Origin of the sequence: Streptomyces sp. NPDC002564, from assembly GCF_042889645.1 — a bacterium.
In the GTDB taxonomy this organism is placed as follows: Bacteria; Actinomycetota; Actinomycetes; order Streptomycetales; family Streptomycetaceae; genus Streptomyces.
In genome coordinates this window covers 706,331-764,001 of the sequence record NZ_JBIARE010000002.1, presented here as the reverse complement: position 1 = coordinate 764,001, position 57,671 = coordinate 706,331, and the positions used below count along the sequence as shown (strand labels likewise).

Annotated in this window: 45 protein-coding genes (1 of these 45 cut by a window edge); 6 read left to right on the top strand and 39 right to left on the bottom strand. The window is 72.5% G+C overall.

Annotation, left to right across the window (positions count from 1 at the left end):
- Positions 1-239: 239 nt before the first annotated feature.
- The gene (locus ACFYXE_RS09675; protein ID WP_389310712.1) at positions 240-566 is read left to right on the top strand and encodes a hypothetical protein; all 327 of its coding nucleotides are present in this window, start codon (positions 240-242) and stop codon (positions 564-566) included.
- A 54-nt stretch (positions 567-620) separates the two neighbouring features.
- On the top strand, positions 621-2,039 hold the full coding sequence (locus ACFYXE_RS09670; protein WP_389310710.1) for a helix-turn-helix domain-containing protein: 1,419 nt from the start codon (positions 621-623) through the stop codon (positions 2,037-2,039).
- A gap of 79 nt (positions 2,040-2,118) precedes the next feature.
- On the opposite strand, the gene ACFYXE_RS09665 is transcribed toward ACFYXE_RS09670, so the two are convergent.
- The 7 genes from ACFYXE_RS09665 to ACFYXE_RS09635 form a co-directional block, all read right to left on the bottom strand.
- Positions 2,119-3,351: a methylaspartate mutase gene (locus ACFYXE_RS09665; RefSeq protein WP_389310708.1), complete on the bottom strand. Its 1,233-nt coding sequence runs from the start codon at positions 3,349-3,351 to the stop codon at positions 2,119-2,121.
- A 15-nt stretch (positions 3,352-3,366) separates the two neighbouring features.
- Positions 3,367-3,804 (bottom strand): cobalamin B12-binding domain-containing protein, encoded by a 438-nt coding sequence (locus ACFYXE_RS09660; protein WP_389310706.1) that lies wholly within the window; start codon positions 3,802-3,804, stop codon positions 3,367-3,369.
- A complete protein-coding gene (locus tag ACFYXE_RS09655) occupies positions 3,801-5,012 on the bottom strand; it encodes an MFS transporter (RefSeq protein ID WP_361164719.1) in 1,212 nt (403 codons plus the stop codon). Before ACFYXE_RS09655 ends, ACFYXE_RS09660 begins: the two co-directional genes overlap by 4 nt.
- Before the next feature lie 11 nt (positions 5,013-5,023).
- Entirely contained in the window at positions 5,024-6,304 is a 1,281-nt protein-coding gene (locus ACFYXE_RS09650; protein WP_389310703.1) for an ATP-grasp domain-containing protein, read from the bottom strand.
- Complete coding sequence (locus ACFYXE_RS09645) at positions 6,297-7,544, bottom strand: acetyl-CoA carboxylase biotin carboxylase subunit family protein (RefSeq protein WP_389310701.1); 1,248 nt, start codon at positions 7,542-7,544, stop codon at positions 6,297-6,299. Before ACFYXE_RS09645 ends, ACFYXE_RS09650 begins: the two co-directional genes overlap by 8 nt.
- A 6-nt stretch (positions 7,545-7,550) precedes the next feature.
- On the bottom strand, positions 7,551-9,482 hold the full coding sequence (locus tag ACFYXE_RS09640) for an FAD/NAD(P)-binding protein (protein ID WP_389310699.1): 1,932 nt from the start codon (positions 9,480-9,482) through the stop codon (positions 7,551-7,553).
- Between the two features lie 631 nt (positions 9,483-10,113).
- On the bottom strand, positions 10,114-10,503 hold the full coding sequence (locus tag ACFYXE_RS09635; protein WP_389310697.1) for a VOC family protein: 390 nt from the start codon (positions 10,501-10,503) through the stop codon (positions 10,114-10,116).
- A gap of 307 nt (positions 10,504-10,810) precedes the next feature.
- Here ACFYXE_RS09635 and ACFYXE_RS09630 point away from each other — a divergent pair, with 307 nt between their 5' ends.
- On the top strand, positions 10,811-11,158 hold the full coding sequence (locus tag ACFYXE_RS09630) for a VOC family protein (RefSeq protein ID WP_361164735.1): 348 nt from the start codon (positions 10,811-10,813) through the stop codon (positions 11,156-11,158).
- Between the two features lie 158 nt (positions 11,159-11,316).
- Here the strand turns inward: ACFYXE_RS09630 and ACFYXE_RS09625 are convergent, their stop codons facing one another.
- Positions 11,317-12,645: a serine hydrolase domain-containing protein gene (locus tag ACFYXE_RS09625; RefSeq protein ID WP_389310695.1), complete on the bottom strand. Its 1,329-nt coding sequence runs from the start codon at positions 12,643-12,645 to the stop codon at positions 11,317-11,319.
- Between the two features lie 32 nt (positions 12,646-12,677).
- Positions 12,678-13,328, bottom strand: a complete 651-nt coding sequence (locus ACFYXE_RS09620) for an NADPH-dependent FMN reductase (protein WP_389310693.1) — start codon at positions 13,326-13,328, stop codon at positions 12,678-12,680.
- 158 nt (positions 13,329-13,486) lie between these two features.
- Between ACFYXE_RS09620 and ACFYXE_RS09615 the strand changes: the two genes are divergently transcribed.
- Positions 13,487-14,143, top strand: coding sequence for a TetR/AcrR family transcriptional regulator (locus ACFYXE_RS09615; RefSeq protein ID WP_389310691.1), 657 nt, complete (start codon positions 13,487-13,489; stop codon positions 14,141-14,143).
- Positions 14,144-14,226: 83 nt separating this feature from the next.
- On the opposite strand, the gene ACFYXE_RS09610 is transcribed toward ACFYXE_RS09615, so the two are convergent.
- Complete coding sequence (locus ACFYXE_RS09610; RefSeq protein WP_389310689.1) at positions 14,227-14,625, bottom strand: hypothetical protein; 399 nt, start codon at positions 14,623-14,625, stop codon at positions 14,227-14,229.
- 251 nt (positions 14,626-14,876) lie between these two features.
- Here ACFYXE_RS09610 and ACFYXE_RS09605 point away from each other — a divergent pair, with 251 nt between their 5' ends.
- Complete coding sequence (locus ACFYXE_RS09605; protein ID WP_389310687.1) at positions 14,877-15,794, top strand: aminoglycoside phosphotransferase family protein; 918 nt, start codon at positions 14,877-14,879, stop codon at positions 15,792-15,794.
- A gap of 183 nt (positions 15,795-15,977) precedes the next feature.
- Here ACFYXE_RS09605 and ACFYXE_RS09600 read toward each other — a convergent pair whose 3' ends face one another.
- From ACFYXE_RS09600 to ACFYXE_RS09580, 5 genes are all read right to left on the bottom strand, one after another.
- A complete protein-coding gene (locus ACFYXE_RS09600; RefSeq protein ID WP_389310685.1) occupies positions 15,978-16,697 on the bottom strand; it encodes a hypothetical protein in 720 nt (239 codons plus the stop codon).
- 276 nt (positions 16,698-16,973) lie between these two features.
- Positions 16,974-18,449, bottom strand: coding sequence for an FG-GAP-like repeat-containing protein (locus ACFYXE_RS09595; protein WP_389310683.1), 1,476 nt, complete (start codon positions 18,447-18,449; stop codon positions 16,974-16,976).
- 227 nt (positions 18,450-18,676) lie between these two features.
- On the bottom strand, positions 18,677-19,600 hold the full coding sequence (locus ACFYXE_RS09590; RefSeq protein ID WP_389310681.1) for an endo-beta-N-acetylglucosaminidase H: 924 nt from the start codon (positions 19,598-19,600) through the stop codon (positions 18,677-18,679).
- Between the two features lie 245 nt (positions 19,601-19,845).
- Positions 19,846-21,696, bottom strand: coding sequence for a protein kinase (locus tag ACFYXE_RS09585; RefSeq protein ID WP_389310679.1), 1,851 nt, complete (start codon positions 21,694-21,696; stop codon positions 19,846-19,848).
- A gap of 69 nt (positions 21,697-21,765) precedes the next feature.
- Complete coding sequence (locus ACFYXE_RS09580) at positions 21,766-22,566, bottom strand: SAM-dependent methyltransferase (RefSeq protein WP_389310677.1); 801 nt, start codon at positions 22,564-22,566, stop codon at positions 21,766-21,768.
- Between the two features lie 719 nt (positions 22,567-23,285).
- Between ACFYXE_RS09580 and ACFYXE_RS09575 the strand changes: the two genes are divergently transcribed.
- Positions 23,286-24,008, top strand: a complete 723-nt coding sequence (locus ACFYXE_RS09575; protein ID WP_389311405.1) for a phosphatase PAP2 family protein — start codon at positions 23,286-23,288, stop codon at positions 24,006-24,008.
- 75 nt (positions 24,009-24,083) lie between these two features.
- Here the strand turns inward: ACFYXE_RS09575 and ACFYXE_RS09570 are convergent, their stop codons facing one another.
- The 24 genes from ACFYXE_RS09570 to ACFYXE_RS09455 all read right to left on the bottom strand — a co-directional run.
- The gene (locus ACFYXE_RS09570) at positions 24,084-25,409 is read right to left on the bottom strand and encodes a glutamate-1-semialdehyde 2,1-aminomutase (protein WP_361164759.1); all 1,326 of its coding nucleotides are present in this window, start codon (positions 25,407-25,409) and stop codon (positions 24,084-24,086) included.
- A gap of 7 nt (positions 25,410-25,416) precedes the next feature.
- Positions 25,417-25,989, bottom strand: a complete 573-nt coding sequence (locus ACFYXE_RS09565; protein WP_389310675.1) for a dTDP-4-dehydrorhamnose 3,5-epimerase family protein — start codon at positions 25,987-25,989, stop codon at positions 25,417-25,419.
- Positions 25,986-27,245 carry a polysaccharide pyruvyl transferase family protein gene (locus tag ACFYXE_RS09560; protein WP_389310673.1) on the bottom strand — a complete coding sequence of 420 codons (1,260 nt, stop codon included), beginning with the start codon at positions 27,243-27,245 and terminating at the stop codon, positions 25,986-25,988. Before ACFYXE_RS09560 ends, ACFYXE_RS09565 begins: the two co-directional genes overlap by 4 nt.
- Entirely contained in the window at positions 27,242-28,189 is a 948-nt protein-coding gene (locus ACFYXE_RS09555; RefSeq protein ID WP_389310671.1) for a glycosyltransferase family 2 protein, read from the bottom strand. Before ACFYXE_RS09555 ends, ACFYXE_RS09560 begins: the two co-directional genes overlap by 4 nt.
- Complete coding sequence (locus ACFYXE_RS09550) at positions 28,186-29,469, bottom strand: hypothetical protein (RefSeq protein WP_389310669.1); 1,284 nt, start codon at positions 29,467-29,469, stop codon at positions 28,186-28,188. The genes ACFYXE_RS09555 and ACFYXE_RS09550 overlap by 4 nt, the downstream gene beginning before the upstream one ends.
- On the bottom strand, positions 29,466-30,740 hold the full coding sequence (locus tag ACFYXE_RS09545) for a DUF4910 domain-containing protein (RefSeq protein WP_389310667.1): 1,275 nt from the start codon (positions 30,738-30,740) through the stop codon (positions 29,466-29,468). The genes ACFYXE_RS09550 and ACFYXE_RS09545 overlap by 4 nt, the downstream gene beginning before the upstream one ends.
- The gene (locus ACFYXE_RS09540; RefSeq protein ID WP_361164776.1) at positions 30,737-31,762 is read right to left on the bottom strand and encodes an SDR family oxidoreductase; all 1,026 of its coding nucleotides are present in this window, start codon (positions 31,760-31,762) and stop codon (positions 30,737-30,739) included. Before ACFYXE_RS09540 ends, ACFYXE_RS09545 begins: the two co-directional genes overlap by 4 nt.
- A gap of 3 nt (positions 31,763-31,765) precedes the next feature.
- Positions 31,766-32,413, bottom strand: a complete 648-nt coding sequence (locus tag ACFYXE_RS09535; protein WP_389310664.1) for a PIG-L deacetylase family protein — start codon at positions 32,411-32,413, stop codon at positions 31,766-31,768.
- Complete coding sequence (locus tag ACFYXE_RS09530; RefSeq protein WP_361164780.1) at positions 32,410-33,204, bottom strand: glucose-1-phosphate cytidylyltransferase; 795 nt, start codon at positions 33,202-33,204, stop codon at positions 32,410-32,412. Before ACFYXE_RS09530 ends, ACFYXE_RS09535 begins: the two co-directional genes overlap by 4 nt.
- Positions 33,201-34,436 carry a class I SAM-dependent methyltransferase gene (locus ACFYXE_RS09525; RefSeq protein ID WP_361164782.1) on the bottom strand — a complete coding sequence of 412 codons (1,236 nt, stop codon included), beginning with the start codon at positions 34,434-34,436 and terminating at the stop codon, positions 33,201-33,203. Before ACFYXE_RS09525 ends, ACFYXE_RS09530 begins: the two co-directional genes overlap by 4 nt.
- A complete protein-coding gene (locus ACFYXE_RS09520; RefSeq protein WP_389310661.1) occupies positions 34,433-35,713 on the bottom strand; it encodes a glycosyltransferase in 1,281 nt (426 codons plus the stop codon). Before ACFYXE_RS09520 ends, ACFYXE_RS09525 begins: the two co-directional genes overlap by 4 nt.
- 2 nt (positions 35,714-35,715) lie before the next feature.
- Positions 35,716-36,948, bottom strand: a complete 1,233-nt coding sequence (locus ACFYXE_RS09515) for an O-antigen ligase domain-containing protein (protein WP_361164788.1) — start codon at positions 36,946-36,948, stop codon at positions 35,716-35,718.
- 1 nt (position 36,949) lies between these two features.
- A complete protein-coding gene (locus ACFYXE_RS09510) occupies positions 36,950-38,470 on the bottom strand; it encodes a right-handed parallel beta-helix repeat-containing protein (RefSeq protein WP_361164791.1) in 1,521 nt (506 codons plus the stop codon).
- Positions 38,471-38,478: 8 nt separating this feature from the next.
- Positions 38,479-40,455: an alginate lyase family protein gene (locus ACFYXE_RS09505; protein WP_389310658.1), complete on the bottom strand. Its 1,977-nt coding sequence runs from the start codon at positions 40,453-40,455 to the stop codon at positions 38,479-38,481.
- Entirely contained in the window at positions 40,452-42,638 is a 2,187-nt protein-coding gene (locus tag ACFYXE_RS09500; RefSeq protein WP_389310656.1) for a bi-domain-containing oxidoreductase, read from the bottom strand. Before ACFYXE_RS09500 ends, ACFYXE_RS09505 begins: the two co-directional genes overlap by 4 nt.
- A gap of 18 nt (positions 42,639-42,656) precedes the next feature.
- Complete coding sequence (gene asnB, locus ACFYXE_RS09495; RefSeq protein ID WP_389310654.1) at positions 42,657-44,591, bottom strand: asparagine synthase (glutamine-hydrolyzing); 1,935 nt, start codon at positions 44,589-44,591, stop codon at positions 42,657-42,659.
- A gap of 2 nt (positions 44,592-44,593) precedes the next feature.
- Positions 44,594-46,120, bottom strand: coding sequence for a Wzz/FepE/Etk N-terminal domain-containing protein (locus ACFYXE_RS09490; RefSeq protein ID WP_389310652.1), 1,527 nt, complete (start codon positions 46,118-46,120; stop codon positions 44,594-44,596).
- Positions 46,117-47,493, bottom strand: a complete 1,377-nt coding sequence (locus tag ACFYXE_RS09485; protein ID WP_389310650.1) for a polysaccharide biosynthesis protein — start codon at positions 47,491-47,493, stop codon at positions 46,117-46,119. The genes ACFYXE_RS09490 and ACFYXE_RS09485 overlap by 4 nt, the downstream gene beginning before the upstream one ends.
- On the bottom strand, positions 47,490-48,764 hold the full coding sequence (locus ACFYXE_RS09480) for a glycosyltransferase family 4 protein (protein ID WP_389310648.1): 1,275 nt from the start codon (positions 48,762-48,764) through the stop codon (positions 47,490-47,492). Before ACFYXE_RS09480 ends, ACFYXE_RS09485 begins: the two co-directional genes overlap by 4 nt.
- Positions 48,754-50,070 (bottom strand): nucleotide sugar dehydrogenase, encoded by a 1,317-nt coding sequence (locus ACFYXE_RS09475; RefSeq protein WP_361164812.1) that lies wholly within the window; start codon positions 50,068-50,070, stop codon positions 48,754-48,756. Before ACFYXE_RS09475 ends, ACFYXE_RS09480 begins: the two co-directional genes overlap by 11 nt.
- 73 nt (positions 50,071-50,143) lie before the next feature.
- On the bottom strand, positions 50,144-51,622 hold the full coding sequence (locus tag ACFYXE_RS09470) for a sugar transferase (protein WP_361164815.1): 1,479 nt from the start codon (positions 51,620-51,622) through the stop codon (positions 50,144-50,146).
- A 644-nt stretch (positions 51,623-52,266) separates the two neighbouring features.
- On the bottom strand, positions 52,267-53,940 hold the full coding sequence (locus ACFYXE_RS09465; protein ID WP_389310644.1) for a thiamine pyrophosphate-binding protein: 1,674 nt from the start codon (positions 53,938-53,940) through the stop codon (positions 52,267-52,269).
- Between the two features lie 349 nt (positions 53,941-54,289).
- Positions 54,290-55,537, bottom strand: a complete 1,248-nt coding sequence (locus ACFYXE_RS09460) for a chorismate mutase (RefSeq protein WP_389311403.1) — start codon at positions 55,535-55,537, stop codon at positions 54,290-54,292.
- Positions 55,538-55,809: 272 nt separating this feature from the next.
- Positions 55,810-57,671 carry the 3' portion of a heavy metal translocating P-type ATPase gene (locus tag ACFYXE_RS09455; protein WP_389311401.1) on the bottom strand. 124 nt of this gene lie beyond the right edge of the window, so the window shows 1,862 of its 1,986 coding nt (coding positions 125-1,986); its start codon lies beyond the right edge, outside the window — the gene reads right to left on this strand; the stop codon is at positions 55,810-55,812.

Sequence of the window (57,671 nt, the reverse complement as noted above, 5' to 3'; positions counted from 1 at the left end):
CGCGGCGGTCCCAGCCGCCGCGGCCGGTCTCGCGCCGCCACCGGACGCGAGCCTTCCGCGGCCCGGTGGCGCCCCCTCCCCTTGTTACCAAGTGTTGTTACCAAGTGCGGACAGAAGTCGGTGAACGGGTCCGGTGCGGGCCTCATCTGACGGGGTGCAGCGAACAGAAGGCCCGGCCGGGCGCCCTGCGGGTGCGGGCCGGAAGCCGCATCTCGACATCCCTTGGGGGGACTTCAGCCGTGACCACTCCGTCTACCCGCCGTGCCCGCGGTACCGTCCGTGCCGCCGGTCTGCTGGCCGTCGCCGCCGCCGCGACCCTGTCGCTGGCCGCCTTCCACGGCGCGGGCGACGCCCCAGCCGGTCCGGGGACGAAGGACGCGGCGAGCGTCTCGTACTCCATCAGCAGCGACGACGCGGGCGACACCTCCCGCACCGATCCCGGCACCGGCACCGGCACCGGCACCGGCACCGAACGGACCGTCGCGCTGTCCGACTCGGCCGTTTCGGTGTCCGCGGTCCACACGCTCGTGCTCCGCGCCGATGGTGCCACCGGCTCCCCGCAGTAGGAAACCGTCAGGACACGCGGCGAAGGACACCTACCGGGAGGGTGGAGGGCCGAGATGACGACGTCTCTCGCGGAGCTGCTGCGGGAGCTCAAGGAGCGGTCGGGGCTCAGTTACGGACTGCTGGCCAAGCGGCTTCATACGAGTACGTCCACCGTGCACCGGTACTGCCACGACGAGGCGGTGCCCCAGGAGTTCGTGACGGTGGAGCGGTTCGCCCGGCTGTGCGGGGCGAACCGGCGGGAGCTGGTGGAGATCCACCGGCAGTGGGTGCTCGCGGACGCGGACCGGGGACGGCCGGCCGAACCCTCCGGCACGTCCGCCGAACCCGCGGGCACGTCCGCCGAGCCCGACCGCCGGTCACCGACCGCCGCGACCGGCCCGGGGCGCGACAAGAGCCCACGTCCCGCCCGCCCCCGCCCGGCACGGCCGGAGCCGGAGTACGAGCAGCGGTCGGGACCCGGGACCGCGACCGCCAAGTCACCCCTCTCCCCCGCGCGCAGACGCCGGACCGCGCTCCTCACCGCTGCCGCCTCGGTCGTCGCGATCGGCTCCGTCGCCCTCACCCTGGCAGCCACCGGGGACGCCGACCGGCATCCGCGGGCCGTCGGCCCCACGGCTCCGCCGGACCTGAGCGCCCTGCCCACCCAGAGCGCCGCCCCGGGTACGGGGAGCGGCAGGGCAGGCGGCGAGCAGCAGTTCGGCGCCAAGGGCCGGCCCGGCGCGACGACCGGCCCCGGCGACACCGGCGAGAGCGCCTCCTCGGACCCGGCGTCCAGGAGCGGGCCGGGTGCCCCCGCGCCCGGCGCCACCCGGGGGGCGAGCGGTGCCCGGGACGACGGCAGGGGGCCCGCGTCCGCGGGCGGACACGGCAAGGACCCCGTCGTGCCGGTGGCGGCGCGCGTCCGGCCGTACCTCTTCGAGGACGACTGTCAGCACAGCTTCCTGGTGAACCGGAAGCCGAACGCCGTGCCGCAGCCGCCCGCCGAGCAGGACGCCCCCGCCTGGGTGGGGGAGCTCGGTGCCGTGTCGGCAAGGCGCCAGTACATCGAGGTCACGCTGCAGGGCCTGGGCGCGGGCCCGGTCGTCCTGCGCGACATGAAGGTCCGCGTGCGGAGCGTCGGCGCGCCACCGGACTGGAACAACTTCCAGGTGGGCAGGCGCTGTGGCAACACGGTGCACAGCAACGCCTTCGACGTGCACCTCGACGACGCGACTCCGCGCGCGACGCCCAGGGAGGGCGGGCCCGGCTTCCCGTACACGGTGAGCGAGGCCGACCCGCTGGTCCTGTCCGTCACGGCGGACACCAAGCTGCACGACGTGCGGTGGGATCTGGAGCTGGCGTGGTCGATCGGGGCACGGCACGGAGTGCTGCGCCTGGACGACCAGGGCAAGCCGTTCCGCACCAGCGGGCGGGAGGGGCGCCCCACGTACGAGTGGCGGAGTTCCGGTCGGTGGGCGAGCCGGGGTCGGTGACCGCCTGTCGGGCGGTCGGCCGTGACGGGTCCGGCCGGCGGTGTGGCCGACGGGCGGCGAAGGGGGTGCAGGCCGGTGGCTAGCGGGCGTCGAAACAGCGTTGGTTGTAGGAGAGCATCTGCAGGAGGCGGTCGGCGGCCCCTCCTGGTTCGTTCGCCGGTGCCTGTGCGGTGAGGGGCATGGCGCCCCGGGACGCCCAGCGCAGGGAGCCGGTGCTGTCGATCGCGGTGCGGGTCCGGTTCGCGTTGTCCTGGTGGAGGCAGTAGGGGACGTCGAGGAGGCCGAGCCGGAAGGCCTCGTGCAGGCAGTCGCCCACCGTGCTCTTGAGGGACAGCGTGGTGTTGACGAGGGCCGATGCCTCGTCCAGGATCTCGCTCCCCGGCGGGTCGGTGGAGCGGGTCGCTCCGTGGGCGGCTTCCGCGGCGATGCGGAGGGCGGTGACGTTCTCGGCGACGGTGGGGATGCGCTGGGACTCGACCGTCGTCTTGACGATGAGGCGTTCGGAGCCGGAGGCCGCGGCGAGTTCGGCGCTCTCCCGCAGCAGCGCGGTGGCGCCCGGGGTGGTCCTCGGGTAGACGCCCATGAAGGTGTAGAGGACCACGTGCCAGTCGATGCCGGGGAGGTGTTTCTCGGCGAGGGTGCGCAGGGCGTGGAGCGCCTCCAGGTCCTGGCGCGGGTTGGTCTGCTGGGCGTAGCTGAGGGAGACGCTGCGGATGCCGTGCTCGACGAAGAAGAGGCATTCCAGGACGCTGAGGGCGACCAGCAGACCGGGCGGGCACAGCTGTCCCAGCATGCAGCCGCCGAAGGTCTCCAGGTGTGCGGATTCCTGGCCGCCGTCGGCGAGGATCCGGCACCCTTCGGACCAGGCGTCGATGGACCGGCGCAGCGGCACCCTGCTGTAGGGCAGGCAGTAGGAGACCGGGCCGCCCTCCGAGACGGTGAGGCCGAGCCTGAGCATGGTGCGGAAGATCTCCTGCGGCTCGGGCGAGCCGTGCCGGACCTGGACGGGGAACGCGTCCAGGTCCAGGCCGCGCAGCAGCCGCGCGTTGCTCGCGTCGCTGTGCGAGACGAGCGGGTAGCCGTTGAGCGATTCGCCGGAGGAGATGGCGCGGCCTGCGCGCAGGAACTGCCCGGTGCGGGTGAAGCTGTCCAGGGTGATCGTCCCGGCCGTGCGGGGGCCGGCGTCCCGTACGGCTTCGAGGCCGGCCCGCATGAGGGCGGGGTCGGCGAAGCCCATGCGGGACTGGACGACCAGGTGGTTCCGGTTCCTCGCCCCGGCGACGTACGCGCCGAGGCCGGATGTCTGCGCCATGCCGGTTGTCCGTCCCTAAGCCGCGGTCGCCGTGAGGGGCGCCGCGAAGCCGGACAGGTACGAGGAGAACGCGTCGACGGCCCGCTCGCCGACGAACACGTCGTCCACGCCCAGGTCGCGGAGCCGTCGGACCTCGTCGCCGGTGATCTCTCCCCGGGTGTTGAGCTTGCCGCCGAGGACGACGGGCGGGCGGGCCCGTACCGGCACCCGGGAGACGGCGTCGAGCAGGGAGGGGACCTCCAGGAGGCCGTGGCCGTTGACCGTGCTGACCACGAGGAGGTCGACGTCCGCCGCGGTGAGGGTGTCGGCGACGAGCGCGACCGGTGTGCAGGAGCCGAGGTTGATCACCTGCCAGCCGCGCTCCTCCAGGACGAGTTGCAGATAGACCAGGTTCCAGGTGTGGGCGTCGGAGCTGATGGTGGTGATCACCGCGACGGGGGGCCGAGGATTCACGAGCGGGTTGTCTCCTTGTCGCGAAGGGGGGCCGGCGCTGCTCCGTCGGCCATGCGCAGCACCGGGGTCATCGCGAGCCCGGCGAGCGCGAAGGCCGCGCCGAGGCAGATCCAGCCGACCGTGCCGTGCTCGATGACCAGGGTGGAGATGACGAAGGGGGCGACCATCTGGGAGAACGCGAACCCCGTGTTGAAGAGCCCCTGGTACTGGCCGTTGCGGCCGGACGGGGCGAGGTCGAAGCTGATCACCCAGCCGGCGGCCGACTGGATGATCTCTCCGTAGAGGTGGAGTCCGGCCGCGACGAGCAGCAGCAGGCTGGCGCCGAGCGCGGAGGTGCCGTCCGTCAGGCCGGTCAGTACGCAGGTGCCGAGGAACAGGAATCCGGCCAGCCGCCACGACCGCCGCGCCGATTCGAGCGTGCCGATGCGGCGGGAGGCGGACACCTGGAACAGGACGCAGCCCACGGTGTTGAAGAGGATCAGTACGGCCGTCATCCAGTGCGGGGCGTCGGTGTGCTGGGCGATCCACAGCGGGAAGCCGATGTCGAGCATGGCGAAGTGGATCACCATGATCATGTTCACCATGGTGGCGGCGGTGTATCTGCGGTCCCGCAGGACGGGCAGCTTGGACGCGCCGGGTTCCACGGGGACGACCGGGATGCGGGGCAGTGCGAAGAGGATGAGGCCGCAGATGAGGTACGACGCGGCGTTGAAGCCGATGACACCCATGTAGGCACCCTGGGTGTCGGCCCAGATCGCGAGGCCGGCGATGCCGCTGCCGAGCGCGACGCCGAGGTTGCCGATGGTCCGGATCTGGGCCCTGGCCAGGGTCGAGTCGTCACCGGCGGTCAGCGTCGAGAGGACCGCTTGCCGTGCCGCGTAGGCGCCCCGCTCGATGAACGCGAACACCACCGCGACGGCGGTCACTTGGAGGAATCCGTCGACGACCAGGAAGAACATGGCGGCGAGGCCGCTGAGGAGCAGGAGTACGGCGGCGACGTCGCGCTGTCCCCGCCGGTCGGCGAGGTGCCCGAAGGGAACACCGGACAGGAGGCCGGCGGCGCCGGCGATCGCGAGCCCGATCCCGAGCTCACCGGCCGTCACTCCCGCGAACCGGATGAAGTAGAGCGCCGACGAGGCCATGAAGGCGCCCCGGCCCAGCAGGTTGAAGAAGACGGCGATGCCGAGGAGGCGGACGTCGGGGGACATGGAGCGCAGCATCACGGGCGGTGTCCCGGTTCGTCGTCGAGGTCGAAGGTGAGCGAGTCCGCGGCCGCCCGGGCGCGTTGCGTGGCTTCCTCCGGGGTCGCGCCGAGGGCCCAGGCGTACGCGAGACGGGCGAGCGAGCCGGTGAGGTCGCCGATGCGCCCTCCGACTCCGGTGACGGTGGCGACTTCCTGGACGCCCGGCATCCGCTGCGCGGCCTCGATGCCGTGGACGGCGGTGAGCACGCCACGGCGGTCGGCCAGCCGGTACTGGATCGCCGCGAAGTCCGCGCGTTCGCCGCTGTGGTGGCGCTTGACGGCCGCCTCGATCTCGGCGGCGACCGAGTGGCCCACGGCCTGGCGGGCCCAGGCCTGTTGGAGGTCGATGCCCGTCGCGGCCGCGAGCATGTCGGGGATCCGGTCGCCGCCGTAGCGCAGGTGGGTCTCGATGATCCGGACGGCGTCGTCGGTGAGGATGACCTCGGTGTGGGTGACGCCGTCCCTGATGTCGAGCGCGTCGAGCATCCGCCGCACGGTGTCGGAGAGGGCCGCTGTCCGCGCTTCGGGCAGCGGGGCGGGCAGCAGGTGCCCGACCTCGACGAAGGTGTCCTCGTCGATGGACTTCTGGGTGATGCCCGCGACGAAGTGCTGCCCGTCCTCGCTGATGCACTCGACGCTGAACTCCCTTCCCTGGTGGAAGGGTTCGGCGATGAGCTCCTCGACGTCCAGGCCCGCGGTTCCTTCGGAGCTCCATGCGAAAGCCCGGGGGACGTCCGCGGGCGACGCCAGTCTGCTGATGCCCCGGCTGCCGATGCCGCCCGCGGGTTTGCAGATGACGGGGTAGCCGAGCGCGTCGGCGGCGGCGGCGAGCGCGTCGGGGCCGACGACCTTCCGTGCGGGGGTGTCGTCGACGCCCGTCTCGTTCAGGCGGGCGCGCATGAGGTACTTGTCGGTGACCCACTGAGCGGTCCGCCCGGAGTAGCACCGCAGCCCCAACTGCTCGGCGATGTAGGCGGTCTTGTCCGCGTCCGACTCGGTGAAGTCGACGATCGCGTCGACAGGGTCGTGCGCGTGGACGGCCCGGACGAGGGCCAGCCATTCCTCCCGGCCGACTCCCCGGTCGAGGATCAGCAGCCGGTGCAGGTCCGCCCGGTCCCAGACCTTGCCCTCGGCCTCCCGACGGCAGATCACGCTGATGCGGAGTCCGGGGGCGGCCCGGAAGCACTCCCGCGGGACGTGGCGTGCTCCGCCGACCATCAGCAGGTGTCCGGCGAGCGCGGGGGTCTCCTCACGCATCGGACCACTCCGTGTTCGCGTAGAACCAGTCGACGCAGGTGCGCAGGCGCTCTTCGACCTGGTCGCTCGTGTCGCCGGAGACGATGAAGGTCGCGATCTCGCCGTTGGTGTGCCGCATGGCCTGGTAGCGGCGTCCGGCGGGGGCGCAGGTGTAGTCGAGGACCCAGTCGAACGGGGCCGTCTCGGGGACCTGCGTCAGGACCCCGACGCGGGGCGAGATCGTGGTCTGCCCCGATATCCGCTGCTGGAGGGCTTCCGTCGGCGGCCAGTCGTACGCGTCGAACCCGCAGAACGCGTGGACGGCGGCCATCTTGAAGTCGACGCCGAATCCGGCGCGGTTCTCCTCGAATATCGAGCCGCCGCCGAGCCGCTGCGCGGCCTCGCCGAGGACGAGTTCGCCGTCCGGGCGCTCCCAGAGCTCCACATGGAACAGCCCGTCCGGCCCGAACGGCAGCACGTTCTCCAGGAGGTTCCTGGTGAAGGCGACGGCCCTGCGGGAGAGGTCCCCTCGGGCGTCGAGCATCGCGCTGCCCATGAATCCGCCGTGCAGGAAGTCGATGTGGCTGCCCACGTACCGGGCCGCGCTCATGTAGCGGCAGACGCCCTGGGAGTAGTAGCCGTCGACGCGCAGTTGCGTCCCCTCGACGAAGGCTTCGGCGAGCATGTCCGGCTCACGCTCGATGCCCGCGAAGATTCCCTCGCTCAGCAGCGCGTCGAGTTCGGCTTCCGAGTCGAGGATGTACGTGTCGGCCGAGCCCTTGCCCGCGATCGGCTTGAGCACGACCGGGTAGCCCACCGTGTCGGCGAAGTCGAGCAGTTCGAAGGCGTTGCGCACCTTCCTGAACTCGGCGACCGGTACGCCCCCCGCGGAGGCACGCTGCTTCATGAGGAACTTGTCGCGCATGTGGACGGCGTCCTCGGGGCGGATGCCGGTCAGCCCGTGCCGTTCGCGCAGCCATGCCGCCCGCAGGACGTCCGCCTCCGCCAGGGGGATGATCCGCTTGAAGCCGCCGTCGGCGAGCAGCAGGTCGGCGCGCTTGGCGACGAGGTCGTTCAGTGCGTAGTTCTCGAAGCACTCGATCTCGGGGAACGCCTCACCGTAGTGCGCCTTGATCCATTCCGGCGGGTGATCGCGGTCCGTGCCCGTCAGCAGATGGGCGGTGTTCCGGGTGGCGTCGGCCCATTCCTGCGGCGTGTTCCGCAGCAGCAATTTGAGCGGCGACATGATGACGTTTTCCACTGTGCCTCATCCTGCTCGGCTGAGTATGTGCCTGGCTATTTCGTCCGCGTCGTCGAAGAACTCGCTCCAGGGACCGGGTCTGCCGCTTCCGACGAAGGTGAACCAGCGCGTGTTCTCGGTCGGAATGCCGATCACGTGCAGGCCTTCGTGCACGGATCCGTCCCGCCCCACGGGATGGAAGGGGGCACCTGTCGTCGCGACGCCGCCGGTGCGGAAGGTGCCCTCTCCGCTGCGGTTGACGTATTCCGACAGCGTCCCGCGGTCACGGAGGTTGGCGAGGAGCCCGGCGGTCTCCCGGTGGATGTCCGTGCCGGGAATCCTGGCGTCGACGAGGACGTCGAGTTCCGTCTCGGAGCCGGCGACCGCGGGCGATCCGAGGGTGAACCGGCCGGTGGACCCGCGCATCCCGAACCGGCTGTCCGGGCCCGCGATGCGCACGATCCCGGCATCGAGCAGCGCGAGCAGCTGATACACCCGCTTCCTCGGCGGCCCCGAGGACAGCAGCGAGCTCCGCGGGCTGAACCATCCGAGGAAGTCGCGCGCGTGCGACGAGGCGTCGAGCCCCGCGAAGTCCACGAGCCTGCGCAGCTCGCTGCGCGTGTCCCTGAGGACGTCCAGCGCGGCCTTGACGGGGTCGAGCCGGTTCCCGGCCTCGGCGTGCCGGAGATCCTCGCGGACACAGGCGGTCACCTGTCGCGTGAACTCCTCCGGCGACCCGTAGGAGAGCCCGTCGAACGGGCGCGCGAGGGCGAAGAAGTCGACGGGGGCCGCATCGACCCCGAAGTCCTCGGCGACGGCCCTGATCGCCAGGGGATCGCAGGATCCGCGCTCCTCGGCCCGCTCGACGAACGCGGATGCGGCGGACGCTCCGGCCAGACCGCGGACCAGCGTCGCGTAGTACACCAGATGCATCTCGGCGAATATCCACGGGGCGACGGCCGCCCGGAAGTCCAGCGGCCGGCCGCCGGCCCCGGCGAGAATGCCGTCCGCCTTGAAGAGCTTCGGACGGTAGGAATAGTCGGGCGCCTTCTGATTGCGCCCCCGTGCGGGCAACGGAAGTCCGCTGCGGGACCCCGCGACGATCAGGGGCTCGTCTCCGCTGGGCTGATAGCTGTACTCGTTCTCCGCGACCTCGAGGAACTTTCCGTGTCGGCCTTCGGTCAGGGAGAAGATGACGTCATAGGCCGACAGGCCGAGCCCGATGATCCCGGTGGGTGTACCGGCGGGAATCCCGTCGAGGTCCATCTCGGCGGGAGAGTCGCTCCGAATGTACGCGGTGCCGGGATTCCGGTCGGCGAATTCGGCGAAAGCGAGCTCGGTTCCCCGGAGTCGGGGCAGTCCGTGCCCGGTGGCCAGGACGACGCTGTCGGCAAGGAGCGTGCGCCCGCTGTCGAGACGTACGCGAAAGGTCTCCGCATCCCGCTCGCCACCCGTCCCGCCACCGCTGTCGCCAGCGATGTCGATGTCGCCGTCGATGTCGATGTCGACGACGCGGGCGTGTATCCCTTCGAACGAGACGCCCGACGGCAGGCTCTTCTCGGTGGCGTCCAGGACGAACCGCATGTACCGGCCGTAGAGCTTTCTGGGGGCGTACTCGTTCCGCCCCACCTCCGGGTCGTGGGACCGCCACCAGTCGGCGAGCGAGGGGCCCGCGCCCGGGCGGGCAGGACCGCCGTCCGCCGGTCCGGAGAACATGGTCACCTCGTCGGCGACGGTGTTCATCCGGTACAGCTCGTCCTGGTCGGTGCGCCAGATGCGACCGCAGCCGACCTCGGTCGAGTCGATCAGGAAGATCTCGAACCGGGAACCAGGGGGGACGTCGTTGAGTCGCGCCCCGATGCGTTCGAGGACCGCGAGACCCCTGGGCCCCGACCCGACGATGGCGATACGTCCTGCGCGGCCCGGGCGGTCGCCGTCATGGGCGGAGGCGGCGACCACGGAATTCCCCTGGGGAGAGCTCCCGGGGTCGGGGCATGAGTGAAACTCCACTGCATCTCCTTCATGAGCTGACGCGATCCGCGAACCACGAACGGCATGGAGCGCACAGCAGCGCATAAGTCCGCTGCGGGGCGCCGCGGTTGATACTGGCTCAATGACCCCCGAGGGAGGGGTACGACCGGATCCCTGGATACGGGGCGTACGAACCCTTGCGGGAAGTCGCCCCAGCGGGTTGTCCCTGTCAGGAAATTCCGGCGAAGGATTCACATCCGGCCCGACGAATGCAGGCCCTGACGTGTTCAGTGGATACGGCCCTCATGCGCGTTCCATCTCCCCGTTCTGATGCCCAACTGCCCCGTGTCGGCCCAGCCGCAGCAATGGGCGCACTCGGAGAGTTCCATGTGCGGTCAGGGGGTGTCAACGCCCATCCCACCGGGAAGAGAGCGTTAACCCGGTGGCGTGTGAATTTTCTTTCCGGAGTCGATCTCCACTAAAGGGGAACTCTAGATTCCCCTTTCCTGAAGGGGAAGTCGGCGCAGTTGTCGGAGTTGTCGGACACCGGAAAGGAAATCCGCGGAGTCGGGGAATCGGGCCGGATGGGGCGGGCACTCGGATGCGCGTCAAGCGCGTCCTACGGAGCCAGCGTGCGCAGTACGCAGAACTCGTTGCCCTCGGGGTCCGTCATGACCACCCAGCTCCGGTCCGCACCCTGGCCCACGTCCGCCCTGCTCGCGCCGAGGCCGAGCAGCCTGTTCACCTCGTCCTCGGTACCGGCGTCGATCGGGCTGACGTCGAGGTGCAGCCGGTTCTTGGCCGACCTGCCCTCGGGCACCTGGATGAACTGCAGGGTGGGCGGCATCTGACGGGCCCGCACATCCTCGACGGTCGGCTCCCACGAGCCGATCTCGACCTTGCCCTCGCTCCGGTCGATCACCTTGAAGTCGAGGACCGCGCACCAGAAGGCCGCGAGTCGCTCCGGGTCGTGGCAGTCGACGGTCAGCTCGGTGAACCTGCTTGTCATGCTCTCTCCCGAATCACGAATCCCGAGGAACGACGAAAGGGCTCAGGGTATGCCGCGCGGGCGACGGATCGGCGATCTTTGCCGTTTCGAGAACCCCCTCCCGACAGCTCTCTCCCGCACCCCTCCTCTCGCAGGTCCCTCTCTCGCAGGTCCCTCTCTCTCAACTCCCTCTCGCCAGACCTCTTTCGACGGACCTCGCCCCGCCCGCCCGAATCGCCTCGCGCACCGCCCCGCCGAGCGCGGACAATCGGAGGGCAGTCAGACTCATGCAGTGTGCGTCCCACGCACCTGACCCTTGGAGCAGTCGATGGCCATTCGCCGTGTCGTGCCCAACGTCCAGTCGGACGCCGTGCCGGAGAGCCGGGAGTTCTACGGCCTGCTCGGGTTCGAGGAGGTCATGAACCACGGCTGGATCATGACACTCGCCTCCCCGAGCAGTCCCGCGGCACAGGTCAGCTTCATGAGCAGCGACAAGACCGCGCCGGTCACGCCCGACATGAGCGTGGAGGTGGACGACGTGGACGCGGCCTACGCGGTCATGCGGGAGAGCGGTGCGGAGATCGTCCACCCGCTGCAGGACGAGGAGTGGGGCGTACGGCGGTTCTTCGTGCGCGACCCCAACGGGCGGGTCGTGAACGTGCTCGGGCACCGCTGACGTCCATCCTGCCTCCGCCCTCCGCGGCGCCCGCACAGACACGGCGTCCCCTGGCCACGGCAGGCGCCCGGTGGAGTGCGCGCGTCATGGGTGCGGTCGCCCGGCCCGGCTGTTGAGGGCCGGGATCACGCGTGGCTCACGCCTGGGTCACGTGAGGCTCACGCGTGGCCGTCGGCGGCCGAGGCGGCCGTCGCGGCGCGCACGACCGCGGCGATCAGGGTGTGGTTCTCGGCCGCCGGGACGTGCCCGCGAGGGGCGAACCGGCGGCGCGTGTAGCTGTACGCGATACCGCTGTCCGGGTCGGCGAACGCGTCGGCGCCCACCGCGCCACTGTGCCCGAACGCCCGTGCGCCCAGCACCGGATAGCGCACACCCTGCGCCTCGAAGCCCAACAAGAAGTGGTCCCTCTCCCCCGTGACGAGGTCGGTCCCGGGGGTGTGCGGCGTGGTGAACTCCGCGAGGACGTGCGGGGCCAGGAGTGCGGGGTCGCCATCGACCGCAGAGATCGCTCTGGCGTAGAGCGCCGACAGGCCGCGTGCACTGCCGACGCTGCCGCTGGAGGCGGGCCCCTGGGCGCGCACCGCACGGGTGTTGGCGAAGTCGACCAGGTCCGTCGGCGGCTCGGCGTGCAGGTTGAAGGCGAGGTACGTGAGGCTGCCTGGAGCCGGCGGGGTGCGGGGAGCCGCGTCCTGCCGCGGTTGCACGGGCAGGTAGCGGGGCTCCTCCCGCTCGGGCAGGCCGAGATGGAAGTCGAGCCCGTACGGGCGGCGCAACCGCTCCTCGTAGTGCTGCTGGAGGGTGCGTCCCGTGGCGCGGTACACCACCTCGCCGGTCAGCGCGGTGACGGTGAAGGCGTGGTAGCCGTAGTGCCCGCTGCCGAGCGGCCAGGCTGGTGGGAGCCCGGCCAGCAGCGCGGCCAAGCGGCGGTCGTCGGCGAGGTCGGCGGTCGTCGGTCCCGTCGGGGCGCCGACGAGTCCGGCCCGGTGGGCGAGCAGGTCGCGCAGGGTCAGCCGGTCCTTGCCGGCGGCGGCGAACTCGGGCCAGTCCGCGGCAGCGGGACGGTCGAGGTCGAGGACGCCGTCCTGCGCCAGCAGCGCCACCACCAGGTGCGCGGCTCCCTTGCCCGAGGAGTAGAGCGCGAACAGGGAATCCCCGGTGACGCCGGGCCCGGTCCACAGGTCGACGACCCGGCGCCCGTGCAGGTGCACGGCGAGCTGCGCGCTCAGCCCGGGCTCGGCGGCGGCCACGGCGGTGAACTCCCGCCGGACCGAGGCGAACCGATCGTCGGTGGCGCCGTGGACGGGTGGCGGGGCACCCGTGCCGGTGTCCGTCGCGGCCTCAGTGGCCGTGGCGGTCGATCTTTCGCTCGTGGTGGCGGTCGCCCTCTCGGTCGTAGTGGTGGTCGTTCTCCCGGGCGTGGTGGCGGTCGCCCTTTCAGTCGTGGTGGCGGTCACCGTTCCGGTCGTGGTGGCGGTTTTCGCTGTCATGACGGTGCTCCCTTCAAGCCGCTTCGGCTGTTTCACGCCGCCGTGGCGACGGGGGCCCCACCCGTGCCGGAGGCGTAGTCGGTACCGGTACCGGTACCGATGACGGGGCGTGAGCTGCGGCGCGCTTCGGCTCTGACGATCAGGGCGTCCAGGAGGTCGCCCAGCAGGGTGCGCGTCACCGGATCGGTGAGGGCGCCCGCCTCGTCGAACCGTTCGTGCGAGCGGAAGACGATGACCTCCGGCTTGGCGATGACATCGGCGTCGGTCCAGAGGAACACCTGCCGCAGCGCCAACTGCGCGCGGACGGAGCCGAAGTTGGTGGGCGCGGCGCCCATGAGGGCGATCGGCTTGCGATGCAGGGGAAGACCCTCGGTGCCGCTCCAGTCGGTGCTGGCCCAGTCGATGGCGTTCTTCAGCACACCGGGCACGGAGTAGTTGAACTCGGGCGTCGCGATCAGCAGGGCGTCGGCGGCGGCGATGCGCCCGCGCAGGTCACGGACGGCAGCCGGGCGGAGTTCGGCGTTGTCGAGGTCCATGTCGTAGGGCGGGATGTCGCGCAGTCCGTCGTAGAGGTCCACGAGGACATGCTCGGGAGCGAGGTCGCGGGCGGCGCGCAGCAGCGCCGTGTTGTGGGAGTCGGCGCGCAGGCTGCCGGAGATGGCGAGGACGTTCAGCGGGGTCACGGTGGGATCAGCTCCGATGCGTCGTGTCGTGGAAGGTCGGCGCCCAGGCCGTCGATGTCGACGACGGTGGGCGTCGACGACGGCAAGCGCTCTGAACTGTACGGTCCAGTTCAGATGAACTCAACTGTTCAGTTCAGAAGCTTGGTACGCTGCTTCCGATGAACGACTCCACGACCACCCCGACCACACCGTTCGCCGCCAAGCGGACCCCGCCGGGCGGCGAACGCGCCGCGCGCAAGCGTGCGGCGATCATCGGCGCCGCCAAAGAGCAGTTCCTCCGGCACGGCTTCGGCATCGGCGTGGACCAGATCGCCGCCGAGGCGGGTGTGTCGAAGGTGACGATCTACAACCACTTCGGCAGCAAGGAAGACCTGTTCACCGAGGTGGTCGGTGACGCCCTGGAGCAGGCTCTGGGCGACTCGGCGGCGGCGATGAGCCGGCCGGGCACGGCGGACGCCGACCTCCGCGAGGTCCTGACCGCTCTCGCCAGGGGCTGGGTGAAGGGCATCGCCCAGGACGAGGTGCTGGCGCTGCGCGCCCTGATCGCCGCGGAGTCCCGCCGCTTTCCCCAACTCGGCCGCGCCTGGCGTGCGCAGGGCCCCGACCGTTTCGCCGAACCCCTGTCACAGGCACTCCGCTCCTGCGCGGAGCTGCACGTCCCCGACATGGAGGTGGCGATCCTCCAGTTCTACGCGCTGGTGCTCTACCCCCACATCGTCCACAGCGCGTACGGCGAGCGCCTCTCCCCCGACCTCGCGGAGCGCTTGGTGGAGCGCGGCGTGGACATGTTCCTGGGGTACTACCGCAATGGGTGACCGTACGGAGTGGCCGTGAGGCGTGCCCGTAAGGAATGACCGCTAGGGGCGGCTGCTTCGGGCGACGTCCCCACGGGGCCGCCTCACGCCGGCTGGTCGGGGTCGCAGCTCGCGCGGCGCAGGCCGATGGCGCGCAGAGCGGCGTTCATCGCGACCTGGTCGCCGTGCCGGACCGCGTGCACGGCGCCTTCGGTCTCGTCGAGCAGGCGCGCCGGGACGGCGGGCTCCCCCGACACGTGCCAGATGACACCGCTGGGCGGGTCCAGGTCACGCAGCTCCTGGAACAGCGCGGCCAGCTCGGCCGGGGTCCCGGGGACGGCGGTGTCGATGATGACGATGTCCGGGAGGAGCACCCTGGCCTGGGCCAGCGCGACGGGCGGGCTGCCGGCGTGCGAGATGACGCGGTAGTGCGGGCCGTCGTGGATCAGCGGGCGCAGGGCCCCGATCAGGTCGTCGTCAGCTACCAGCAGCACGGTCATCATGCAGCCAGCATGCGCGCAGGGGGTCGGTGCCGCTCCGGGAGAGCGACCGTCGAGCTCCGGCCACGCGGGCTCGTTCGCCGGGGGGCAACCGCTCGTGGCGCGTGGTCACCGGGCATGCCCGGGGAGGACCGTCGGCGCCACCGCTCGGGTCCGACTGCCGCCGAGCGCCCGTGCCGGAAAGCCCCGCACCCGGCCGCACCGGGGGCCTCCGCCCGTCCCGTCGCCCCGCACGCCCACTACGGTGAGGCCGCATGACCCGTACGGAGACCGAGATCACCGCGGAGCTGGTCAGGGAACTGCTGCGCGACCAGCACCCCGACCTCGCCGACCTCCCTCTGAGGCTCGGCGCGCTGGGCTGGGACAACCAGCTGTGGAGGCTCGGCGACGACCTCGCCGTGCGGCTGCCCTGGGCGACCCGGTCGGCCGACGCGTTACTGCACAAGGAGTACGACCGGCTGCCCGGCCTGGCGCCGCTTCTGCCGCTGCCGGTGCCCGTCCCGCAACGGCTCGGCAGGGCCTCCGAGCGGTTCCCGCGCCCCTGGCTCGTCACCACCTGGGTGCCGGGCGAGCCCGCCGACCGCGCCCCCGCCACCCGCGGCGACGAGGCAGCCGACGCCCTGGCCGCCTTCCTGACGGCCCTGCACCGCCCGGCACCCGCCGGGGCACCCGCGGGCCGTGACCGCGGACGCCCGCTCGGCGAGCTCGGCGACCACTTCACCGAGCAACTCGCGTCGGCCGTCGCCCTGGGGCCGATCGCCGACCCGGACGGGCTCCGCGAGGTCTGGGAGGACGCCCGCGCCGCACCCGCGTGGGAGGGGCCTCCCGTATGGCTGCACGGCGATCTGCACCCCGCCAACGTGCTGACCGCCGACGGCACCTTCTGCGGCGTGATCGACTTCGGCGACCTGTTCGCGGGCGACCCGGCCTTCGACCTCGCCGCCGCCTGGATCCTGCTGCCGGACGGTGCCATCGACCGGTTCCACCGGGCCTACCGACCGTCCCCGGACACCGCCACCTTGCGGCGGGCCCGGGGCTGGGCGGTGCTGCGCGCCTTCTCCTGCGTCTTCATCGGGGACGCGGGCGACCACGGCCGCCCCGGTGGCAAGCCCACCTGGGGGCCGCCCGGCCACGCGGCCCTGCGGCGCCTGGCGGCCGCCGTCGGCCGCTGAGGAGGTACCGGCGCCTCTCAGGACCTGCGGCCGGGCCCGTCGACGATCCTCTTGGGGTCCGCCGTGTTGCTCAGCGCGTCGCCCTCCTTCACGGCCGTACCACCACGGCCTGGCGTGGTCGCGCGTCAGGGCGGGTGCGTTCTGTTCTGCACACCCGCCGTTGCCCGCAGGGCGGCGAACGGTTCACGGCGTCCCGGGGCTCCGATGCGCCGGGCGGTGGTGTTCGCGGAGGTACGGGCTGTCGAGGCGGGTGTCGTCGACACGGTCGCGCACCTCGGTCAGCAGCCAGTCCAGCAGCTCCGGTGCGGCGTGGTACTCGTCGTAGAAGCCCATGTGCAGGTCCGTGATCTCGCACTCGAACAGCACGTCGTCGACGAAGTCGGCCAAGTGCGCGTCGGCGGAAGGGCGTCGGGTGGCCGTCCAGGTGTCCAGCCAGGGGCGCACACCGCCGGTGGCGACGGTGATGAGGCTCAGGGTGCTTCTGACGGGGACGGGGCTGGGGTACGCGCTGGGGTGCGTGTGCAGGGTGGCCTGCCACCAAGCAATCCAGACGTCGTTCAACGCGCGGACCAAAGGGGCGTCCCACGTGGTCCAACTCGCCTGCAGCAGGCGGGAGGCGATGAGTTCCTCGTCGACGTACGACTGACCGGTGACGACGGACCGGACGATGCGCGGCACGAGTCGGCGGTAGAGACGCGCGAAGTCGTCCCAGTGGTCCGGCACCTCGCCCGCGACGGCGGACACCATGTCGTCGGGAATCAGGTGCAGCGGCCCGGAGAGGTCGGCGAAATTCTCCTCCCCGTAGCAGTACGTGCATCCCCTGACCGGGAACGGTTCCTCGACGGCGAACGCACGGTCCAAGTCGTCCAGGGCGAGCGTCAGTTGGTGTCGGGCATCAGACATGGGGGCCTGCCGGGGGACTCCGCCGGGGCGGCCGGCGAAGATCGCAGGCTATCAGGAGCGCCGTACGCCGGACCGCTGCCCGGCGCCGTACGCGGGCGCGATCGGGCGGGCAGGCCGTCGCCGCCTGCCCGCCCGGTGCCCCATCCCCAATCCTCGATGCCCGAGGCCCAATCCCCGACGCCCGATGCCCGATGCCCGATCATCGTCCACGGGGCCGTCCGCCCGCCGTCGGCATCCTGCCCGGCCTCGAACGGATTGCGGACCCGTGACAGGGGATCAGGGAATCACCACTCCGGCGCCGTTGTCGTCGCTCAGGTTCTCGCCGAACAGCGCCTTCGTCGCCGGTGCGCCGATGTCCTGCGGGTTCTCCGCGACCGAGTTCTTGGCCGTCAGACCGGCGGTGGCGCCGCGCAGCATCCAGACCGCGCCGCCGTTCACGATGCTGCCCAGGTTCTCGCCCGGCGCGCCCGCGGTCAGGTCGGCCCTGCCGTCACCCGTCACGTCGAGGAGGCGCAGCGAAGCGCCGAACACGTCGCCGGACTCGGCGACCCCCGGCACCCCCTCCGTGTCCTGGTGGAACGCCTGCGCGCCTGTCCCGCCGAGGCCGTTCTTGCCGCCCTTGAGCAGGACCACCGCGCCGGCCTTCTTCTTCGACCCGATCGCCTCTCCCGGGACACCGACGGCCAGGTCGGGATACCCGTCCTTGTTCGCGTCGCCCGCGCTCAGCCGCCCGCCGAACTGGTCGCCCTTCTCGCTGGCACCCGGCACGCCCGCCGTGTTCTGCGTGATCGTCTGCGTACGCGTCTGGCTGGGGCCGGACGCCGAGCCGTAGTAGATCTTGACGGTGCCGGAGTCCTCCTCGGTGCCCTCCGTGTCCCCGTTCACGAAGATCCGGGTGGCGAGGTCCGCGTAGCCGTCCTGGTCGAAGTCGGCGACGGCGGCGCCCGCCGCGGAGTTCAACGCCTTCGGGGTGGTGGACAGGCCCGTCTTCGTGCCGAGCCACAGCTTGCCGCCCTCGGCGTGGTTCTCGTAGACGTAGAACGTCGCGAGGTCCTCGATGCCGTCGCCGTTGAAGTCGCCCGTGGCCGTGGTGTTGATGAAGTTGTCCGTGCTGTACACCTTCACCACCTGCTCCCGGGCGGGCGCGCCGGCGCGGCTGAAGGGGCCGTAGAGCACGTTGTGGTCGTCGTACTCGTCGCCGTTGCGCATGAACAGGTCCACATGGCCGTCGCCGTCGTAGTCGCCCGCGGTGAGGTCGTCGCCGACCTGGGCGTTCACGGGTGCGGGGATGCGGACGGCGCCCTGCCCCGTGATGCCGGTCGTGCGGCCCCACAGGACGATCACCGACCCGTTGGCGTTGTTCTCCTCGCGGTGGTCGCGGGCGACGAGCGCCAGGTCGGTCAGGCCGTCGCCGTCCAGGTCTCGGGAGACCATCGCGTAGCCGAAGACCTGGTTGTCGCCGGAGGCGCCGGGCACACCGGCCGTGTCCTGCGTGATGACGGTCGTACGGGCCGGGTCGAGGCCGTGCGCCGAGCCGTAGCTGATCGTGACGTAGCCGGCCCACTCGTGGCCGCCGACCTTCGCACGGGGCGCGGACACGGCGACGTCCTGGTAGCCGTCGCCGTCGAAGTCCTCGCGCACGGTGGCGGCGCCGTCCTTCGCTGATGCGGTGCCCGCGACGAGCGGGACGCCGAGCGAGCCGATCAGGGCGGCGGCCACGGCGGTCGACAGGGCGGGTCGGCGGATGCCCACGGTTCCTCCTTAGGGCGCGTACGTGTCGTGACACGGACGCGCGGATGTGATTCATCTGCGAGACACGCGACAACGGCCGATGGTTGTGCGCTGAACGAAAGGTGTCGCCGGGATGGCGCAGGCCGCGCCTCCGACATCGTTGTCGGAGGCGCGGCCTGCACGGTTCGCAGCCCTACGGAGTGCGGCTCGCCCCGAGGGAGTGTCGAGCGCGGTGACCCACGGGGGCCCTACGGCTTGTAGACCGCGGCACTGCCGTACAGCTCCTTCGTGAACGCGGAGACGTCCGCGCTGCGGTCGTTGCCGTCGAGGTTGTACGTCAGGTACACGCCGTATCCCCCGCTGACGGTGCGGCGGGCGAGGTCGGTCACCGTGCTCTGCGGGGTCCGACCGATCTCGACGGCGGCCGGGGACAGCTTCGACTTGGGCAGAGCGATGCCGGGAACCTGCCAGGTGCCGTAGTACGGGTTCCAGGCGTAGTCGAACTTGGACGAGACGTCGACGCCGCCGTACGAGAGGCGCGACGCGGCCGGGCCGATGTTGTAGAGGCTGATGATCTTGTTGGGCATGTTGGCGCGCAGCGCCGTCACCAGGTGCACGAACGAGCTGGCGTTGGGCTGGCCGGTGCCGTTGTTGCCGTACTCGGCGTACTCGTCGTCGAAGTCGATGCCGTCGAGGCCGTACTTGGTGACGGTGTCCGACATCTGCTTCGCGAACGTCGAAGCGGCCTGCTGCGAGGGGAAGTTGGCGAAGCCCGCGCCCTGATGGTTGCCGAGCACCGAGAGGACGACCTTGATGCCCTTCTGCTGCAGCGGGCGTATCTGGGTGGCGGCGTTGTCGAGGACGCGCTGCACGTTCTCGTTGAAGTGCAGGTACGCCGCCTTCTTGGTCGTGTCGTAGTTGATGTTCGCCGCGAAGATGACGGCGACGTCGAAGGCGTTGCCGCCGCCGTTGGCGAGGGTGTATTTGCCGACGTTCAGCATGCTGTTGTTGTTCACCTCGACATACGCCACCGAGGTCGGCCCCTGCTTCTTGGGGGCGGGGGCGGCGGCCGCTGCCGCGCCGCCCGTGGCGGTCGTGCCGAAGGTGAGGGCCGCGACGGCCGAGAGCGCGAGCGCGGCCGCCCGTGCTCTGCTCCGTACCAGAGTGAACATCGTTGATCGGTCTCCCATCGCATGGGTCGGCGCCCGACCTGTTCGAAAGCGCCGAGTGAGCCCTCCGAGTTTTCCTCTCCCATGGTCGAATGCCGTGAATCATGCGCGATTTCTTCACGACTCCCACGCATGTCATGCGTCGATCCCGCCTCGCGCGAGCGCGAGGGAGAGCACGCGCAAGGGAGAGCACGGGAGTTGACCGTCGCGGAGCCGCGGGGGGACCGACCGGTGCCCGAGAAGTCGCGTCAGGTCAGCCGGAACGTCGTGAGCACCGCCCGGTGGTCCGACGGCCACCCCTGACCGCCGCCGATGGTCCGGGACGCCACCGTCCTGGTGGCGCCGCCCTTGTGCAGGACGAAGTCGATGCGGTCCTGCGGCTCGGGGTAGTCGTCGTGGTCGGTGTTGCGTTTGTGCACGGTGGACCAGGTGTCGCCGCGGTCCGCGGCCGGGTCCGGGTGCGCCTCGCGGAAGGAGTCCTCGAAGCCGTTGTCGGCGAACGCCTTCGTCGCCGGCCACTCCACCACCGAGTCGCAGTGCCGGTCCTTCGTGTCCTCGGTCCAGTCCAGGTGGGACGGCCCGTTGAAGTCCCCCGCCACGATCGCCGGGGACGACCCCGTCCACCGGGCCACGGCCTCGCCCTGCGCCTTCCGGGTCTCCTCGTCCGCGTAGATGTCCGCGTAACTGTCCCCGTCGAAGCAGGCGTTGTACGGGCCGTAGTCCTCCGGATCGAGGCGCACCGAATACACCCACACGCCCTCGACGCGCACGGCGACCGCCTCCGCGCCGCTGTCGTCGTCGGCGAAGGAGTCCTGCTCCTGCACCGGCTTGCGGCTGATCAGGTCGACGCCGAGGTCGCTGTCGCTCTCGCCGCCCCTGTCGGTGCGGTGCTTCCACCCGAGCCGGTCGGCGATCTCCCCGGTCAGCGTGTCCGACGACTCCTGCAGCGCCACCACGTCCGCGCCCGACAGCCTGATCGCCCGCGCCATGGCCTCGGCACCGTGCTCGACGTGCTGTCCGGCGTCCCAGGCGTTCAGCGTCATCACCCGCAGCTTCTCGTGCGCGGGCGCGGGCGCCGCCTTGCCGTCGTCCGCCCCGCCGCCCGGCGCGGACTCCCTCGACAGCATCGAGGCGGCCGTCACGCCTCCGCCCACCAGGGCCAGCGCGGCCGCGACGACGAGCGGGCGGCGCATGCCGCGCAGGCGACGGCGCCGTCCCGGCCCCGGGGACGATCCCGGCGGCGGTCCCGTCCAAAGGTGGGTGTCCCCGCGCTCCGCCGGCGGCTCCCCGGCCACGGCCCGCAGGAGCCGCGCCGCTTCCTCGGACGTGGGGCGCGCGCCGGGATCCTTGCGCAGCAGACCCGCCAGCACGTCGCGCAGCGGGCCCGCCGCGGCCCGGAGGTCCGGCTCCTCGCTCACGACGGCGTGCAGGGTGGCGGCCGGGACGGACCGCGCGAAGGGCGAGTGGCCGCAGAGCAGCGCGTACAGCGTGCAGCCCAGGGAGAACAGGTCGCTCGCCGCCCCGACGTCCTGCCCGTGCAGCCGCTCCGGCGCGATGTACTCCACCGACCCCATCACCCCGCCGGGCACCGTCAGCGAGTCCGTCCCGGCCAGCGTGGCGATCCCGAAGTCGCACAGCACCACCCGGCCGTCCGGCCGCACCAGCACGTTCGCGGGCTTCACGTCGCGGTGCAGGGCGCCGACGGCGTGCACCGCGGCCAGGGCGTCGAGGAGCTGCGAGCCGATCTCCGCCACGCGTACGGTGTCCAGGGGGCCGCTCCGCGCCAGCTGCTCGGCGAGGGACGGCCCGTCCACGTACTCCGTGACCATCCACAGCCGGTCGTCCTCGTGGACCAGGTCGTAGACGCCGATCACATGCGGGTGCGCGACCCGGGCCACGGCGAGCGCCTCGCGGCGCGCCCGCTCCCAGCGCTGCTCGCCCGCTTCCCCGGACGGCTGGACGTGCATCTCCTTGACGGCCACGACCCGCTCCAGGAGCTGGTCCTCCGCACGCCAGACCGTCCCCATTCCGCCGCGCCCGCGGGGCTCGATCAGGGAATACCGACCTGCCACCGGACGCCGTCCACCCGCACTGCTCATCCGTCCAACCTACTGATCACCCCGCGTGCGGCCACAACCGGGCCGACGAAAACCTCCGGGGCCCGCGGGTCAGGGCTTGCGGGCGACCGCCCCGTACATCGCGATGGCCCGGTCGTCGATCCCTTGCTGCTCGGGGCCCGGGCGCCACTTGTGCACCTGGGTGACTCCGGGGTCCACCAGGTCGAGGCCGTCGAAGAACGACGTCGCGGTGGCCAGGTCCCGCAGCGCCATCGGCATGCCCTGCTGCTCGTACTCCTCGGCGACCCTGCCGACCTCGCCGGGCGCGAAGTCCTTGGTGCCGATCGTCATCGCGAGGAAGCTGCCCGACGGCAGCGGTTCGAGGAGCCGCCGGACCAGGCGGCGGTCGTCCGGCGGCAGGATGAAGTGCAGGATGCCGATCACCATGAGGCCGACGGGTTCTCCCAGGTCGATCAGCTCGCGGAACTCCGGGCTGTCGAGGATGGCCTCGGGGTCGTGCATGTCCGCGTCGATGTAGGCGGTGGCGCCCTCGCGCGTGCCGTGGAGGAGGGCGCGCGCGTGCGCCACGACGATCGGGTCGTTGTCGACGTAGACGACATGCGCATCCGGCGCCACGCGCTGCGCGACCTCGTGCAGGTTGGGGGCCGTGGGCAGGCCGGTGCCGATGTCGAGGAACTGCCGGATGCCCTGCTCCGCGGCGAGGTAGTGCCCGGCCCGGTGCATGAACCGGCGGTTCTCCAGCATGTGCACCGGAAGCGCGGGCCAGTGCGCGCACATCGTGTCGCCCGCCTCGGCGTCGACGGCGTAGTGGTCCTTGCCGCCCAGGATGTAGTCGTACACCCGCGCCGAGTGAGCCGTCGAGGTGTCGATCCGATCTCCCGCGCCGTGCATGGGCCGCTCCGCTCCTGGTCGTTGACGATGTCCCCCAGACGCTACAACGTGCCACTCCCCCAACGGCTTTACCCGGCCACTCCGCATCGCCACCCGTCACCCCCCGTCACCCGGAAAACCGGTGGAACCGCGCTCCCCCGGCCCGTTAGCGTGCTCCCGCCCCGGTCCCCTCCGCGAAGGACGAGCCGTTGTACGTCAAGTGAGAACCCCCGAGCGCTGATCCGTCGCGCGTCGCCCTGGTGCGCCGCGCTCCTTTCCGCTGCGGTCCTCTCACTGGAACCGGTGTCCTTCCGTGTCACATGCCTCGTCACCTACCTCGTCGCACGTCTCGTCACATGCATCAGAGAAGCCCCACGCGTCCCTGCCCTTCATGAGCCGGGCGGCCGTGCCCACCTCGCCGTCCCTGCGACAGGCGGACGGACGCTTGCGTGTCCCCGCCCAGCACGCGCTGCCCGATACGGTCGCGCGGCGCCGTCCCACGCTCGTCCCGCGCCGGGCCGACCGTCCCGCCTGGCAGTCGCCGTACGGTCCGCCGTCCGGCCGGGCGCAGCGTGGCCAGTGGCGCCGGTCCGGCGTCAACAGGGCGCGGATCACGGCCGATCGGCCGGAGACGACCCCGCGGCGCCGCCGTGCGAACGCCCCGGAACTGAGAAGATGACCGGGTGACGGACGACGAGGTCATCGACGACTCTGAACGTGATCTGCCGGTCGGGTCCGGCCTGCGCGGACCCACCGGACGCGGTGCGCGCGAGGCCGCCCGGCCGGCGGACGCGGTGCTGCCACCAGCGCTGCGCGCGTGGTGCGGACCGGTCGCGGCGCTCGCCGCGCTCGTGGTCGTCGTGCTGGGGGTGCTGTACGCCGGGCACACTCAACCCGGCACGGTGGACCGGTGGTTCGTCGAGCCGACGGAGGACAGCGTGCGTCCGCCGTGGCGGGGGCTCGCGCTGGCCATCGACTTCCTGGGCGAACCCGTCGGGGCCGCCGTGCTGGTTTTGGCCGCCGTGGCCGGATGCCTGCTGCGGCGGCGCCCGCGTGCGGCGGTGTTCGTCGTCGTCGGGGTCGTCCTGACGGTGGGGACGGGGACCCTGCTCAAGTCCGTGGTGGGGCGCACCATCCACGGCGACGACAACCTGTCGTACCCGAGCGGGCACACCGCCTTCCTCACCGCGCTCGCCGTCATGACGGCGCTGCTCGCCCTCGGCCGCCTCCGCCTCGGAGGGGCGGCCGCCACGGCGTTCGTGCTCGCCGTCTCGCTGGCCGCCGGAGCGGCCATGGGCTGGGCCCAGGTCGCCCTGGGCGCGCATTACCCGACCGATGTCCTCGGCGGCTGGTGCATCGCGCTGGCGCTGGTGCCGGCGGCCGCGTGGCTGGTCGACCTGGTGGCCGACCGGCGCGGCGCGCGGGCGGCCGATGTCGAGGGCCGGGAGGAGGTACGCCGCTGATGTCCCCGCCCGGGCGGGCGGAACATCAGCGGCGCCGTCACACCGCCCCGGCGGCGCGACGGCGGTGACGGACCGTCACACCCGGGGCCGGAACACCGGCTTCACCGGGCGGCCGCCCACCCACGGCGTGGGGTCTCCGGCGTCAAGAGCCTTGCGGTACACCGCACATGCCTCGGCCACGACCTCGACGGTACGGTCGATGTCCGCCGCTTCGAGGGCGCTGCTGACCACGAACGACGGGGCGAGGACCCCGCCCGCGAGCAGCCTGCGCAGGAAGAGGGTGCGGTACGCCTGCGACGGCTGCCCGTTCTCGTCGAGGGTGGCGAAGACCAGGTTGCTGGACCGGCCGCGGACGACGACGTGGTCGGCGACGCCCATCCCCGCGGCGACCTCGCGCACGCCGGCGGCCAACCGCTCGCCGAGCGCGTGCAGCCGGGCGGTGATGCCCTCCTTCGTGTAGATGGTCTGCACGGCCATGGCCGCGGCCAGCGAGTGCGTCTCCGCGCCGTGCGTGGTGGACAGCAGGAACACCCGGTCGCCGGAGTGGCGCAGCCCGCCGTGCTCCATCAGCTCGCGGCGCCCGGCCAGCGCGGAGACGGCGAAGCCGTTGCCCAGCGCCTTGCCGAACGTGGAGAGGTCGGGGACGACGCCGTACAGGCTCTGGGCCCCGGCCTCGGACCAGCGGAAACCGGTGATCATCTCGTCGAAGACGAGGACGCAGCCGTGCCGGTCGGCCAGTTCGCGCAGACCGGCGAGATAGCCGGGCGGCGGCTCGGTGTGCGTGGCGGGTTCGAGGATCAGGCAGGCGATCTCGTCCCGGTACCGGGTCAGGAGCTCCTCCGTGGCGGCCAGGTCCCCGTAGGGGAAGGCCACGGTGAGGTCGTTGGTCGACTCCGGGATGCCCGCGGGCATCGGTGTGGTGCCGATGAACCAGTCGTCGACGGAGAAGAACGGATGGTCGCCGCAGAGGGCCACCCGCGGCCGCCCGGTGGCGGCGCGGGCCAGGCGCACCGCCGCGGTGGTGGCGTCGGAGCCGTTCTTCGCGAACTTGACCATCTCGGCGGTGGGCACCGTGGCGAGGAAGCGCTCCGCGGCCTCGACCTCCACGACGGAGGGCCGCACGAAGTTGCTGCCCCGGTCGAGCTGGTGCCGGACCGCCTCCAGCACGCCCGGGTGGGCGTGGCCGAGGCTGACCGAGCGCAGTCCGGAGCCGTACTCGATGTAGCGGTTGCCGTCGACGTCCCACACGTGGGCGCCCCGGCCGTGGCTGATGACCGGCGCCAGGTCCTCGGGGTACTGGTCGTCGCCCTTGGCGTAGGTGTGCGCGCCGCCGGGGACCAGGGCGTGCAGCCGCTCGTTCGCCTGTCGCGACCGGGGCAGGGGGAACTCTTCGCTGTCCACGCTGACTTCAGCTCTCTTTCTGCTGCGGATGCCCGCCGAGCCGCCGCAGTACTTCGGCGAGGCCCGGGGCCTTGCGGTCCCGGTCCGACACCGAGGTGGCGGGCAGCGGCCAGGGGATGTCGAGCTCCGGGTCGTCGAAGGCGATCGTGACGTCCTCGGCCGGGTCGTGCGGGCGGTCGATCCGGTACGAGGTGTCGGCGGTCTCGGTCAGTGCCTGGAAGCCGTGCGCGCAGCCCGCCGGGATGTACAGGGTCTGCTGGGTCTCGCCGGACAGCTCGAAGAAGGCCCGGTTGCGGTACGTGGGCGAGTCGGGGCGCAGGTCCACGACGACGTCGAAGATCCTCCCGTAGGAGCACCGGACCAGCTTCGCCTCGCCCGCGCCGGAGCGCAGGTGCATGCCGCGCAGCACGCCTCGGACCGAGCGGGACACGCTGTCCTGGATGAAGGCGTGCGGGTCGAGGCCCACCGAGCGGATCACGTCGGCGTCGAAGGTGCGGCAGAAGAAGCCGCGTTCGTCGGCGTGGGGTGTCGGCTCGAAGAGGTGGGCGCCGGCGACGGCCGGGACTTCGGTGGCTTTCATGTGTTCTCCCGCAGGGCGTGGGGCGTGGCGCGGTCGGGCGCCGGGAACAGGGCCGCGGTCAGGGCGCTGAACTGGTGGGCGAGTTGCCGGGCGGCGACCAGGTTCCGCTCGGCGAGGGTGTGCCGCAGCTGTGCCGAGCGCTCCTCCAGCGCCCGGAACTGTGCGAGCAGCCGGTCCGGGTCGACGTCGCGGGCCGGGTGGCAGTAGGCGCCGAGGCCCATCCGGTCCATCAGCGCGTCGCTCTTGGCCGCGTAGCTGAGGGCGAGCGTCGGGGTGCCGGCCTTCAGCGCGCAGACGAGGTTGTGGTAGCGGGTGGCCACCACGGTGTCGGCCGCCGCCGTCTCCTTCATCAGGTCGGCCAGCGAGGCCGCCCTGGCGGCGGTGACCAGCGGGGAGTCCACCGCGGCCAGGATCGCGTCGACCACCGGCGCGTCGCACGCGTCGCCGGTGAGCAGCCGGACCGGCCTGCCGTCCTCGACCAGGGCGCGGACGAAGCGGGTGGTGCCGTCGAGATAGCGCCGGTGGATCTCCTCGGCCCTGGCCCGGTCGTCGTCACCGCCGTGGAAGTCCATGACGCCGACGCAGACCGTTCCGGCGGGGCGGCCGGCGGGGGCGCTTCCCTCGTCCGTGGGCAGGGCCCCGTCCGTGGGCAGGGCGAAGGCGAGGTCGGGGTAGACCTCGTCGCGGGAGGTGTCCACGCCCATCGTCCGCATCGCGTCACGGGACGGGGCGTCCCGGTAGGAGCGGTAGGCGGCGCACCGCGCCGCCCCGCGCACCAGGGCCCGGGTCAGCCGGTTGCCGATCGGCCCGGCGCCGACACCGACCAGCGCGACCCGGGTGCCGAGGAGCCTGCCGGAGGCGCAGAGCAGGAACAGCGCGTACGGGAAGCCCCAGGGCCGCAGCGGCAGCGTGGCCTCCAGGACGCCCATGCCCGGCACGATCACCACGTCGTGGCGGCGCACCCAGGCGGCGGTGCGGAAGATGTCGACGACCTTGCCGAGGCCCTTGCCCGCGACCGCGCCCGCCCGGGAGGCGGTGCGGTACTCCCCGCGGTACCAGTGCAGCCGGGTCGCGGGAATGCCGTAGCGGGCGCCGACGATCTCGGGGCCGCCGCACAGCGCGTCCACGGCCGCCTCCGGGTGCTCGGCGCGCAGGTAGCCGAGGACGGCCTCGAGCGACCCGTCGTTGCCGAGGTTGCCGGAGCCCAGCAGGCCGAACACCCCCACGCGCACCGGGGTTCCGTCCGCGGACGTCATGCCTGCCTCCCCTCGCGCCCGGCGACGAGGGAGTCGACGGAGACGTCGAGGCGGTCCGGGTCGACCGGGGTGCGGTCCTCGACCCGCTCGCCGGCGCCCGGCCGGGCCCGGCTGGTCAGCCAGGTGAGGAGGTGGCGGTGGCAGGCGCGGCGGTCGGCGGCGGACAGCGGCGCGCGCTGGATCGCCGAGGCGAAGCCGAGGACGTACTCGGCGAGGAGCCGGGGCGTCGGGTGCAGCGGACCCGCCCGGCGCGGGTCCAGGTTGACGCACCGGGAGCGCTTCGAGGGGTTCGCGCGCTCGGCGCGGGTGGGGTGGTCGCGGCGGAAGTACAGCACCTCGGGCACCTGGTGGAACGGCCCGTGCAGGGTGATCTCGGCGACGAACGTGCGGTCCGCGTGGTGGTAGCTGTCGTGCGGCTTCACGCGGCGCAGCACGTCGGCCCGCAGCACGCCGTAGAAGTCGTCGCCGCCGGGCTCGAACAGCAGGCTCCGGAAGCGCTCGGGCGCGCTGGGCAGGTGGGTGGCGAGCCCGTACGCGTAAGGGACCTTCACCTTGCCGTTCTCGTCGATGACGGCCTGGTCGGAGTGGGCGAGGATCACCTCGGGCCGCTCGTCGAGCGCCTCGACGCAGCGGCGCAGCAGGTCACGGGCGTACAGGTCGTCGTGGGACGCCCACTTGAACAGCTCGCCGCGGCACTCGGTGAAGACGTAGTTGTGGTTGGGCGCGGCGCCGATGTTGCGGAGCAGCCGGATGTAGCGGATGCGTGAGTCCTTCGCGGCGTAGCGACGGCAGATGTCCTGCGTCCCGTCGGTCGAGGCGTTGTCGGAGATGACCAGCTCGAAGTCCTCGTACGTCTGGCCGAGCAGCGCGTCGAGGGACTCGGCGAGGTACTCCTCGCCGTTGTAGACGGGCAGGCCGATGCTCAGCCGGGGTTGGGCGGTCATGTCGTCCTCACTTCGGGAAGGGTGTTCCGGTGGCGCTCGTGCAGGGCGGACCGCAGTTGCAGCCACCACACGGCCGAGCCGCAGACGGTCGCGGCGGCGACGCCCCAGGCCGAGCCGACCGTGCCGCCCGCGACGGCGCCGCCGAGTCCGCCGCTGACATAGCAGGCGGAGGCGAAGAGCTGGCAGCGCAGGCTGCGCCGGGCGGCGGCGAGGGCACGCAGGCCGGCCGCGGCGCCGGTGCCGAGGCCCGCGGCCGCGACGCCGAGCGCGGCCGGCACGATGAGCTCCGAGGCGGCGGGCCACACGTCGCCGAGCACGAACTCGCCCGCCCGGTCCGGCATCAGGAGCAGCGCCGCGCCCCAGAGCAGCGCGGCGGCGGCCTGTCCGCCGCCGAGCAGGAGGCAGAACCGGCCGAGCCGGTGCGGGGCCTGCCGGAGCACCCGCGCCGCCTCGGCGACGGTGACCAGCGAGAGGCCCATCAGCAGGGCGAGGAAGGGGCCGAGCAGGAGCTCGGCGCCCCGCACCGCGCCCACCGCGCCGACCCCGACGATCGCGCCGAGCCCGTACGCCCGCAGCTGGCTCGCGCCGCTGAGGCTGACGTTCTCGACGAGGTAGCGGTAGCCGAGGTCGCGCTGTTCGCGCAGCCATCCGCGCGCCCGGGTCACCCGGGGCCGGATGCCGGACTGGAAGCAGCCGTACACCGCGGCGACCGCGGCGGACGCGCCCCAGGCGAGCACGAAGGCGGCCACGCTGCCCACCTGGGCGGCCACGACCATGGCGGGGACGAGGGCGACGCCCCACACCAGGTCGTTGGTGAACGCCTTCTGTCCGGCGCCCGCGGCGAAGAACGCGAACCGCCAGGCGTCCTGCAGCAGCAGGGCGGGCAGGACGACGCCGAGGCAGACGAACGCGGGCCCCACCCGGCCGCCGACGCCGAGCCCGACCAGCAGGCACGCGGCGCCGAGGACGCCGCCCACGGCGAGGGCGGCGCCCGACGCGCGGGCCGCCGCCGTGCGCCAGGCCTCGGTCGGCACGCCGCTGAAGCGGACCACCAGCGGGTCGGTGGCCAGCCCGCGGGCGACGTTGAGCACCACGCCGTAGGTCAGCCACGCCAGGCTGAACACGCCGAACGCGGTCACTCCCAGCGAGCGTGCCACGTAGATGCCCACCGCGAAGTTGCTGATGCTGGAGGCCGCCTGGTCGGCGAGCCCCCAGGACAGCCGGCCGGCCATGGCGCGTTTCGCGGTCCGCTTCTCCCCCTCGGTGGCCATCGGCGTCATGCCTTGATCAGCCCGGCGCCGTGCAGGGCGTCGGCCGCGGCGGCGACGGTGTCGAACGGCAGGTCGGACCGCTCGGCGATGTCCAGCAGGCCGTGCTCGCCGTCGGCGAGGCTGAGCACCCAGAGCATCGCCAGCTGGGCCTGTTTCGCGTCGCTGCGGCCGCCGAGCGAGTCGTACAACCCCCGGCGGCCCAGCTGGGGTTCGCCGTACGGGCTGAGGTTGACGTAGCTCCGGTTGCGGTCGAGCACGGCGAACGCCTCGCGGCAGACGGCGAGGGTGTCCGCCATCGCCTGCGGGGTGACGAAGCCCGGGTTGTCGGCCGAGGTGTGGTACTCGGGGTACCCGGCGTACGGCGTCCGGCTGAGCGAGCCCACGCCGAGGTTGAACCCGGGCGAGCAGAACTGCCGCTCGTCGTAGCCGTACGGCGTGAACTCGGTGACGCGGTGCGGGCGTTCGGAGGTGCCGAGGACGTGCCGCATCACCCGGTCGATCTCCGCGTCGCCGCGCCTGCTCTGCTTGTACGTCAACTGGCCGGGGTCACCGGCGCAGGCCAGCACGAGTCCGTGCTTGACCCGGTCGATGCGCTCCGCGTTGCGGGCCAGCCAGGTGATCGCCCCGATGGTGCCGGGCGCGAACAGGAACCGGTAGGTGTAGTACGGCGTGGTCCGCGCCAGCGCCTGGGCCAGGAACGTCGCCACCGCGATGCCCGCCAGGTTGTCGTTGGCGAGCGACGGGTGGCAGACGTGGCAGGAGACGATCACCTCGTCGGACACCTGGCCGGGCACCACGTGCTCGGCGTAGGTGAGGTGGCCGTCCGCGAGGGTGGAGTCGATGCGCACCTCGTAGTCGCCGTCGGGCAGCGCGTCCAAGGTGTCCTGGGACAGGCAGAAGCCCCACTCGGGCTTGTAGTAGCTGGTGCGGTAGGGCACCCAGGCCGGGTGGTCCGGCAGCGTGTACAGGTGCTCGCGGAGCTCGGCGAGCGGCAGGGTCGCCGCGACCGGCACGCTGTAGCCGAGCACGTGCAGGCTGGACGCGGCGAAGTCGACGACCCGGTTGCCCGCGGTGTCGGCGACGTACGCGTCCCGGATGTTCCACTCCTGCGGCACGGTCCAGTCGAGCACCTGGGTGCCGGTGGGCACCTCGTGGACCTGCAGCGGGATGTACTCGCCGACGATGTCCAGGGTGGCGCGCACCCCGTCGCCCGTGATGCTCCGGCAGAGCGGGTAGAGCCGCTCCACCAGTTCGTGCATGTCCTCGCCGGTCGTGGTCATCGGCGCCGCCGCAGGGTGTCGTCGACGGTGCCCGCGTCGGACGCCGCGCGCAGCACGGCCAGGCGGGTGAAGCGTGCCTGGAAGTCGTCGCTGTTCAGGCCGTGCTTGCGGTAGGCCTCGGCGAGTTCGAGCGCGCCCTGCTTGACCGTCCACTCGCAGTCGAAGCCGGGGACGGCGGCGCGGAACCGGGAGAAGTCGACCCGGTAGGAACGCGGGTCGGCGCCGGTCTCCCCGGTGATGACCACCTTCGAGCCGGCCACCGCGTCGGCGACCTGCTCGGCGATCTCGGCGACGGTGACGTTGTTGGTCTCGCTGCCGATGTTGAAGGCGCGGTCGTGGACCGCTTCCCGCGGCGCGGTCAGCGCGGCCGTGAAGGCCCGCGCGATGTCGGCGGCGTGCACCAGCGGGCGCCACGGGGTGCCGTCGGACATGACGAGGACCTCGCCGGACAGCAGGGCGTGGCCGACCAGGTTGTTCAGCACGATGTCGGCGCGCAGCCGGGGCGAGAAGCCGAACGCGGTGGCGTTGCGCATGTACACCGGGGTGAAGTCGTCGTCGGCGAGGGCGTGCAGGTCGTCCTCCACGCGCACCTTGGACTCCGCGTACGGCGTCACCGGGCGCAGCGGGGCGTCCTCGCCGACCAGGTCGCCGCCGCCCGCGGCGCCGTAGACGGAGCAGGTCGACGCGTAGAGGAAGCGCCGTACCCCGGCCTCTTTGGCCAGCCGGGCGAGGCGGACCGCGGCGTGGTGGTTGATGTCGTAGGTCAGTTCGGGCGCCAGGGAGCCCAGCGGGTCGTTGGACAGTGCGGCCAGGTGGATCACGGCGTCGACCCCGGCGACGTGTTCGGCCGTGACGTCGCGCAGGTCCACCCGGTGCCCCGAGGGGTCGGCGGGCGTCGGGCCGAGCACGCAGTCGGCGAACAGGCCGGCGTCGAGACCGATGACCTCGTGCCCGGCGGCGGCGAGGACCGGGGCCATCACGGTGCCCAGATAGCCCTGGTGTCCGGTCAGCAGTACGCGCAAGGTTCATTCCCCCAGGTCGAGAGTGAGTTTGGTGACGGCGTACGCCTCGGCGTAGCGCGCGTGGCATTCGATGCCGCGGATCCGGGCGAGGCCGAGGAAGGCCTCGCGGTCGTACCAGGGGCGGTGCCGCTGCGAGGGGTAGTGCTCCTGCAGCAGCCGCACCTTGTCCTCGGCGGTCTCCGGCGACAGGGGCTGGTAGGCCTGCGGGCGGCCCAGGTCGCCGTCCCACTTGACGATCTCGTAGCCGAGCACGAGGTGGTCGCGGAACGCGGTGGTGATCAGCCGGGCCAGGCCGCGGTGGTCCTGGTGGGCGTCCTCGGTGCGCGGCGCGAGGATCAGGTCGGGATCGGTCTGCGCCCGCAGCTCCTCGACGGCGGCCTTGGCCTCCTCCCAGTGGGCGGGCATCCGGCCGTCCGGCAGCTTGAGGACGGTCAGGCGCAGGTCGGCGCCGGGGCAGAAGGCGGCGAGCGCGGCCCGCTCCTCCTGCTCCCGGTCGCTGCCGCCGCCGGAGAGCACCAGGGCGTCGACGCGGAGGCCGGGACGGGCCCGGCACAGCGTCAGGAGCGTGCCGCCGGCGCCGATGGCGATGTCGTCGCAGTGCGCGCCGACCGCGGCGATCCGGTCGAGGGGTCCGGCCCCGAGCCGGATCACGCCCCCGCCCCTGCGGTGTCCCGCTCCCACACGGCCCACGGGCGGTCGCCGCGCGCGTAGGAGGAGTCCAGCGCGGCCCGCTCCTTCACCGTGTCGGTCGGCTTCCAGAAGCCGCGGTGCTGGTGCGCCACGAGCCGTCCGCGCTTGGCGAGTTGGCCGCAGCCGTCGGCGACGAGGTCGCCGTTCTCCGGGATGTGGTCGAAGACTTCCTGGCGGAGCACGAAGTAGCCGCCGTTCTCCCACAGAGGCATGTCGCTGACCGCGGTGATGCCGCCCACCAGGCCGTCCTCGCCGAGCTCCACGCAGTGGAACGAGGACTGCGGCGGCACGACCATCATCGACGCGCCGGCGTCACGCCGGGCGAACTGGTCGATCATCTCGGGCAGCGGGGCGTCGGTGAGCACGTCGGCGTAGTTGGCGAGGAACATCTCGTCGCCGTCCAGGTGCTGCCGCACCCGGCGCAGCCGCTCGCCGATCGGGGACTCGATGCCGGTCTGCGCGAACGTGATCGTCCAGTCCGCGATGTCGGTGGAGAGCAGCTCGGTCTGCCCACCGCGCAGCACGAAGTCGTTGGACGTCGTCTCCTCGTAGTTGAGGAAGAAGTTCTTGATGTGGTGCGCGCCGTAGCCGAGGCACAGGATGAACTCCTTGTGCCCGAAGTGCGCGTAGTAGCGCATGACGTGCCAGATCAGCGGGCGCGGGCCGACCATCGCCATCGGCTTGGGCACGTCGTCGGAGGTGCCGTTGCGCATCCGCATCCCGTAACCGCCGCAGAACAGGACGACCTTCATGACTTGACCTCGACAATGCTCAGTTCCGGTATGGGGAAGACGAGCCGGCCGCCCCAGGCGTGCACGAAGGACAGCTGCTCGATCAGTTCGTCCCGCAGGTTCCACGGGAGGACGAGCACGTAGTCCGGCTTGTCGGTGCTGATCTGCTCGGGCGGCAGGATCGGGATGCGGGTGCCCGGGGTGTATCTGCCGTGCTTGTACGGGTTGCGGTCGACCGTGTAGGCGAGCAGGTCGGGCCGGATCCCGCAGTGGTTGAGCAGGGTGTTGCCCTTGCCGGGCGCGCCGTACCCGACGACCGTCTCGCCGCGCTCGGCCGCCTCGATGAGGAACTTCAGGAGGTCGCGGCGGACCTTGGCGACCCGGGCGGAGAACTCGGTGTACCCGGACAGCTCCTGGAGACCGGCGGCCTTCTCCCGGTCGAGGACCTCGAGGACCCGCTGGCTCGGCTCGCCGGCCACCGCGTCGGGGCGGGCCCACAACCGGATGGAGCCGCCGTGGGTGGGCAGCAGCTCGACGTCGACGAGCGTGAGTCCGCCGCTGGCCAGCGCCCGGATCGCGGACGCGACCGTGTAGTACTGGAAGTGCTCGTGGTAGATCGTGTCGTACTGGTTCTCCTCGATGAGGGTCAGCAGGTGCTGCACCTCGATGGAGACCCAGCCGTCGTCGGCGACCAGGGCGCGCAGCCCCTGGGTGAAGCCGACCACGTCGGGGATGTGCGCGTACACGTTGTTGGCCACGACCAGGTTCGCCGGTCCGTGTTCGGCGCGGACGGCCGAGCCGGTGTCCGGGTCGAGGAACGCGGTGAGCGTGGGCACGCCGGCCTCGCGGGCCGCGGCGCCGACGTTCACGGACGGTTCGACGCCCAGGCAGCGGACTCCCCGGTCCACCAGGTGCTTGAGCAGGTATCCGTCGTTGCTCGCGACCTCGACCACGAAGGCGTCGTCGCCCAGCTCCAGGCGCCGCACGGCGTCGTCGACGAACGTGCGCGCGTGCTCCACCCACGACGTCGAGAAGGACGAGAAGTACGCGTACTCGCTGAACGTCTCCTCGGGGGTGATCAGCGGCGGGATCTGCGCCAGCCAGCAGTCGGTGCAGACCTGCAGGTGCAGCGGGTACGCCGGTTCCGGCTTGTCCAGTTGGTCCGCGGCGAGAAAGCTCTCGCACGGCGGGGTCGCCCCCAGATCGACGACGCTCGCGAGCGTCGCCGAGCCGCAGAGTCGGCATCGTGTCATGTGCTGTCCCCATCCCCCCTGCTCGCGCGGGCGTCCCGTCGCGAGCCGGTGCTTCCATTTCCTGACGGCGGCGGGCTTTCCCCGCCGCCCGACCGCGCCGCGATCGCGGCGCGGTACCCCTCCACCAGGCGGTCCAGGCCGACGGCCGGGCTGAAGCCCCGCTCGTACCGGCCGCGGGCCGCCCGGCCCAAGTCCCGGTTGCGGTCGGGCTCGACCGCGATCCGGCGTATGCAGGACGCGAGCGAGTCGGCCTCGCCCGGCCGGTGCAGCAGCCCGGTCACCCCGTCCTCGACGAGTTCGACGAACGCGCCGTGCCCGGCGGCGACGACCGGGACACCGGCCGCCATCGCCTCCACGACCACGAGGCCGAACGCCTCCAGCCACGTCGAGGGGGCGACCACGGCGACCGAGCGCGCGATGGCCTTCTGGCACTCCGCCGTGTCGTACAGGCCGGCGTAGTGCACGTCGTCCCGGCCCGCCGCCCACGCGGTCACCTCGCGCTCCAGGGGCCCCGTGCCGACGATCACCAGCGGCACGCCGACCCCGCCCTCGGCGGCGAGCGCGTCCCAGGCGGCCATGAGCAGCCGCACGCCCTTGGCCTCCGCGAGCCGTCCCAGGTAGAGCACGTGCTCGCCCTCGCCGGTCCTGCGGGCGTCCGGGTCGGGCACGAAGTTGTGCTTCACCGCGAGCCGTTCGGCCGGCATGCCGCCCCGGACCAGGACCTCGCGCTGAGCCGCGGAGATGCAGAAGAACCGTTGCACGCCGGACCACCAGCGCCGCCGGTTGGCGGCCAGGCTGACGGCGAGCGGTACGGTCGCGAGGCGGGAGTCGCGGTAGCAGCCGTGCCGGACGGCGGGCAGCGGCACGGTGGAGCCGACGCACTCGGTGCACGGCTTGCCGTCCCGCTGCAGGGTGCCGGGCGGGCAGAGCTGGGTGTAGTTGTGCAGCGTGGCGACTACGGGCACTCCCGCGTCGGCGCAGGCCGCGAGCACCGCGGGCGACAGGAGCGGGAACACGTTGTGCACGTGGACCACGTCCGGGCGCTCGGCGCGCAGCAGGGCGGCGAGTTCCTTGCGGACCGCCGGGTTCCACGGGACGCGCAGCGGCACGGCGGCCTTGGTCGGCAGGGACATGGCGCCGATGTCGTCGCTGCGCCGCTCGAACAGGTCGACGCGGTGGCCCGCCGCGCGCAGCAGCTCCACCTCCTGGTCGACGACCTTGTTCTCGCCGCTCGGCTGCGCCGAGGCATAGCGGTTGTGCGCCACGATGACGTGCATGGTCAGCTCACCTCGGTTTTCCGGGCCCAGCGCGGGACACGTCGGAGCGGAGCCGCGGGCTTCGGCGCGGGGATGACGGCGGCGGGTGCCGCGAGGAGCGAGGCGGCGACGGCCAGGTGCAGCAGGTACGGCGAGGCGTCGCCGAGTCCCGCCTCGGTGTACGAGGCGATCGCGCAGTAGCTGATCAGGAAGATGGCGCAGGCCCGCTGCAGCGACGGGGGCCGAAGCAGGGCGACGCCGGCCAGTACGACGATGATCGCCGCGACGATGGCGGTGCCGGTCAGGCCCTGTTCGTTGTAGACGGCCAGCCAGCTGTTGTCGATCGGCAGCCCGCCGAACGACTTGTCGCCGAGGCCCATGCCGAACAGCTGCTCCGAGGTCGAGCGGGGCGCCGCGAGCAGCGCGTCCCAGACCTTGGCCCGGCCCGTGAGGTTGGAGAAGTTCTCCTGGCTCTGGCCGCGCAGGAACCACGCCTGGATCGCGGAGCTCAGCGCCACCGCGGCGACCGTGGCGATCACCACCGTCCAGCTGAAGAACCGGCGGGCGGCGGCGCTGGTCAGCAGGAGCGACCCGATGGCGAGCACCAGGCCGACGAGCAGGCCGAGCGTCGCGGTGCGGGTGTGGGTCAGCGCGAGCAGGACCAGGGACGGCACGATGACCACCGCCGCGCTCCTGCCGTCGGTCCTGCGCCCGATGAGGAGCAGCACGGTGAGCCCGATGATGACGGCGGCGTACTGCCCGATCTGCGGCGGGGTGAGCGGCCACAGGGCGCCGACGAGGCGTCCGCCGTAGAGCTCGGGCATGGCGGCGCCGGGCGAGACGACCAGGCCGACGGCCACCGATCCGAGGACCACGTAGTACGTCCGTATGTGGTGCCGTACGAAGGTCAGGCCGCCGTCCCACCAGCGGCTGAGCAGCCACAGCGTGGCGACGAACAGGGCGAGGCGGCCGCAGCGGAACAGCGCGCCGAATCCGGATTCCAGGTCGACGCTGGAGATCACGCTGGGCACGAGCAGCAGGGTGAGCAGGAACACGAAGGCGCTGGGCCGGATGCGCAGCCGCAGGTTGACGACGAGCGCCAGCGCGAACGCGGCGACCAGCGCGCCCATGGTGGCCATCTGGATGAGCGAGCGGGGCAGCGGGACGATGGTCTTCGCGCCCGCCGAGCCGAGCGTGTTCAGGATCAGCAGCCCCCAGGCGAGGGCGACGCACTTCGACGCGTGGTCCGGACGCATCTCAACCACCGTCCCGGGTGCGGAAGGTGCTGCCCGCGTCCTGCTCGTACGGCGTGTTCTGCCACTGTCCGAAGTCGAGCACCCGGCTCGGGTCGTGGGCGACGAACTTCCACGGTCCGAGGTAGACGTTGTCGCGCCACCGGTTGTGCTGCTTGCCGGTGATCGCCTCGGCGACCCGTTCGCCCTGGTAGGGCGACCAGTCCGGGTAGGTGCCGTAGTTGGCGAGGACGGCCATCCGGTCGCACTTGGCGGTGCACTCGACGACGGACTTGTCGAGCACGAAACGGTTGTCGTGGATGTCCACCCGCTGGGTCTTCCAGCGGCAGTCGGCGTAGAGCGGGGCGGTCGCTATCCCCGGTCTCTTGCAGCGCTTGGTGTCCTTCACGAGCAGCGTGCAGTCGCCGGAGGAGGTGTTGGCCGGGCTGTTGCAGAACCGGTCGGCGTTCTCCCACAGGGTGATCCCCGACCAGTTGTTCTCCAGCACGTTGCGGTAGATCTCGATCTTGTTCGTGCGGGCGCGGACCCGTGGTTCGCCGCCGGACTCGGACAGATAGACGGTCGCGAAGGGGAAGTTGTCGCCGCGGTCGGCGTACTTGCGGCCCTCGACCCAGTTGTTCCGGCGGATCGTGTTCTTCCTGATGACCGCGTTGTAGCTGGTCTCGTAGATCAGGGCAGCGCCGTCGTTGGTCTCGATGACGTTGTTCTCGATGCGGAAGTCGTTGTTGTTGGTGTCCGCCCACAGCCCGGTGCCGCGGTTGTCGTGCACCCAGTTGCCGCGCACGTCAGCGCCGTCGACGGCCCAGAACTTGATGCCTCCGGTGCATCCGCAGCCCTTGCGCCGGCGCTCCCAGTCGCCGGTGTTGTTGCCCACGATCTCGTTGCCCTCGACGACCAGGCCGCTGATCCGGCCCTTGGCCTTGTACGCGTTCATCCCGTACTGGCCGTTCTCGCGCAGGCAGCTGTCGCGCAGCCGCTGGCGGGCCCCGGCCATCAGCCCGGCGCCGGAGTTCCGCTGGATCGTGGCGTGCTCGATCACCCATCCGTCGGCCGAGTCGTGGTTGACCACGCCCTCGTCCGGCGGCGCCACGAACCGCTGCACGGTCAGGTGGCGGATGGTGACGTCGTGGGCGGCGCCGCCGAACGCGTACTGGTTGCGTTTGCGTCCGTCGAACACCGCGCCCGGCGCGCCCACGTAGGTGTTCCCCTTCTTGGGGATGACCTGGGCGTACCGGTCCGCCGCGAGCCTGTGCGTGCCGGGCCGCAGCCAGAACGTGGTGTTCGGGGGGTTCTTCTTGGTCTTGGCGGCCAGGTCACCGACCTTGGCGGGGTCGACCGTGACCGCGCCCGCCGGTGCCTTCGTCGGTCCGGGCGCGGGCTTGGCGCACACCCGGGCCACGGACGTGGCCGGGGCGGCGGCCGGCTTGGGCCGCGCGGCCGGCCCGCTGTCGCAGCCCGTCGTCGCCAGCAGGGCCAGCGCCAGCGGTGCCGCCGGCCATGCCCAGTGCCGCCACTTGATCCCCACTCGTCCTCCTAGCCGTGGAACCTGAGTACGGTGGTGAACCCCGCGACGCCGTCGGCGAAGCCGGTGCCGACCAGCGTGGTGGCGGGTTCCTTGCGTCCGAAGCCGGGCGAGTACCAGCCCAGGGGCGGGGCACTCGCGCCGCGGTGTGCCCGCCAGGTCAGCCCCTCGGGCAGATCGAGCGCCGCGGAGCGGTCCTCGCCGTCCTTGGTCCAGGTGAGCGCCGCCCGGTTCTCCACCAGGTCGGCGACGATCCGCGGGCCGAGGTGGAACGCGAGGCGCACGGCGCGGCGCGGCCCGCGCACCTCGTCGAGCACCCGCAGCTCCCGGCTGTCGCCGATCAGCTCGACCTGCCGGCGGTGCACGGAGCCCGGGTAGCCGTCGTGTTCGGCGCACCAGCGCGCGGTCCCGCTCCCGGACCCCGCGGAGCCGCCGGCCGGCTCCGCGACCAGGACGCGGCTGCGGGCGTGCCGGGTCCACAGGAACGGGCCGCCGGAGACCGACTGGTCGGCGCCGTCCAGCTCCAGGGTGTTGTGGCCCAGGGTCGACCGGAAGTACTGCCGCCACTCGGGCTGGCCGTGGTAGCAGAAGGTCCCCGGGTCGGCGAGCACGTCGACCCCGTCCTGCCGGACCTCCACGGACAGCGCGTCCGCGTGGGCGTGCGCGGCGATGGACAGGAAGCCGTGCGGGCCGCCGTCGCAGCGGCACCAGATCTCGTCCGGGCCGCGCAGGACGGTGAGGCCCGCGTCGGCGAAGTGGCCCGGCCGGCTCGCCGGGCGCGTGACCGCCGGGGTGGTTCCCGGCCTCGCGTAGGGCCGGAGCAAGGCGCCGAGCAGCGGGGTGCGCACGTCGGTGCCGGTGACCTCCGGCCACCACGGAAGCCGCCCGAACACGGCGTCCCCGGTGGCCAGGAGCGAGGCCCAGCGGTCGGTGTCCGGGCCGTCGACGATCAGGCCGTGCCCGTCGTCGGCGTCCCCCTGGCGCGGCGGCCGCAGCCGGTTGTCGACGACGGCGGCGAGCGCGTCGGTCATCCGCAGCAGCACCAGGCGCACCGTCCTCGGGACCGGCACCCGGGCGGCGTCGGCCTCGGCGACCGCGGCCAGGCCCAGTTCGAGGACCAGGCCGTGGTACTCGGTGGCCAGCTCGCGGTTGAGGCCGGAGGGGAAGGTGTTGCCGCGCAACTGCCGCTCCAGGGAGCGCAGCGCGCCGTCGCGCCAGCGGGCCGACGAGGGGAACCAGTCGAACGCGCAGGCCGCGGCGAGCTGTCCGGCGTCCTCGGCGATGACGTGGTTGTTCGCCGAGGAGCCCCGGCTGGGGAAGGCGGCGAGCCAGCGCTGGTGGTGCCAGATCTGGTCCAGTGCCACCGGGTTGTCCTCGAAAAGACCGGCCGCGCCCGTCCAGCCGTCGAGCAGCCGGCGGATCCACACCCAGGAGAGCAGCCGGATGCCCAGCTCGATGCCGCTGATCCAGTGCACGCCGCGCAGCGGCGGGTTGGCCGTCCACCAGGACCGCAGGTGCGCGGCGACGCGCTCGGCGTACCGCTCCTCCCCCGTGAGCGCGTAGGCGGCGGCGAGCACGGTCAGGTACTGGTGGCGGGACGGCTCCCAGATCTGCTTGATGTCGCCGACCGCGTCCTCGTCCCGGTACGGCACGTCGAAGGCGTAGCCCGACGGGGCCCGGCGACCCGTCTTCGGGTCGAACCACCAGTCCGGGTCGACGAGGTCGTCGCGCGCGACGCCGAAGAACTCGGCGTGCCCGGCCATCAGCCGGTCCGCCTCGGCGACCAGCCGCTTGGCGGCGTCCGGCGGCACGGCGGCGAGCGCCTCCGCGGGCAGCACCGCGGTGAACCGGGCGCCGGTCACGGCGGGGCTGTCGGGCCGTGCCGACCGCCACCGCCGCCTGCGCACCGCGTCGCCCGCGCGGCCGCCGATCTCCCGCGGCCCCATCGCGGACAGGCGCCGCGCGTACCAGCCCGCACTCATCGTCATCGAGCGCTCGCCAAGGTCACGGGTGCGCCGCCGGCCAGGCCGGTCCGCACCGCGAGGGTGGCCGCCGTGGTGGCGACCAGCGACTCCAGCGGCACCGGCATCGGCCCGCCGGTCCGCACGGCCCGCACGAAGGCGGCCAGTTCGGCGTTCTGCCCCTTGTCGCGGGCCTTGGGCAGCCGCGAGCTGACCCAGCGCTTGCGGCCGTACACCGAGGCCCGCACGAAGTCGTCGAGCCGCAGGACCTTGCCGTCGGCGACGAGGTCGAGCGTCTCCTTGGGGAAGCCCGCCGAGCCGGTGGTGACGTAGCTGATGGTGGCGGTGGACCCGTCCGGGTAGCGCAGCAGGACCTGGAGGTCCTCCTGGCCGGACGTGCCCGTCGCGTACACGGAGACCGGGTCGGCGTCGAGCAGCCAGCTCGCGGTGTCGATGAAGTGGCCGCCCTCGCCGGCGAACCGGGAGCCCTCGGTGCCCTGCTGGAGGTACCAGCTGCCGTGCTGCAGCCGCCCCGCGTTGACGAGGTAGCGCAGGCTCGCCGGACCGGTGCGGACGCCGAACCGCTGCTTGGCCTCGCGCAGCAGCGGCGAGAACCGGCGGTTGAAGCCCACCTGCAGCCGGTCGTTGCCGGACTCCTCGACGGCCGCGAGCACCTCGGCCAGCTCGTCCTCGTCGAGCGCGAGCGGCTTCTCCACGAAGACGGCCTTGCCCGCGAGGAGGGCCTTGCGGGTCAGTTCGGCGTGCGAGCTGTGCCGGGTCACCACGAACACGGCGTCGACGGACGGATCGCCGAGCACGGCGTCGAGGTCGGTGGTCGCCCGGTCGAAGCCGAACTTCCGCTGGGCGTTGGCGCCGGACAGCGCGGTCGTGGTGACGACGGTCGAGAGGGAGACGCCCTCGCGCTGGGCGAGGTGCGGCAGCAGCATCGACGTCGCGTAGTTGCCCGCGCCGACGAACGCGAGGCGCACCGGAGCCTTGGCGGACCGCACCGGCGCGGATGCCGGGGCGCGGCGCACCGCGGGCACGGTCACCTCGGGGGCCGCCGCCCCGGCCGCCTCCTCCTGCTGCTCCGGGTACCGGAACAGCACGGCCACGGCCTTCAGCTCGCCGTCCTTGAGCCGCTGGTAGGTGTCGACGGCGTCGTCGAAGTCGGCGATGTGGGAGATCAGCGGCTCCACGTCGACCTTCCCGCGGGCGGTGAGGTCGAGGAAGCAGGCGAGGTTGCGGCGCTCGGTCCAGCGCACGTAGCCGATCGGGTAGTCCCGCCCGTCGAGCTCGTACTCCGGGTCGTAGCGGCCGGGGCCGTAGCTGCGGGAGAACCGGACGTCGAGTTCCTTCTCGTAGTACGCGTTCCACGGCAGGTCGAGACGGCACTTGCCGATGTCGACGACCCGGCCGCGGTCCCGGCAGAGCCGGGCGGCCAGCTCGACGGGCTGGTTGGTGCCGCCGCCGGCGGCCAGGTACACCTGGTCCACGCCGTGGCCGTCGGTGAGTTCGGCGACGGCGGCCTCCACGGCCGCGGACTCGGGGTCGCCGCAGGCCGCGGCGCCCAGGCGCTCGGCCAGTTCGCAGCGCGCCGGGTCGGGGTCGACGCCGACGACGCGCACACCGGATGCGGTGAGGAGCTGCACGACGAGCTGCCCGATCAGGCCGAGGCCGATGACCAGGGCCACCTCGCCGAGGTGCGGCTCGCCCTGGCGGACGCCCTGCATCGCGATCGAGCCGACGGTGCCGAAGGCCGCGTGCCGCGGTGCGAGACCGTCCGGCACCGGCGTGTAGAGGTTCTTCGGCACCCAGTTCAGCTCGGCGTGCAGCGCGTGCTCGTTGCCCGCGCAGGCCACGAGGTCGCCGACCTTCACGTCGTCGATCCCGGCACCGACCTGCTCGACGACCCCGCACAGCGAGTAGCCGAGCGGCGTGTAGGAGTCCAGCTTGCCCATCACCTTGCGGTAGGTGGCGGGCACCCCGTTGGTGGCCACGCTCTGCATGACCTTGGCCACCTGGTCGGGCCTGGAGCGGGCCTTGCCGAGCATCGACATGCCCGCCTCGGAGACCTTCATGAGCTCGGTCCCCGTGGAGATCAGCGAATAGGCGGTCCGCACCAGCACACCGCCCGGCTTGCACCCCGGCACCGGCACGTCGAGGACCGCCAACTCGCCGCTCTTGTAGTTCTGTACAACCTGCTTCACCCGAACTCCTCTGAATTCCTACGCAGTTAACCGAGTGCTCTGACCGGACCCAGAGGTCGCCTCGCGATACCAGTACTCGAGGGTCAGCACATGCCACAGATGCTTGGAGAAGTCCCGCTGCCCGGCGGCGTCCTCGGCGACCATCCGCTCCAGCGCGTCGCGGCGCAGCAGGCCGGAGCTGACCAGCACCCCTTCGTTCACCACCTCGCGCACCAGCGGGGCCAGGTCCCGGCTCATCCAGGCCCGCAGCGGGGCGCTGAACAGGCCCTTGGGCCGGTACACGATCTCCCGGGGCAGCACCGAGGTGGCCGCCTCCTTGAGCACCGCCTTGCCCTGCCGTCCGACGATCTTGCGGTCGCCCGGCACGGTGAACGCCGCCCTGACCACCTCGACGTCCACGTACGGCACCCGCACCTCGGTCGACGCGGCCATGCTGGAGCGGTCGGTGTACGCGAGGTTGAGGCCCGGCAGGAACATCCGCGCGTCACCGAGGCACATGCGGTTGACGTGGTCGTCGAGGTCGTTGTCCTCGTAGACGTCCGCGTGCTCGGTCAGCACGTCCCCGACCGTCCCCGCCAGGTCCGGGTTGATCAGGGCGAGCAGTTCCTCCTGGTCGTACATGGTGTAGCTGCGGCGGAACGCGGTCTCCTCCGGCAGGTCGGCGAAGGACAGGAACCGCTTCGCGAACCGCACCGACCGGTATCCGCGGCGGGCGCCGGCCACCGGCAGCCGGTCCACGGTCCGGGACAGGCCGCGCCGCAGGGGCCGCGGGACGCGCTGGTAGCGCAGCGCCAGCAGGTTGGCCAGGTGCTTGCGGTAGCCCGCGAACAGCTCGTCGGCGCCCATCCCGGAGAGCATCACCTTGACCCCGGCCTCCCGGGCGGCCTGGCAGATCAGGAAGGTGTTGATCGCCGCGGGGTCGCCGATCGGCTCGTCCAGGTGGTACGTCATCCGCGGCAGCAGGTCGAGCACGTTCGGCGCGATCTCGATCTCGTGCAGGTCGACGCCGAACCGCGCGGCGACCTGCCGGGCGTAGCGCAGGTCGTCCGGCATCGCCTCGAACTTGGCGTCCTCGGCGCGGAATCCGATCGTGTAGGCGGAGATTCCCGGCTGCTTGCGGGCCGCCAGCGCGGTCAGATAGCTGGAGTCGAGCCCGCCGGAGAGGAAGGTCGCCACGGGGACGTCCGAGAGGAGGTGGCGCTGCGTCGACTCCTCGACGATGGCCGCCAGGTCCGGCTGCTCGCCTGCCGCGGCCCGCTCCCGGCCCTCGGCGGCGACGTCCCGCAGGTTCCAGTACTGGCCGCGCTCCACCCGCCCGTCGGGCAGGCACCGCAGCCAGCTTCCCGGCGGCAGCTTCTCCGCCTCGCGGAACGCGCACCGCGAGTCCGGCACCCAGTAGTACAGCAGGGAGGCCACCAGCGCGGCGTTGTCCACCTCCAGGGTGCCGCCGGTCGCCGCGGCGAGCGCCTTGAGCTCGGAGGCGAACACCAGGCCCCCGCCGCGCCGGAGCAGGAACAGCGGCTTGATGCCGAGCTGGTCGCGGGCGAGCACCAGCTCGCCGGTGCGCTCGTCGAAGATCCCGAACGCGAACATGCCGCGCAGCCGGGGCAGACAGTCGGTGCCCCAGCGCCGCCAGGCCTCCAGGACCACCTCGGTGTCGGAGGTACCGCGGAAGCGGGCCCCGGCGGCGGTCAGCTCGGCGCGCAGTTCGGGCGCGTTGTACAGCTCGCCGTTGTACGTGAGGACGAGGCCGTCGGAGACCATCGGCTGCGCGCCGGTCTCGGACAGGTCGATGATGGCCAACCGGCGGTGCCCCAGCTGTACTTCACTGTCGCCGACGGGGTGGCCGTACCGGCCCGCGCCGTCCGGGCCGCGGTGGGCGAGGGTGTCGGTGAGCCGGTCGGTGACGACCTTCCCGTCCGGCCACCGGTAGGTGCCTGCTATGCCACACACGTTTACCGCGCCTCCTGGTCGGTGTCCGGGACTCGTACGGCCCAGGACGATCGTTCCGTCGGCGGCTGGCCCGTGCCGCTCTGGCGGGCCAGTCGCTCGCTGTGCCCCCGCAGCGCGATGTGCAGTCCGTCCCACAGCGTGCCGTCGCTCCGGTCGCGGGGGTCGGGGTCGACCAGCACCACGCCGATCACCGGTATGCGCTGGTCGGCGAGTTGCCGGGCCACGGTGTGCAGCCAGGTGGCGCTGCCGTGTCCGGCCCGTACGACGAGCAGGGTCTGGTCGCCCAGGTAGCGCAGGTCGGTCCAGGCGGTGCCGGGGGCGACCGAGCCGACGCCCAGGCGGCGGGTCTGCTGCGGCAGGGACGCGGCCTGGTCGCCGCTGACCACGGTCGGGGCGCCCTGCGGTGCGCGGCCCTTGGCGAGCTGCGGGCCGGGCAGGCCGTCGACGACGGCCACCGGCTCCTGTGCGGCAAGGGCCGTGGCGACGTCCAGGGCGATGGCGCTCGTGGTGCGCGCGCAGCCCAGTTCCAGCAGGGACACCGATTCCTGGGTGCCGCGCACGCTGCGGGTGAGGGTCGTGGTGAGCCGTTCGCGGGCCGTGCGGGCCCTTCTGCGCCGCCAGGGGGCGGTGGGCAGCCGGGACGGGGTGCGCAGCTCCGCGATGACGGAGGCGCCCAGGTGCACCGCGATCTCTCTGCGCAGTACGGGGCGGCCCGCCACGACCGCGCCGACGGCGGCGACCGCGAGGCCGAGGACGAGCCCGAGGACGGATCCGATCACGCCGTTGGTGACGGCGGACTTGGGCAGGGAGTGGCGCACCGCGCGCGGGGCGTCCACGATCCGGGTGCCGGCGACGACCTTGGGCGTGCCGACGCGTGCCTCCTCGGCCCGCTGGTCGAAGTCGGCGATGCGTGAGTTGAGTTCGGCCCGGCGGGCGAAGAGCGACTCGATGCTCGCCGACTCCGTCGGGTCGGTCTCGGGCGACCGGTCGCCGATCTCCTTGTTGACCGCGGCGAGCTCGTCCCGCATCCGGTCGCGCTGGTCGACCAGGGCCTTGGCCTCGGCCTTCGCCGCTTCCCGCATCCGCTTGACGTGGTCGGCGACGAACGTGTCGGCCAGCGCCTCGGCGCGGGCCACGGCGTCGGCGTCGCTCTCGCCCGTCACGTCGATCTGGAGCACGTTGTTGGTCAGGCCGGTCCCCCGGTACTCCTTCATGAAGTCTTCCGGGCTCTCGCCGGACTTGAGGGTGTGCAGGGCCTTGGCGGCGATCCGGGTGGTGCCGAGGAGCTCGACGTCGGTACGGATCAGCGTGCCGGTGTCGTTCGGCTGGTCGTCCTCGTGCGCGATCAGCACCTTGGTGACCGCGCTGGGCGGCGGCGGGCGCAGGACGGCGAGGGCCACGCCGGCCAGCAGGCCGAGCAGGGCCAGGGAGCACCAGAAGCGGCGGCGTCTGCGCACCGCGACCACCAGTGACTGAAGGTCGAACAGCGGTGCGGCATCGGGTGTTTCGGTCGTCTTGCCCGTCGTCACCCTGAACCTCCCCGTGCTTCGTCGCCGCTCGCCACGGCCACCGGGGTGGCGCGCCGCGACGAACGGCCGGCGGTCCGTTCCGGACGGGTGCGGACGGCTCCGGCGACGACTATGCCGACGACTTCGTGTCTGCCGTCGGCGCACGCCTCGGCGACGCCCGAGAGCTCTCCCGCGGTCCAGTTGCCCGCGCTGAGCACGACCACCGCGCCGGACTCGGTGCCGCGGTCCGGCACCAGCGGCCGGTCCACGGAGACCTCGACCAGGCGCAGCAGCGGGTCGCCGCCGGCCTCGGCGACGAGCCGGCCCGCGGCCCTGCGGGCGGTGTCGTCGCCGTCCGGGACGACGACGAGGAGCCGCCGGGGGGACGGCAGGCGGTCGCGCAGGCGGGCGCACACCCGGCGGTAGCGGACCTCGCGGCCCGCGTCGCCGCCGGACGGCTGCGGGGCCGGGGTGTCCCACCGGGTGTCGACGCCGAGGAGGCGGCGGACCAGGGCGCGCGGGCCGCGGTCCCCGGGCCGGCGCGCGGGCCGTTCGCCCGGCACGTCGACGGTGCCGAGCACCTTGGAGCCCAGCGCGGCGGCCATTTCCGGCTCGGTGCGCACCCGGCGGCTCACCCGGGCGGCGGCGAGGTGCCCGATGACGGCGACCAGGAGGGCCAGCAGGGCGCCGCCGACGACGAGTTGCGTCCTCGTCGGGGGTGCCTCGCCGGTCGGCCGGGCGGCGGGGCCCATGACGACCATGCCCGCCTTGTTGGTCGCCGGGTCGGCCTCGTCGAGTTTCTTCATGGCTTCCTGCAGCGCGGTGCGCAGCTTTTCGAGTTCGGTGCGGACCTGTACGCCTTCCACGGTCTTGCCGGGGTCGGCGGAGTCGGCCAGTTCGGTGATGCGGCGGCTCGTCTGTGCCACCTTCTGCCGCAGTGCCTCGGGGCCCGTCGCCGCGTCGGACTCGGGGTCGGTGTCCTCTCCCGCGATCCGTGCGGCGAAGCCGACGAACTGCTTGGCGACCTGGTCGGAGAGCTGCTGGGCGCGCTCCGGGGTCTCCGCGGTGCCCGAGATCTTGATGATGTTGCCGTCGGCGGCCGTGGCGGTGACCCGGTCCCGCAGGTCGCTGCCGCTGACGCCGGACCAGTCGAGCGTGGCCGCCGTGCGGTCGACCACCGCCGAGCTGGCGGCGATCTCCGCCTGGGTCAGCAGTTCCCGCTCCTCCCACTGTCCCGCCAGCAGCACCGACGTCGACGTCGTGTAGTTCGGCGGGAACAGCAGGGACGTGCCATAGCCGACGAGCGCGCCGAGCACCGCGGCGACGGCGAGGAGCCGCCAGCGCCGGCGGAAGATCCGCCCGATCGTGACCAGGCGTATTGCGTCTTCACTCAACTGCGCTGCCTCTTCTTCTTCCCTGTACGGACCGCGGCGAGCGCGGACACCGGGGTGTGGTCACGGCAGGCGGCGTCGTACGCCGCGAGCAGCGAGGCCTGCGAGTTGCGCCAGGAGAGCTGGCCGGTGATGCGTTCCTGGCCGATCTTGCCCATCCGGGCGCGCTGCTCCGGGTCGTCGAGGAGTCCCGCGATGAGCCCGGCGAACTCGCTCTCGTCGTTGGCCGCGGCGTAGACGGCGGCCTCGCCGGCGGACACTCTCGCCTCCCGCAGGTCGAAGGAGACGAGCGGCCGGCCCATGACCATGTACTCGAGGACCTTGTTCATGGTCGACACGTCGTTGAGCGGGTTGCGCGGGTCGGGCGACAGGCACACGTCCGCGGTGGAGAGGTAGCGCACCAGGTCGGCGTCGGGGATGCGCCCGGTGAACTGCACCTGATCGGCGAGCCCGAGCCGCCGGGACAGGTCCACCATCGCGTCGAAGGCGTCGCCGCCGCCCACGAACACCGCGTGCCAGTCGGTGCGTCCGACCTCGTCGCGGAGCTTGGCCAGGGCCCGCAGGGCGTAGTCGACGCCGTCCTGCGGTCCCATGACACCGAGGTAGCACAGCAGGTGGGGCTTGCCGCGCTTGAGCTCCGGCTCGGGCGCCACGGCGTGGAAACGCTCGACGTCGGGCGCGCTGCGCACCACGAAGACGTCCTCGGGCCGCTTGCCGCCCCGGCGCACCGCGACGTCCCGGTAGCTCTCGTTGGTGGCGAGCACGATGTCCGCGGCCCGGTAGGTGCGCCGTTCCAGCGCGCACACGGCGCGGTAGAGCAGGTCCTCGCCGCGGTCGAACCGGGAGAGGTACAGCTCGGGCACCAGGTCGTGCTGGTCGAAGACGAACCGCGCGCCCTGCCGCTTCAGCCACAGCGCGGGCAGGAAGAGCAGGTCGGGCGGGTTGCAGGCGTGCACCACGTCGACCGGGCCGACCTTGCGGGCGAGGCGGGCGGTGTGCCACAGCGCCGATCCGTACTCCCGGAGGTAGCCGGCCGGGCCTCCGGTGGCGGCGCGCAGCGGGTAGCGGTGGATGCGCACCCCGTCGATCACCGCTTCGGCCTCCGTGTCCCGCTTCTCCCCCCGGGGACAGATGACGTGCACCTCCCAGCCCGCGTCGCGCAGCGTCCGGCACTCCTGCCAGACGCGGCGGTCGAACGGCACCGACAGGTTTTCCACCAGGATCAGGGCGCGCCGCCGCTCGGGGCGGTCGCCTCCGGTCGTGTCACCAAGCAAGGCCCATGTACCCCGGTTCGGCCCGGCGCGCGTCGGCGTCGGGGAGGTGGATGAGGTCGACTATCGCGGTGTCGCCGCCGTGCGGCAGCGCCGCGAGGACGTCCGGGTCACGGGTGCCGACGAGGATCACGTCGGCGTGCCGCAGGACGTCGTCCACGGAGTCCGCGAGCAGCTGCGTGAGGTGCGGCAGGCGGGTCTCGATGTACTCGCGGTTCGCGCCCATCAGCCGGGAGAGGCTCACGTTGGCGTCGTGGATGCGCAGGTCGTACCCCTTGCCGTGGAGTCGCTCCGCCAGCTCGACGAGCGGGCTCTCGCGGAGGTCGTCGGTGCCCGGCTTGAAGGACAGGCCGAACAGCCCGACCCGGCGCTTGCCGGTGCGCTCCACCAGGTCGACCGCCCGCTGCAGGTGGTCGGCGTTGGAGGGCAGCACGTGGGAGAGGATGGGCACCGAGACGTCGGCCCGCCGGGCCGCGTGGACCAGGCTGCGCAGGTCCTTGGGCAGGCAGGAGCCGCCGAAGGCGAAGCCGGGCCGCAGGTAGGCGGGGCTGATGTTCAGCTTGCGGTCGGCGAGGAACACGTCCATCACCTGGTGCGAGTCCACGCCGAGCGCCTGGCACACCGCGCCGAACTCGTTGGCGAAGCCGATCTTGAGGCCGTGGAACGCGTTGTCCGCGTACTTGATCGCCTCGGCCGCCGGGACCGGTACCCGGAAGACCTCGCCGGGCAGCCCGTCGTAGAGCGCGGCCACCACGTCGCCGCTCTCCGGGTCGAGCTGGCCGATGACGGTCTTGGGCGGGTCGAAGAAGTCCCGCACGCTGGTGCCCTCGCGCAGGAACTCCGGGTTGACCGCGACGCCGAAGTCGACGCCTGCCGTCCCGCCCGTGTACTTCTCCAGGATCGGTACGAGCAGGTTCAGGCAGGTGCCGGGGAGCATGGTGCTGCGGAACACGACGGTCTGCCGTCCGCCCCGCTCGGCGACCGCGGCGCCGATCTCCTCGGTGACCCGCTCCAAGTAGGTGGTGCACAGGCTGCCGTTGGGCTCCGACGGAGTGCCGACGCAGATCAGCGACACCTCGCTGCCCATGATCGCCTCGCGGACGTCGGTGGTGGCGCGCAGCGCGCCGCTCCGTACGACCTCGGCGGTGAGCTCGCCGATCCGCTCCTCGACCACCGGGGCCTTGCCCGCGTTGACCAGGTCGACCTTGGCCTGGTTGACGTCCACGCCGATGACCTCGTGGCCCAGGCTCGCCAGGCACGCGGCCGACACGCAGCCCACGTAGCCGAGCCCTAAGACGCTGACTCTCATGTCCTGTTCCTCCCCCAGGGCAGGCCCTTGTGGCCTGCCGTCCGCGCGCCGTTCGTACGGCGCCCCCCACGCATCAGTACGCCCCTTGCCCCTGGAGCACCGCACGCAGCGTCTTCCACAAGATCACCGCGTCCAGGGCGAGCGACCAGTCCTCCACGTACCGCAGGTCGAGGCGGACCGCCTCCTCCCACGGCAGGTCGCTCCGTCCGCTGATCTGCCACAGGCCGGTGAGCCCGGGCTTGACGAGCAGCCGCCGCCGGATGTCCGGGCCGTACGCCGCGGACTCCTCCGGCAGCGGGGGCCGGGGGCCGACGAGCGACATCGATCCGGTCAGCACGTTGAACAGCTGCGGGAGCTCGTCGAGCGAGTACCGGCGCAGCACGGTGCCCACCCGGGTCACCCGTGGATCCCGGCGGAGCTTGAACAGCAGTCCCGCGCCTTCGTTGCGGTCGGCCAGCTCCGCACGGGCGAGGTCGGCCCCCACGACCATGGTGCGGAACTTGAAGATGGTGAACTCGCGGCCGTCCTTGCCGACCCGGCGCTGACGGTACAGCGCCCCGCCCCTGCTGTCCGTAAGGACGAGCAGACCGACGATCACCATCACCGGCGCGAGCAGCATCAGCAGGATCGCCGCGCCCAGCCGGTCGACCACCGCCTTGACGGCCCTGCGGCCGCCGGTGAAGGTCGGCATGCTGACCCGCAGCAGCGGGATGCCGAGCACCGCGTCGACGTGCAGCCGCGGTCCTGCCACCTCCATGAGGACGGGGGCGACGACCATCTCGGCGTCGCTGCCCTCCAGGTTCCAGGCGAGGCGTTGCAGCCGGTCCGGGGACCAGTGCGGGTCGGGCGTGACGGCGACGACGCGGTAGCCGTCACGGCGCACGTGGTTGGCGACGTCGGCCAGTTCGCCGACGACCGGTACGCCGTCCAGCTGGTCGCCGTCCACACCGAGGCCGTCCACGGTGCACACCGCTTCCACCCGCCAGCCGAGGTGCGGGAACTTGCGGGACCTGCCGATCAGGTCGCGCACGGTGTCCACGCTCCCGGCCGCGAGTACGGGTCTCAGGCACCGCCCTTCCTTGCGCTGCTTGTGGAGCCACAGGCGCAGCAGATACCGCACGGTCATGGTGACGATCGCGATCGCGGGTATCGCTACGAAGATCCAGAGCTTGATGTTGCGCGAGGTCAGCGCGATGCCGCCGAGCGCGAGGACGACGGCCGCCGTGAACAGCGAGCGGCCCAGCCTGCGGAATTCCTCGGCCCCCTGGCCCAGTACGGCCGGCGCCCACGAGCGGCTGACGGCCAGTGCGCCCAGCACCAGAAGTTCGGTGCCGAAGGCGAGGATTCCCCACTTCTCATGCCAGTTGGCCGCGTCCCGGGCACCGAAGAAGAGGCCGATCGAGGCCACCACGACGGCGGTGGCCACGGTGTCGCTCGTCATCACGGTACGCCGGTAGCGTCGCTCCCAGTCGGTCGCGGGCTGGCTGATGGTCCCGTTCGCCAGACGCCCTCGCGCCGACGGAAACGGGTTGACTAATTCCCCCTGTTGCACAGGACCCCCCAGGTCTCCAGTGGTGCGACGTGCTCGTCTAACACTGTTTTTCCCCGGGAGGCACCCCTGCCTCCCGCGCCGCGCTGGTCTTCCCCCCGGAAGGCACCCCTGCCTTCCGTGCATGACAATTCGGCTGTTTCAGCGCTACTTGCACAACTCACCCTGGCGGCAGCGAACCCGCTTGCCCGACCAGACTCGACTCAGCGCGCGGAACCCGTCGACACCCCCGGATGTCCCCACATCCGAGGCCCCCTCGCGGGCTCCAGTACTGACCACCCCCACGTCTGACGCCTGGACAGGTCTGTCGGTCGTCCGCGGCGCCGGACTGATAGATCACTCACGGTTGCTGTCTCGTGACCGAGCAGCTGAAGCACGGTCAATCTAGACCATCGGAACCCGGATGGAGAGGGGATGTGTGTAATTCGTAATCAACCTTTGAGAGTGGGGGTTTCGCCCCGTGAAGTGATGCTGGAGTTCTGGGGTGTTGCTCCTGTTTCCTGCGAGTTCGTTCCACCCCCGCAAAGGCTCACATACACGGCCCTGCGGACCGCCCGACAGCCTGAAGGGCCGCTCTACCCACGGGAGTTCGACCCTTCACCGCGCCGCACGGCGCTTCACCGCGCCGTATCGGCGCCCGCCCGCGGCTAGAGATCCACCTGCACGAGGAAGGGGCGGCCGGTGCGGTGGCCGTCGGCCAGGACGTCGCCGAGGTCCTCGGCCGACGCGGCCCGGCGGGCGGGGACGCCCATGGAGTGGGACAGCGCGACGAAGTCCATGGCGGGCCGGTTGAGGTCCATGCCGAGGAGCCGGGACGGGCGGGGGTCGCGCTGCTGCCAGTTGTCCTTGAGCACCCGGTACTCGCGGTTGTTCACGACCACGAACCCGATGGGGAGTTCCAGGCGGGCCGCGGTCCACAGGGCCTGCGGGCAGTACATCGCGGCGCCGTCGCCGACGGTGCACAGCACGGCGCCCCGGTCCCGCGCCAGGCTGACGCCGACGGCGGCGGGCATCGCCCAGCCGAGACCGCCGGCCACCCACTGGTACTGGTTGGCGCGCCGCAGGTCCAGGGCGGCCCGGATGTGCCGGGCGGCCTGCGGCGCCTCGTCGCACACGATGGCGCCGTCGGGCAGGGTGGACGCCAACGCCTCCGCCACGGACGGGAGATCGAGCGTCGACGGCTCGGCCGCCCCCTCGGGCCCTTCCGTGTCGGGCACCTGCTCCGCCTGCTGCCCGGCGGGAATCAGGTCGAGCAACTCGCGCAGGGTGGGCCGCAGTTGCCCGTGCAGGGCCATGTCGACGGGGGTGTCGCGCCCCGGCGCGGAGGGGTCCTCGGTGATCTGGACGACCTGGGTGCGGTCGCTGAGCAGCGGGCCTGGGGCGTAGGGGTAGTAGAGGGAGAAGGGCTGCGCCCCGGCGATGACGACGAGACGGTACGGGGCGAGGGCCTCGTGGATGCCCGGCACGTGGGTGGGCAGATATCCGCGCCACAGCGGATGCCGCGTGGGGAACGGATTGGTGGCCGGCCAGCCCGTGCCCCACACCGGCGCTCCGAGCCGCTCCGCGAGAGCGAGGCCCTCGCGGGGCGCGTTGCGTGCGAGTTCGTCCCCGAAGACCAGGGCGATGTCGTCGCGTGGCGTTCCGGCGAGCAGTGCGGCGAGGTCGTCGACGGGCGCGCCCGCGGCGTAGCGGATCTCCGTGTGCCGTGGCGGGGGCGGGCCCACCTCGTCGAGCAGGTTCATGGGCAGGGACAGGAACACCGGCCCCGCGGGCGGTGCCTGGGCGACGCGGAACGCCTGGTGCAGGGCCGTGCCCAGTTCGGTGCGCGTGGACACCTCGTGGGACCACTTGACGGTGGCGCGTGCCAGCCCCGTGAGGTCACCGGCGAGGACGGGTTCGTGGATGAGGTGGCGCAGGTCCTGCTGGCCCGCGGTGACCACGAGGGGGACCTGCGCGGCGGCCGCGTTGGTCAGCGCGCCCATGCCGTTGCCGAGCCCCGCCGCCGCGTGCAGGTTCACGAAGGCCGGACGTCCGGTGATCCGCGCGTGCCCGTCGGCCATCGCCACCGCCGAGGCCTCCTGGAGGGCCAGCACGTACTGGATGTCGCGCTGACCTGCGAGCTCCTGCATCAGGGGGAGTTCGGTGGTGCCTGGATTACCGAAGACGTGATGCACGCCTTCGTCCCGCAGGACACGGAGCACGAGCTCGGCCCCACTGATGTCGGCAGAGCGGGCGGGTGCGGGGGTGGGCGATGAAGGGGTGGACGATGAGGGGTTGGGCGTCGTGGTTTCCGGGGCGGAGGAGGTGGGGGTGGCGGTCATCGGCGCTCCTGACGGTCGCGGATCTCCTGCTGGGTCACGGGTGTCCTGCGGGTCGCGGGCCTCCTGGTGGTCGTGGGGGGGCGGTCGTGGTCGTGGGGGGCGGTCGTGGTCGTGGGGCGCGGTCGTGGTCGTGGGGCGCGGTCGTGGTCGTGGGGCGCGGTCGTGGTCGTAGGGCGCGGTCGTGGTCGTAGGTTCGGCCGCAGGTGCCGGTCTGAGGCCGCGGCATTGGGTTCGGCCACAGGTCCCGGCCGGAGGTCCCGGCCGTGAATCCCGACCGCAGGTCCGGCCGGAGGCCGCGGTCGTGAGTCCCGACCGCAAGCCCCGGCCGCGGGCCCCGACCCCAGGTCTCCTACCGGCCGCGGCCCTCCCCCGGGTCACCGTCCCTCCCCTCGCCACCACCGGTCCCCCGTCGGGAGCCGGCCGCTCGCGCCCCCTCCCCCGAGGGCGAAGTCCGCTGTCCCGCAGCGAAATCGGCCGGAGGGGCGGCGGGGTACGTCCCGGCCATGCGCAGCCGCTCACCGTGTTCGCGCAGGGCGCTCAGGACGTGCAGCAGGTGCGGATCGGTCGCGTGGCCGCGGACGTCCAGCCACAGCAGGCGGGACGCCTCTCCGGCGGGCAGCGCGTGCAGGCCGAGGACCTCCGCGTGCTCCTGGGCCAGGCATTCGAGGATCCCGGTCAGGGCCGAGACGGGCGCGGTGAGCGCCACGCTCGTGACGTCGTTGCCGGTCGGGGCGGGCGGTGCGCCCGTGGGCCGCACGAGGACGAACCGCGTCACCGGCATCTGCGCCCGCCCGGGGCGCGCGAGGACGTCCAGCCGGTAGTGCTCGGCCGCCCGCCGGGTGCAGATGACGGCCTCGTACGGGGCGTCGGGACGCAGCAGCCCGGCCGCCGAGCGGGACGTGGAGGCCGCGCTGGTGCTGGTGGCACCGGGCAGGACGCCGGTCAGCCACCGCTTCGTCTGGGTCAGCGCATGCGGATGGCTGGCCACCGTGTCGACGCTGGTCAGGGCGGTGCCGGGGGCCGCCGCCAGGACCCAGTCCACGGGGAGGCGGGCCTGCCCGGCCACCGACACCGCGTCGCCGGCCGCGAGCGCGAACAGGGTGTCGTGGACGGGCCCCGAGACGCTGTTCTCCAGCGGGACGACCGCTTCCTCGGCGGCCCCCTTCCCCGGCCCGGCCACCGCCTCCTCCAGCGAGTCCACCGGAAGGAGCTCCGCGCCCGGCGGGCCGGGCCACGCCTCGGCGGCTTGGTGGGACACGGATGCGGCGGGCCCGAGGAAGGCCCTGCGGAGCCGCCGGGCGCCGCCCGTCACGGCGGGCACGGGGTCCCGGCCCCGGCACAGCCGCAGCAGGCTGAGGCCGATGTCCCGGCCCGCGGGACCGAGACCGTCCTGGTAGCGGCCGACGACGACGTTCTCGCGCGCGCTGTCGGTCCGGCAGCCGCCCCGGGCGATGCGGGACGACTGGACGAGCGCGGAGAACGACACGCGTTCCTTCACGGCCCGGATGATCTGCTGGTCGAGCTGGTCCAGGCGCTCGCGCGCCTCGGTCACTTCACGGTCTCCGGCATTCTCGGCGTGGGACATGGTGTGCTCCAGAGCGACGTTCGCGATGCGCTGCGTCCGCTCCCGCGAGACGGGGACCGTTCAGTGAGGCGTGGTGGCGAGCCGTACGGATCCGCCGCGCGCGGGAGTCGGGAGGTCCGCGCGGAAGGCTTGGGTATCCGGGTTGCCCGATCTCCCGAAGTCACCGGGGCGCAGACCCGAGGTGCGGCAGCACATAACGGGCGCTCGCCCGGGTCCTGGCCCTACGAAGTGCGCTCGTAGGGCCCGTGGTGCGCGTGGCGCCCGCACCACGGGCACCTCTCGCCTCAGTGTCCCGGTACGTCTCGGTCGCCGGCGGCGGTCGGCCAGGCCGCTTCCCGCAGCAGGCGCAGGCCGTTGAGGCCGACGACGACGGTGGAGCCCTCGTGTCCGGCGACGCCGAGCGGCAGCGGCAGCGTGGCGACCAGGTCCCACGCGACCAGCACGGCGAGGAAGGTCCCGGCGATCACCAGGTTCTGCACGACCAGTCGGCGCGCCGTGCGGGAGAGGGCCACGACCCCGGGGATCGCGGCGAGTTCGTCGCGGACGACGACCGCGTCCGCGGTCTCCAGGGCGAGGTCGGAGCCCGCCCTGCCCAGGGCGACCCCGGCGTGGGCGGCGGCCAGGGCCGGGGCGTCGTTGACGCCGTCGCCGACCACCAGCACCCGTCGCCCGGCGGCCTCCCACTCCCGTACGGCCGCCACCTTGTCCTGCGGGAGCAGTCCGGCGCGGACGTCGGTGATGCCGACCTCGGCGGCCAGCCGGCGGGCGGCGCGTTCGTTGTCGCCGGTCAGCAGGACGGGGGGACGTCCGGTCAGCGCGGTCAGCGCGGCAACCGCCCGCCGGGCGTCCGGCCGGAGCCGGTCGGCGATGCCCAGCACACCGACCGGCGTGCCGTCGCGCAGCACGAGGACCGCGGTGCGTCCTTCGGCTTCGAGTTCCCGTACCGCGCGGTCCGCCTCCGGGTCGGCGCCGTGGGCGAGTCCGGCCGGGGAGCCGACCCGCACGGTGCGACCGGCGACGACGGCCGTGACGCCCAGGCCGGGGGCGGAGGCGAAGTCACCGGCCGCTTCGAGGACGAGGTCCCGTTCGCGGGCGGCCCGGACGACGGCGCGGGCCAGCGGGTGCTCGCTCGGGTACTCCGCCGCCGCGGCCAGCGCCAGCAGCGCGTCGCCGCCCAGGCCCGCTCCGGGAAGCGTGCGCAGGTCGGTGACGTGCGGGGTGCCTTCGGTGAGGGTGCCGGTCTTGTCCAGGGCGACGGCGTCGACCTGTCCCAGCCGCTCCATCACGACGGCGGACTTCGCCAGCACGCCGTGCCGTCCCGCGTTGGCGATGGCGGACAGCAGCGGGGGCATCGTGGCGAGCACGACCGCGCACGGCGAGGCGACGATCATGAAGGTCATCGCCCGCAGCAGGGCGGGCTGCAGGGCGGAGCCGAGGGCGAGCGGGACCGCGAAGACGGCGAGGGTCGCGGCGACCATGCCGATCGAGTACCGCTGCTCGATCCTCTCGACGAACAGCTGGGTGGGGGCCTTGGTCCGGGAGGCCTCCTCGACCAGCTGCACGATCCGGGCGATCACCGAGTCCGCCGGGTCGCGCCCGACGCGGACCCGCAGGGCGCCGGTCCCATTGACGGTACCGGCGAACACCTCGTCACCGGCCCGCTTGGCCACGGGAAGGGGCTCGCCGGTGATGGTCGCCTGGTCGACGTCGCTCGTACCGTCCAGGACACGACCGTCGGCGCCCACCCGCTCGCCGGGCCGCACCAGGACGACGTCCCCGACCTCCAGGACCTCGACGGCGACGGTCTCCTCCACGCCGTCCGGCAGCAGCCGGGTCGCGGTGGCGGGGGCGAGATCCAGCAGGCCGCGCACCGAGTCCGCGGTACGGGCGGTCGCGACCGCCTCCAGGGCGCCGGAGGCCGCGAAGATGACGATCAGCAGCGCGCCGTCCAGAACCTGCCCGACGGCGGCGGCGCCCAGAGCGGCGACCACCATCAGGAGATCCACGTCCAGGGTCCGGGCCTTGAGGGCCTTCAGGCCCTCCCATCCCGGTTCCCAGCCGCCTGTGACGTACGTGGCGGCCAGCAGCGGCGCCCATGTCCACGCCGGGGCGTCGCCGAGGACGAGCGGGAGAGCGGCCAGGAAGC

Excerpts from the sequence above, each read along its gene's own strand:
- ACFYXE_RS09670 (WP_389310710.1), top strand. The coding sequence starts at position 621 with ATGACGACGTCTCTCGCGGAGCTGCTGCGGGAGCTCAAGGAGCGGTCG.
- ACFYXE_RS09665 (WP_389310708.1), bottom strand. The coding sequence starts at position 3,351 with ATGGCGCAGACATCCGGCCTCGGCGCGTACGTCGCCGGGGCGAGGAAC.
- ACFYXE_RS09655 (WP_361164719.1), bottom strand. The coding sequence starts at position 5,012 with ATGTCCCCCGACGTCCGCCTCCTCGGCATCGCCGTCTTCTTCAACCTG.
- ACFYXE_RS09650 (WP_389310703.1), bottom strand. The coding sequence starts at position 6,304 with ATGCGTGAGGAGACCCCCGCGCTCGCCGGACACCTGCTGATGGTCGGC.
- ACFYXE_RS09635 (WP_389310697.1), bottom strand. The coding sequence starts at position 10,503 with ATGACAAGCAGGTTCACCGAGCTGACCGTCGACTGCCACGACCCGGAG.
- ACFYXE_RS09630 (WP_361164735.1), top strand. The coding sequence starts at position 10,811 with ATGGCCATTCGCCGTGTCGTGCCCAACGTCCAGTCGGACGCCGTGCCG.
- ACFYXE_RS09625 (WP_389310695.1), bottom strand. The coding sequence starts at position 12,645 with ATGACAGCGAAAACCGCCACCACGACCGGAACGGTGACCGCCACCACG.
- ACFYXE_RS09615 (WP_389310691.1), top strand. The coding sequence starts at position 13,487 with ATGAACGACTCCACGACCACCCCGACCACACCGTTCGCCGCCAAGCGG.
- ACFYXE_RS09610 (WP_389310689.1), bottom strand. The coding sequence starts at position 14,625 with ATGATGACCGTGCTGCTGGTAGCTGACGACGACCTGATCGGGGCCCTG.
- ACFYXE_RS09605 (WP_389310687.1), top strand. The coding sequence starts at position 14,877 with ATGACCCGTACGGAGACCGAGATCACCGCGGAGCTGGTCAGGGAACTG.
- ACFYXE_RS09600 (WP_389310685.1), bottom strand. The coding sequence starts at position 16,697 with ATGTCTGATGCCCGACACCAACTGACGCTCGCCCTGGACGACTTGGAC.
- ACFYXE_RS09590 (WP_389310681.1), bottom strand. The coding sequence starts at position 19,600 with ATGTTCACTCTGGTACGGAGCAGAGCACGGGCGGCCGCGCTCGCGCTC.
- ACFYXE_RS09585 (WP_389310679.1), bottom strand. The coding sequence starts at position 21,696 with ATGAGCAGTGCGGGTGGACGGCGTCCGGTGGCAGGTCGGTATTCCCTG.
- ACFYXE_RS09580 (WP_389310677.1), bottom strand. The coding sequence starts at position 22,566 with ATGCACGGCGCGGGAGATCGGATCGACACCTCGACGGCTCACTCGGCG.
- ACFYXE_RS09565 (WP_389310675.1), bottom strand. The coding sequence starts at position 25,989 with ATGAAAGCCACCGAAGTCCCGGCCGTCGCCGGCGCCCACCTCTTCGAG.
- ACFYXE_RS09560 (WP_389310673.1), bottom strand. The coding sequence starts at position 27,245 with ATGACGTCCGCGGACGGAACCCCGGTGCGCGTGGGGGTGTTCGGCCTG.
- ACFYXE_RS09555 (WP_389310671.1), bottom strand. The coding sequence starts at position 28,189 with ATGACCGCCCAACCCCGGCTGAGCATCGGCCTGCCCGTCTACAACGGC.
- ACFYXE_RS09550 (WP_389310669.1), bottom strand. The coding sequence starts at position 29,469 with ATGACGCCGATGGCCACCGAGGGGGAGAAGCGGACCGCGAAACGCGCC.
- ACFYXE_RS09545 (WP_389310667.1), bottom strand. The coding sequence starts at position 30,740 with ATGACCACGACCGGCGAGGACATGCACGAACTGGTGGAGCGGCTCTAC.
- ACFYXE_RS09530 (WP_361164780.1), bottom strand. The coding sequence starts at position 33,204 with ATGAAGGTCGTCCTGTTCTGCGGCGGTTACGGGATGCGGATGCGCAAC.
- ACFYXE_RS09525 (WP_361164782.1), bottom strand. The coding sequence starts at position 34,436 with ATGACACGATGCCGACTCTGCGGCTCGGCGACGCTCGCGAGCGTCGTC.
- ACFYXE_RS09520 (WP_389310661.1), bottom strand. The coding sequence starts at position 35,713 with ATGCACGTCATCGTGGCGCACAACCGCTATGCCTCGGCGCAGCCGAGC.
- ACFYXE_RS09515 (WP_361164788.1), bottom strand. The coding sequence starts at position 36,948 with ATGCGTCCGGACCACGCGTCGAAGTGCGTCGCCCTCGCCTGGGGGCTG.
- ACFYXE_RS09505 (WP_389310658.1), bottom strand. The coding sequence starts at position 40,455 with ATGACGATGAGTGCGGGCTGGTACGCGCGGCGCCTGTCCGCGATGGGG.
- ACFYXE_RS09475 (WP_361164812.1), bottom strand. The coding sequence starts at position 50,070 with ATGAGAGTCAGCGTCTTAGGGCTCGGCTACGTGGGCTGCGTGTCGGCC.
- ACFYXE_RS09465 (WP_389310644.1), bottom strand. The coding sequence starts at position 53,940 with ATGACCGCCACCCCCACCTCCTCCGCCCCGGAAACCACGACGCCCAAC.